Source organism: Nocardia sp. CS682 (assembly GCF_004634405.1).
Lineage (GTDB): Bacteria > Actinomycetota > Actinomycetes > Mycobacteriales > Mycobacteriaceae > Nocardia > Nocardia ninae.
This window is the reverse complement of sequence record NZ_CP029710.1, coordinates 4,290,834-4,348,504: the sequence shown is the minus strand read 5'-3', so window position 1 is coordinate 4,348,504 and position 57,671 is coordinate 4,290,834. Positions and strand designations below refer to the sequence as shown.

Below are 57,671 nucleotides of genomic sequence, written 5' to 3'. Positions count from 1 at the left end.
ACCCAGCCGATGCCGTTCGCTGCCAGCTCTCGGGCCGAACCGCCGTGCAGCAGTAGCGCTTCCACGGCGCGGGCACGGGCGCCCTCGCCGGACACGGTACGGCCGCGCACCGGGAGTTCGCCGGTTTGCAGCACGTCGTTGGGCAGCATGCGTGGTGCGGGGTCCAGCACCGGAGCTTTTCCGCTGTACCGGAACTTGCGGAACATCCCGCCTGGAAGAACCGCGACATCGCCGGGCCCGTCCACCTTTTCGGCAACCTGCTGCCATCCGGCTGGATAGTGCACCGGGCGCACCGCACCGCTGACACCCCACGCGAGATCGAGTAGCGGCAGCACCAGTAACGCGATGAAAATCGTTGCGACCGAACGTGTGACGACTGAGGTTGTGACCGAGGCGGCGACACTCAGCGACAAGGCACGATCGTCCGTGCCGTCCGTGCCGTCCGTGCCGTCCGTGCCGTCCGTGCCGTCCGTGCCGTCCGTGCCGTCCGTGCCGTCCGTGCCGTCCGTGCCGGTCGCTGGCCCGGGAATGATCCCCTGTCGTGCGATGACTTCCGCGCTCTGTGGATGATCGATCGGTGTAGCTGCCCCGCCCGCCGAGAACCGCTGGGCGACAACCCCGCAACCCGCTGCGGCGCACAGCGCGTAGGCGGGCATCGCCAGCGCCACGTACTTTTGCGTGTCCCGCAGCAAACCCGCACCGGGCACGTGCGCGACAAGCCACTCCAGCACCTGCATCCCCCACGGTGTCGCACCGAGGGCGGGCAGCAGGACGGCGAGCGCCGCGAGCACGACGAGCGCGCGACAGAGGTATCGCCGGTCCGGGTCGGTGCCGTCGGTGACTACTGACCGCACCCCCGTCGTGACGATGACGAGCAGCAGTATGGTCCCGATCAACGCGAGAAGTGTGGTGCGGGAATCGGGTACCGCGTCACCGTTCCAGATCCCGCCGAGCCCGGCCAGACTGCCGAGCGTGCCGAGGCCAGGTTCGGCACGGGCCGCGAACGCGGCAATGCCCGCCGGATCGGAGGGTGAGCCGCCCGCCCCGGACAGCGCGGTGGCGGCCAGCCAAGGTGCGGACGCCGCAGTCAGCACGGCCAGCACGGCGGCGAGATGCCGCCGTCCGACCAGCGACAGCGCGGTGATCCCGGCCAGCAGCGCACCGGTCGGTGTGAGTCCTGCTGCGGCAAGGCTTCCCACCAAACCCGCCCATGCACTCACGGAGCCGTGCCGTGCCGCGCCGCGAATCCGATACGCGGCCAAAGCAACCCACGGCAGCGCGGCATACCCGGCGAGCAGACTCCAGTGGCCTTGCAACAGCCGCTCGGCCACGTACGGATTCCACAGCGCCACCGTCGTCGCGACCAGCTGTGCGCCGACCGGCACGCCCAGTAATTCCCGCGCCAGCACGGCGGCCCCGTAACCCGCCGCCCACAGCGCGACGAGCAGTATCGCCTTGACGATCACCCCACCATCGATGACCGGCGACAGCCACGCCAGCAACGCGTCCTGCGGCACCGCACGCGGCGCGGCATCGCCGAGTCCCAGCGCCGAATCCGTCGGATAGGACTGCGGTGTACTCACCGCATCCCGCAGCAACAAATATCCGGAACCGAGCAGCGGTCCGACGATGAGCAGCGCGAGCACCGCGCTGTACCCGGCGGGCGCCCAAGTCACCCACCGGCTCTGTCGCCCGAGACCGCTCGCACTCACGCTTGTGCACCCTACGGTCCGACCTCCCCGCACCCGGTGCCGCCACGGTCGGAAAAGAATTCGGCAACCGTCCGCGCCGGCCATATCCTGACTCGGTGGTCAGGAAGTCTCCGCAGGAGAAGAAGCAGCTGAGCTACGCCAAGGATCGCCGCAACATCTACGGCGAGAACGACAAGGCGTCGCGCAAGAACCTGCCACGCAAGCGAGCCAGAGTGCACCGCGCCAACCGGCACCGCGCACACCAGGATCTGCTCGGTGCGACCGGACCGGTCGACGCCCAGGTATCGGACGCCGCCGAAACCCGGCTGCACGCGCGGCGGCCCAAAGCGTTCTGGAAGCACCCGGATATCCCGCTCGGCGAGTACGTCCGCTGGAAGCTCGCGCGCCGACCGTCCCGCTGACCGGTTCGCCCCGCGGCGGGGCGGGATACCGGCGGCGGTGGCCGGGTGGGACGATGGCGGGCGTGTCTGCTGTCCGTCGGTTTCCTGTGGTGGCGGATCTGACGTTGGTGACGGCGGGGGCGATGACGGCCAACGTGGCCGGGTACCTCTTGCAGCTGCTGGCCGGACGGTGGCTCGGGGTGTCCGGGTACAGCGAGTTCGCGAGTCTGCTCGCGGTGCAGTTGTTGTGTGCGGTGCCTGCGCTCGCGTTGCAGAACGTGGTGGCCAGGGAGCTGGTGCGCGGGGCGAGTGTCGCGGCGCTGCGGCGCCTGCAGTGGCGGTGCGCGGTGATCGTCGCGGTGGTGGTCGCGGTGCTGGTGCCGGTGGTGACCGCTGCGTTGAACGTCGGGGTCGCCGCGTGTGCTGCCGCGCTCGGTGCGGCGCCCGCGCTGGTGCTGCTCTCCGGTGAACAGGGAGTTCTCCAGGGTGGCAGGCGGTTTCGGGCCTTGGGCGTGGTGCTCGGTGCCGCGGGCATCCTTCGGGTGGCGCCCGCGCTGGTGCTGCTCGCTGTCGGCGGCGGTGCCGCGCCGGCGCTGGGTGCGGCGGCGGTAGGTGTCGCGGCGGCCGCCGCGTTCGCCCGGCTCGTCGCCGGGTCGCCGCCGTCGCGGCCGCGTGCCGGAACCGACGAGGACGAGGCCATCGGTGTGCTGCCGGTGCTGCGCGCCGCGCAGGTGCAGGCGGCATTGATGGCGTTGTCGTCTACCGATCTGATCGTGGTCCGCATGGTCCTCGACGAGGCGGATGCCAGCCGGTACGCACTCGGCACCATCGCCGCGAAGATCGCATTCTGGTTGCCGCAGGCGGTCGGCGTCGTGCTGTACCCGCGGATGGCGCAGCCCACGCATTCGGCGCAGGCGATCAGGTCGGCGCTCGCGGTCTTGTCGGGTATCGGCATCGTGGCGGTGCTCGGCGCCGCGCTCGCCGCACCACTGGCTCCGCTGCTGGCCGGCCAGGACTATGCCCCCATCCAAGGCTTGCTGTGGCTGTTCGCGTTGCACGGCGCCATCCTCGCGGTCCTGCAGGGCGCGATGCTCTCGGCGATCGCCGTGGACCGCACCGCCCTCGCGGCGCTGACCTGGCTCGGCCTGGCCGTCGAAGTGGCACTGATGGTTTCGTTCGCGCGCTCCATCCCGACGCTGATCACCACGGTCGCCTCCGTCGCAGCCGCCACCACCCTCGTGGTCGCCGTGATCGTCCTGCGCACCGCCGATCGGGACAGCGGCGTACGTCGCCACGAACCCGAACCCCAGCTGTAGCAGGAAACAAAACGGCCCCCGGTCCTTGGGACCGGGGGCCGAATGTTCAGTTACGTCAAGGTTGTTTCGTGACGTTGATCTGCTCGGTCGGCGGATCGTTGTCCGCGCGACGCGAACCACCACCGGTCGGCGCCGGTCCACCGCGTCCCTGGCTCAGCGGCCCGCCGCCGCGCGCCGGAGCGGGTGTCGAACCGCCGCCACGGACGCCGAGGATGATGCCGACGATCAGTGCGATCACACCGAGCACGCCGAGCACGATCGGCATGATCCGCCCGTACAGCGACAGCTTGTCGATGTTCTCCTTGGCCACCGCGATCTGCGACTCGATGGTGTTCTCGTCGAACACGATGTGCGACTTCAGCGCGGTGACCTCGGGCTTGGAGTCACGGCCGTAGTACAGGTGCAGCTGCTCGCCACCCTTGATCACGGTGCCGGTCTTCGGCTCGACCCACACGTCGCGGGTGTTGGTGTACCAGCGCGACATGGTGACGTCGCCGTCGCCGGGCACGCCCCACTTCGCGGCGGGGAAGGTGAGCCGGTTGGTCGGCGCCTTCACCACGTCGTTCAGGTTGGTCGCCGGGATGGTCTGCTGGAAGTGGTAGACCTGCATGCTGTTGATCTCGGTCTCGCCGACGTAGTTGATGTCGAACGTCTTGCGCGCGTTGAGATCGAAGTACGGGTAGGTCTTCTGCTCGGTGCCGATCGGGAACCGGTACTGCAAACCGGTGTGCTGCACCGGATCCGCGACCGACTTCATCTCCTTGTCCACGTTGACCGCGATGGAGCCGTTCGGCTCCTTCGAGACCGGCTCGCCGGTCTTGCGGTCGATGGTGACCCGGTCGATGCTCGCGGTGAGCAGGCCGGTGTCGCCCTGCTTGTCGATGCGCCGCAGCGTCTGGCCCGCCTGCACCGTCATCTCGGTGGCGTCGGAGGGCTCCTCGACGGTGAGGAAGCGCTGCGAGACCAGCGGCACGTTCGTGTCGATCTTCGCGGCGCCCTCGGGCGCGCTGAGCGACTTGGAGTCGAGCACCAGGCTTTCCTCGCCCGGCGCGTTGGTCGCGATCGTGGTGATCTCGAGATCGAGAGGAGTCTTCGCCAGTTTGCCGACGGTGTAAGTCGGGATCAGCAGCGCGGCGACAATCAGCAACGCGCCGAGACCCACGAGCAGGCAGGCCACCGTCCTTCTGGTTCCGGCACTCAGTGCCATGCAAACTCTCCTCGTCGTAGAACAGGGTCGTTCCGGCGAGTACGGCGGGCCTCCCGCGGCACTCGTGAGCCCCGACACTAACAGTCCGGTGACGTACCATGCGGCGCCGAGGCCGGAAACGGCCGAGAAATCGCCCGAGTTTAGCGCGAAATGTGAAACGTGGGGTTATCACCTAAGAATTGGCAAGGCAGACTGGAGTCCGATGACCGCATCCCTGTCCACTTCCGCCGTCCCGGTCGCCCCGGCGACCGAATCGGTACCGGCGCGCGCCTTTCTGCCCGCGCTCGAAGGCATGCGCGGGCTGGCCGCGCTCGGTGTGCTGCTGACGCACGTCGCCTTCCAGACCGGCGCCGCGGGCACCCCGGTGCTCGGGCGGGTGTGGGGCCGGTTCGACATGGCGGTCGCGGTGTTCTTCGCGCTCTCCGGTTTTCTGCTGTGGCGCCCGCATGCCGCCGCGGCCCGCGGACTGGGTAGCGCGCCGTCGCTCGGCTACTACCTGCGGCATCGCGCCGCGCGCATCCTGCCTGCGTATTGGGTTGTGGTGTGCGCGGTTCTGGTGTTGCTGCCGAGTGCGGCGGGCACGGCGGGGCTGCGTGTCTGGGTGTCGAATCTGGCGTTGCTGCAGGTGTTCGTGCCGCTGACGCTGACCGATGGGCTGACGCAGATGTGGAGCCTCTCGGTCGAGGTGGCCTTCTATCTGGTGCTGCCGTTGCTGGCGTTCGCGGTGATGTGGTTGCGCGGCAGCGCCGCTCGGTGGCGGGTGCCGGTACTGCTCGGCCTGGCAGCGGTGTCGTTGAGTTGGAACTTCATTCCGGTGCCGACACCGGACGCCATCCATTCCGACAATTGGCTGCCCGGATATCTGCCGTGGTTCGCGATGGGAATGGTGCTCGCAGAACTTTCTTTTGGTAGCGAACGGCTATCGAAATGGCGCGAGCTGGCCGGAAATCAACCGCTGATGTGGGTCATCGCGCTGATTGCTTTCCTGATCTCGGCCACCGATATCGGCGGTCCCGCCGGACTGACCCACGCCCAGCCGTGGCAGTACGCGGCGAAGATGGCGCTGGGCGCGATCATCGGCTTCGCGCTGCTCGCCCCGCTGGTGCTCGGTGACCCGCGGCGGGGGCATCGGTGGCTGAAATCGCGGGTGGCCGCGACCATCGGGCGCTGGTCCTACGGGATCTTCCTCTGGCATCTCGCGGTGCTGTGGGTGGTGTTCCCGGTGTTCGGGATCCTGCCGTTCAGCGGCGACTTCGGCTACGTCCTCATCCTCACCATCGCGCTGACCCTGCCCGTCGCCGCGGCCAGCTACGCGCTGATCGAGGAGCCGGTGCGGCAGTGGGCGCGCAGGCGGGACCGGGCGAAGCCGGCCAAGGAAGTCGAAGAGGAAGACCGGCTCGCGGCACCGTGATCGCCCGGCGCGCTCAGGTATCCAGCTGCCGGTGCATGTCCAACAGGTGGTGCCGGAGTTCGTGCAGGGTGTGCAGCGCGAGCCAGCGCAGCGAACGTTCCTGCGGCTCGGGGTAGCTGTAGATCAGCGTCCGCTCCCAGTCGTCACCGCTCAGTCGTTCCAGCACATTGGCGAACAGTTGCGCCGCGTCCCGGAGCTGGCGGCCGACATCCGAGGGCTTCTGATCGAGGTACCCGTCGTGCTCGACGCGCTCGTCCCGGCCCATCGGCGTGGCGTCGGGGGTCGTGCTGCGCCGGGCGGCCAGCGCGCGTTCCCGTTGCACGAGAAGCACATCACGCATGTGGCAGGCGTACTCGAGCGGCGACCAGGTGTCGGGTTCGGGTCGCCGCCGTAGCTTCGGCGAGTCGGTGAGGAGCAGGTCCGCGTACTCCACGGCGTGCTCTCTGGCCAGCGGCGCGACTTCGGTCGCGCGGGTCAGATCGTAGACGAAACCGCATTCGGCACATTCCCTCACGCGGCGTCACATTATCAACGAGGTCCGTTGCGGCGCAGCCCGAATGGCCGAGGCGGCGGCAGTGCGGCGACACCGACCGCGATCACCGCGAGGACTGCGGGGAGTTGCGCCCACAGCGAGCCGCCCATGTAGCCGCCCGACGCGCGCCATGGGCCGGTCGACAGGGCTGCTGCGGACAGTGCCGTGCCGACGCCTGCGATTACTACGAGCGCCCGGGGTGCGACCTGTGGATAGAACCGGACGGCGGCGAGAATGGCTGCGGTGACGAGGGTTCCGACCGGACCGGCGATCAGCGTTGCCGCTGCCGCGAGGCCCAGCGCGCCGAGCCAACGCGCGCCCCAGGTTCGTGGCGTGGAATCCGGCACGTGGGCAACGGCATCCGGGCTGATGGTGCGCGAGCCGGAGACAGCCGAGGCATCGATGGCGGGGGTGGCCGAGCCTGAGATGGCTGCGGCATCCGACGATGCGGTGTTGCGGCCGGGCGTCGTGGGCGCTGCGCTGGCGGGTGCCGTGCCGACGGCCTCGGGCGCGATGTTCAGCTCGGCGCCAACCGGTTTCGCGGGACGGGCGCGCCGCGGAATCGCCAAAGCTATCAGCGGCACTAGCAGCAGGAGACCGCCGAAGATGCCGAGGCGGTACCAGCGGTCGATGGGGAACGACACGGTGACCGGACCGGTGCCGCCGGGTGGCAGCAGCCAGGCTTGCTGCCAGCCGTCGATCACCACGGGCTCGAGGGGCTTTCCGTCGGAAGTTGTTGCCTGCCAGCCGACGTTGGTGCTCAGCGGCAGCACGAGCACGCGGGTGCCGGGCGAGGGCGCGGCCGGTGCGGCGAGCCCGGTGCGCTCGAGGCGGAGCCGGTCGACGAAGAACAGGTCGGTCGGCCCGACGGTGACGTCGGCGCGGCCCTGCGAAAGTCCGAGCGCACCGGGATCGGGCTGCAGTGCAGCGTCATCCGCGCAGACGCGTGCGGGAACCGGAGCGCCGGAGCGAAGTTCCGCCGCGGTCGCGGTGACGGTGGTGCGCCGTAGCTGTCCGTCGATGTTGATGGTCGGGCCGATTTCGCACGGGACGGTGATCTCCCGGTCGAGGGCGGCGGGCGCGGGATAGTCCGGACCGAGTACCGAGACCTCGGCCAGTCCCGCAGGCTGCGTGAGCGCGAAGCCGAGCGCCGTCCTGTCCAGGACAGGCTGCCAGTCCCGGATGCTGAGTTCGATGCGATCGGTCACGATGGGGTGCAGCGAGATTCGGGCAGGCGCGCCTGCGGTGCGCTTGTCCAGCTCACGTACTTGGGGGCCGTCGCCGAGGTTGACCACCACCGAGGTGGGTGCGGCGGGCAGGCCGCCGAGCGACGGGGTCAGCTCCAGCCCGGTCACCAGCGCGGGGGCAGGCAGCTCGATCGTCAGGGTGGGTTTGGCACCGGTCAGCACCCGCACCGAGTCCTCGGGGCGGTCCAACTGGTGCGCGGATCGCCATCGGTCGCGGCGAACGCGGCGCCGCGCAGGTCTCCGACGTCGGCCTTGCCCCTGGCGACCGGGCGGTCATGGTCGGTGAGCAGCGCCTCCAGTGCGGGGCCCTGCCGGGTCCGGACGGTCAGCTCCGGCGTGACGGACATGGGCTCGGGCACCGACAGCGTGCGCTGGAAGGTGCCGGGTTCCTCGGGTGCCAACGCGAGGCCCTTGCTGCAGCGCACTCGGTCCGGCGAATCGAAACAGGCACTGCGCCCGGGGAATTCCTGCCCGAGATCCCACGCCTGGATCTGCGCGCCCGCCGGTGTCGGCGGGAGCACCGTCCGGTGCCGGATGTCCACGGGGACCGGTTGGTCACGGACGGAATAGTCGTCGAGCGCGATCTCGCTGATGCCGAACTGCCCACCGCGCTTGCCGTTTTCGGTGCGGATGGCAGTGATGGTGACCCACTGCGTCTTGCCCGCGGGCAGCGAAACCGACACCGGCGTACCGGGTTCGGGAATGCGGGTACCCACGGTGCCGTTGGCGGTGCGCACCTCGACCCACTTCACCGGGTCGCCGATAGCGGCCGCACTGGTGCTGAAGCTCAGTTGACCGACCCGGATCGGTTGGTCCAGATCGAGCCGAAGCCATTGTCCGAGCGCGTGTTCGGAACCGTTGCTGATCCACGCGGTGGCCGGATCACCGTCGACGACGGCCGCGGTGGAGCTGCCCGGTGCGGCACCGCCGAGCTGGGTGGCGTCGGCGGCCGAGCTGGACGCGGTGACCGTCGCGCCCGTCCATTCCCCGCGCACCAGGTCGGTGCCGGGCACCGGGTAGTCGGGCACCAGGTTGTGGGTGCGGCGGGCATCATCAGGCGCGCGAAGGGCGGAATTGTGGTTGTCGACGCGACCGAAGTCGGCTTCCCGGTCCATCGGGGTGTCGGTGACGGTTAACGGTCCGATCGGCAGTCCGGCGCGCCTCGCGTCGGCGGCGAGCAGGGCGGGTGTCTCGCTGCTGCCCGGGTCGCGGTACAGGCGTTCGAGCACTTCCGGGCCGCCCTGCACCACGGGTACCGCGTCGAGCGGCACCGTGTACGCGCCGGGGAACGACGGCGGCGCACCGGTTCCGTTGCGCACCTCGGCAGATGTACCCGGCGTTGGTGTCTGCACCCGGTAGATCTCGACCGCCGGGTAGGCAGGCCGCAGATCACCATCCGCGACCAGATCCTCGGCGATGACCGCGGATTCGATCGGCGCACCGAACTCCGCCACCTTCGCCAGGCCGGGGGAACCGTCGATCGCCCGGTGCGCCAGCATCGGCCGGGTCGAGCGCGATGTCTCGGCATCGAGATCGTTGCGCAACACCAGGATCCCGATGCCCTGCCCGGCCAGGGTCGCCGCGAGTCCGTTCGACGGTCTGCCGTCGGCGATGAGCCGCTGCACCGAGTCCATCGCGCGGATGGTGCCCGGCGGGTTCAGCGGCACGGCGTCGCGGACCGCCCACGGCGTGCTCGCCAACGCCTGCAACGGTTCGTCGCGCGTCAGTCCCCAGACCTGACTACCGAAGGGGGCGCCGGGCACGACCAGTGCCCTGGTGTCGGAAGCGTTGTCCTGCAGCCAGTCCGCCGTCTGCTGCCAATACGCGGGCACCTTGTCGTAGGCGCCGCGCGGGGCCAGCTTGCCGGTCCAGGCCAGCGAGGTGGACAGGGCCAGGGCGGTGAGGATCAGCGCGGCCACCGCGACGGCACGGTCGCGCTCCGGATGCGCGAACGCGCTGCGCCACACCGGCATCGGCACCGAGGCGGGCAGTGGCACCCGGGCCAGCAGCTGGGCGAGGCCGAGCACCAACGGGATTCGGATCAGCGGTTCCAGCTTGTGCACATTGCGTAACGGCGCCCCACCGGAATCCAGGAACAGCCGCACCGATTCCGCGAACGGCCCGCCCAGCTCACCGACGTAGCCTGCGCAGATGCCGACCAGCCCGACGCACAGGATCAGTGTCAGCCGACCGCGGTACGGCATGGACCGCATCGCCAGTCCGGCCATGCCCGCCGCCGCCAGCAGCCCGGTGGCGAGCACCGCGGCGGGCTGGGTGACCAGCACCGCGCCCGCGATGCGCTCGGGCGAGACGAACGGCGTCCAACTGTCCGTGCCGCGCAGCACCTCGGCGAGCGAGGCCCATTGCGTTGTCACACCGGAGGACTCGATGTAGTCCAGGAACGGCGGGCTCACCTTGCCGAGCAACAGCAGCGGCACCGCCCACCAGAACGTGGCGAGCACCAGCAGCGGCACCCAGGCCCTGGTGAATCGCCACCACTGCTTGTTCGGCCGATACGACGCCCACCACAGCAGCGCGGGCAGGAACGCCGCGACCGTGGCGACGGCATTGACCGATCCCATCAGCGCGAGTGCCAGCGCGCTTCCGGCCGCCGATTCGGCACCACCGCGCCGCCTGCGGTCCGCCGGCCGATCGGCGTCCGCGTCGGTCTCGGCCCGCGCAGGGTCGTCACCGCGCGACGAATCGGAATCTGCCGCGTGCGGGCCTCGGTGAATCGCGTCCGAGGACTGCCGCGCACCACCTGGATCGACCGTGCGTCGTCGATTCCGATAGCGGATGCCCAGCGCCGCGGGCGCCAGCAACACCCACGGTGCCAGCATCATCGGCAGCGTCTCCGACGAGATGGAGCCGAGCGTGGTGAGCACCCGTGGGGACAGCGCGAACGCGGTCGCGGCGATGATGCGGGAGCCGCGGGTGCCGATGCCGCGGGTCTCGCAGAGCCGGATGATGCCCCAGAAACCGGCGATCAGCAGCAGTGCCCACCAGATGCGCTGGGTGGCCCAGGCGGGCAGGCCGAGCACATGGCCGAGCGAGAAGAACGCGCCGTGCGGGAAGAAGTAGCCGTAAGCCTGGTTCTGCACCTGACCCATTGGGGCCTGGCTGCTCCACAGGTGGCTGGCGCGTTCGAGGAAGCCAAGCGGGTTCTGCGCCAGGTCGTATTTGGTGTCGGCGACCGTGCGTCCCGGCGCCTGCAGGAAGGTCAGCAGGAACGCCGCGAGCACCGTCCCGGCGAACCAGCGTCTACCGAGCGGCGCGGTGTTGTGCCGCCGCGCCGCCGGTCCGAGCGAGTCGGTGGGTGAAGCGGGGGTCAGCGGCTCAGCGACTGCCGTACTCGACGTTGTTCAGCAACGAGGAGTCCTTGTCGCCGGAGCGGTCGATGTCGGGACGCGAGTTCTGCTGCACCGCCACCGTGACGAGGAGCACCGCGATCACGCCGAGTACGGCGCCGCCGACAGCACTCGCAACACCAGGAACAGCAAACTTCATTGCGGCACTCCAATACATCGATGCAGGCACATTCCCGGTCAACCTAGCAGCCCGCAACCGTATCCGGTGCGTTCAGCCCGCCGATTGTCGGTCGGCAGTCCGGTTGCGGCGGCGATCACCGGGGATTCCCGGTGCTATCAACGGTCCGGTCGAGCGCGCCGGATCAGTGTGCGGGGATGGCGCAGTGCAGTCCACCGAGCAACGTGCGGAGCTTGGCCGTGGTTTCGTCGAGTTCGGCTTTCGGGTCCGAGGCCGCGACGATGCCGCCGCCCGCGTAGGCGTGCACGGTGCGTTCGTCGGCCGACAGTTCCGCGCAGCGGATGGCGACCACCCACGAGCCGTCACCGCGCGCGTCGCACCAGCCGACCGCGCCACCGTAGAAACCTCGGTCCTCCTCCAGGTCGGCGATCGTGTCGAGCGCGAGGTCGGTCGGGGTGCCGCAGACGGCGGGCGTGGGATGCAGCAGCAGCGCCAGCTCGAGCGCGGTGGTCGCCGGGTCGCGCAGCCGCCCGGTGATGGGGGTGGCGAGGTGCCAGACCTCGGGCGTGCTGATCAGTTCCGGACCGTCGGGGATGGACAGTTCGGCGCAGACCGGGCCGAGTTTCTCCCGGATCCATTCGATGACGAAGGCATGCTCGGCGCGATTCTTGGTGCTGGACAGCAGCTCTCGCGCCTGGACGGCATCGGCACCCGGGTCGGCGAGCCGGGGCATGGTGCCGGCCAATGGCCGCAGCGTGACCGTTTCACCGTGCCGGGCGATCAGCACCTCGGGCGTGGCACCGACCAGCGTCGCACCCGTCCGCCCGGCGGGGGACAGGTCGACGGCGAACACATTGGCGTGTGGATGCCTGGTCAGCAAGTGCGCGGCCACAAGCTGGGGGTCCAACGCCGCGGCCGCCTCGGCCATCACCGACCGGGCGGCGACCACCTTGCGCAGTGGTTGCGCCGGATCGTTCAGCTGCTCAACGAGTTTCGTCACACGCGCGATATGTTCAGCGGCGCTGGGGATTTCGGTCACGAACTGGACGGCGGGCAGGTCGGGAAGGGCAGCGGGTCGCCACGGTCCCGCGGTGTGCCGCGCGTGTTCGGGCACCGTGAGCGCGGCAGGCCTGCGCGGATCGAACGGCAACGCACCGACGATCAGTTCAGCGGTGCCGTCCCGCAGCGCGGCGATCGCGGGCTCCGCCTCGTCGAAGGCGACCCGGCTCCCGGACGTCCGGACGACCCCATCCGGCTGAGCAAGCAGGAATCCATCCATAGTCCCTCGACCTTAACTCCGCCCCCACCCCCGAAACCCGCGCCGTGAGCGCCCTCACGAAGCGACCTCGGCCGTGCTCCGCGGCTGTGTCTTCGCCTCGCTCGCTCACCTCGAAGCAACAACGCGCGGTCGCACCCGCACTTACCCGGTTTTGGCGGCGGGCTCCTTGCCTGGCGGGACCATCAGGACCGGGCGGTGACAGTGCTTGAGGACCGCGTCGGCAACGCTGCTGTGCATCAGGGCGCGAATGCCGGTGGCACCCCGGGTGCCCGCGACGATGATGTCGACGTCCAGGTCGTCGGCGCATTCGACGATGGCGTTCCAGATGGTCGTCGTGCATTCGGCGGTGCGCGCCTCGGCGTTGAGCCCGGCGAGTTTGGCCAGCCGGACACCCTCGGTGTTGATGGTGCGGGCGTCGACGTAGGCGACGTCCTCGATCTCGTCGTCGGGCACCCATTCCGGCTGCATCACCCCGGACAACCCGGACAGGCGGGCGGCTTGGCGCACCATCGGCTCCCATGCGGTGAGCACGATCGCTCTGTTCGCACTGAGGAACCGCCCGGCGTATTCGATGGCCCGCTTGGCGTTCTCGGACCCATCGTAGGCAATGAGCATCAAGTCGCAGGGCACGATGACCTCCTGGTGGGAGACTCACGGCTATTGAACAAGGCTACCCTGGCCGAGCCCGGCCTACTTGCTGGCGCGCGGGATCAGTACGGTTTACTTCCATGCGGAAGACGCCCCTGCTCGTGCTCGCCGTGCTGGCCGCCGTCGCGACCGCCTGCTCGTCCGGCGGTGGCGCCGACCCGGCGCCGTCGCAAGCGGCGGCGCCCGATTCGACGTCCGAATCGTCCACGCAGGCAACAACATCCGCGAAGCCGGATTGCACGGCCGGATATCTCGGGCAATTCACGCTGCGGCAGAAGCTGGCGCAGCTGCTGACCGTCGGCGTCACCGGCGCCGACGACGCCGCGAATGTGGTGGGCACCGAACAGGTCGGCGGGATCTTCGTCGGCGGCTGGACCGATCTCACGCTGCTGAGCGACGGCAGGCTCGAGCAGATCAAGCAGTCGGCCAAGGTGCCGCTCATGGTGACCATCGACGAAGAAGGCGGCCGCGTCTCCCGGGTGAAGAACCTGATCGGCGCCGCGCCCTCGGCCAGGGCCACCGTCGACGCGATGACCGCCGAACAGTTCCACGACGCCACCCTGACCAGGGGCCGCGCGCTGAAGGACCTCGGTGTGACGGTGAACTTCGCCCCCGATGTCGATGTGAGCGCCCAGCCCGCCGATTCCGTCATCGGCGACCGCTCCTTCTCCGACGATCCCGCCGTGGTCACCCGCTACGCCGACGCCTATATCCGCGCCATGCGTGAGGTCGGCGTCGGCACCGTGCTCAAGCACTTTCCCGGCCACGGGTCCGGCTCGGGCGATTCGCACCGCGGCGCGGTCCGCACACCACCGCTGGAGAGCATGCAGACCGTCGATCTCGTCCCGTTCCGCGCGCTGATCGGGTCCGGCGCGGGCGTGATGGTCGGTCACCTCGATGTCCCCGGCCTCACCACCCCCGACGTGCCCGCGAGCATCAGCCCGCAGGTGATGACCTTGCTGCGGGAGGGGCGCGGTTACGGCGCCGCCCCGTTCCAGGGGCCGATCTTCACCGATGATCTGGGCGGCATGGCCGCGATCACCAATCGGCTGTCCATCGCGGACGCGGTGGAGGCCGCGCTGGTCGCCGGGGCGGACAACGCGCTCTGGATCACCACCGACGCGGTGCCCAGCGTGCTCGATCAGCTCGAGCAGGCGGTGTCCACGGGTCGCTTGCCCGCCGCGCAGGTGGACGCGTCGGTGCTGCGGATGGCGGCGTTCAAGGGAGCGCTACCGCGCTGCTGAGGCCCGGTTCCCGCGACTGATGAGCAAATGCGACCCGCGGAACTTACCTTGGAGTAATATGTGAACTTCACCGTGCGGTAGGAGAGTGGATGGCGGGCGGAACGAAGCGACTTCCTCGAGCGGTTCGTGAGCAGCAGATGCTCGACGCCGCGGTCGAGGTGTTCTCGCGGAAAGGCTTCCACGATACGTCGATGGACGCCATCGCCGCCGAGGCCAAGATATCGAAGCCGATGCTGTACCTGTACTACGGGTCCAAGGACGAACTGTTCCGCGCCTGCATCCAGCGCGAGGGACTGCGCTTCATCGAATCGGTGGTGCCCGCAGGAAATCCCCAGCTGACCCCGCACGAGCAGGTACGGGTCGCGCTGGAAGGTTTCCTCGGCTTCGTGGACCGCAACCGGCGCTCCTGGCAGGTGCTCTACCGGCAGGCCATCGGTCAGCAGGCGTTCGCCTCGGAGATCGAGAACGCCCGCGAGCGCGTCATCGAATTGACCGCCAAGCTGCTGGAATCCAGCGCCAAACACCCCGAGCCCGGCACCAATTTCGACATTGTCGCGGCCGCTGTGATCGGCGCCGGCGAGGCCATCGCGGACCGGGTGGCCAGCGGACGGATCGAGGTGGCCGAGGCGGTCGACCTGCTCGACGATCTCGCATGGCGCGGTCTGGCCGGGCGCAAGAAGGCGGAGTAGCACCGGCTCGCCACGGTGGCGGAAGTGGCGGGTACCGGTTGCCGTGCCGTTAACGGCCTGCCAGAGTGCGGTGATCAACAAGTACAGACCGGCTCTGCGCGGAACGGGCCGGGGAGAACGGGGCGGAATTGTTCGGGTTGCTCAGGCCGTGTGCGCACGGCGCGGCGAAGTACGGCATCGATGCGGCCGAGTGGCGCACACATATGTGCGGGCTGTGTCTGGGGCTGCGGGACGAGCACGGTCAAATGGCCCGTGCGACAACGAATGTCGACGCGATTGTGCTGAGCATGCTCACCGAGGCGCAGTCCGCGGGCGCGGTCGAGCGCACCACGGCGGGGCGGTGTGCCCTGCGCGGGATGCAACGCGCGTCGGTCGCGGCCGCGACTTCGCCGGGTGTGCGACTGGCCACGACGGCGTCACTGCTGCTGGCCTCGGCCAAGGTCCGCGACCACGTGGACGACGGCGATGCGTCCGCACTGGCCCGCACGCCGATGGCGAAGGCGGCGAGTCGCTGGGCCGGACAGGCGCGGCTGAGCGCGCAGCGCATCGGGTTGGATGTCGAACCCCTCGTCGCCGCGTTGAGCGCACAGACGGGGTTGGAGCAGGCGGCGACCGCCGGTGGGGCGGATTCGTTGGCGCGGTTGACCGAGCCGACCCAGCTCTGCGCATCCGAGTTCTTCGCGCACACAGCGGTTTTGGCGGATCGCCCGGCCAACGTCGACGCATTGCGCGCCGCCGGTTGGCAATTCGGCCGGATCGCGCACCTGGCCGACGCCGTGCAGGACTACGAGCAGGACCTGACCCGCGGCCGGTTCAACCCGCTCGCCGCCACCGGAACGACCATGCCGCAGGCGTACGACTTACTGCGGGAATCGGATTCACGGCTGCGCGAGGCAGTAGCCGAAGCCGAGCTCGATGCCGTCCCCACGGTGCGCTGGATGCTGCTCGACCCGCTGGCCGGTGTGCTGCGCCGACTCGGCCGAGGGATCGGCACGGTAGCCGGCCACGCCTGCGGGATCTCGCACGACAGCACCGACGTTCAAATGAGCGCGCGACGCACCCGGCATCGTCGTCCGGGTATCGGCGAGTCGCTGGCCCTCATCCTCGGCGGGTACTGCACCGGGTACGCCTGCTGTGCCGAGCACACCCAGCCGTGCACCGGCGAGCGCAAGGACGCTTGGCTCAAGGACTGCAACGGCGATTGCGGCGACTGCTGTCACTGCGATTGCTGCGGCTGCGACTGCTGACTGCATCGCGCCGCCAGGTCATGCAACGAGCGGAGCCGCGCCTCTCGTGAAAGAGGCGCGGCTCCACTATTTCTCGAATCTCAGCGCAGCGTCGCGGTGAGGTGCGGGAACCCCTTCTTCGGGTTCAGCACGGCCAGATCCCAGCCGCCCGCCACCTGATCCGCGTACACGTTCACCGTCGACGGCAGGAAGATCGGCTTGCCGAACTTCACCGAGTAGGTGGTCTTGCCCGGTACCCGGCCCTCGATCGTGCCGAGGATGTGCGCGGCCGACCACATGCCGTGCGCGATCGGCTTCGGGAACCCGAAAGCTTTGGCGCCCAACGCCGAGGTGTGGATCGGGTTGTGATCACCCGAGGCTGCGGCGTACTGGTTGATCGTCTTCTGATCGACCCGCCAGGTGCGCAGCGGCGGCAGCGGAACCTCTTCCGGCTTGGGCTCCGGCTTCGGCCCGCCCGAGAGCGAGGTGCGCTGCTGGTGCAGGAAGGTGGTGACCTGCCGCCACACCAGCTCGCGGCCGACACTGATCTCGGTGATCGCGTCCACCAGCAGCCCCTTCGGGTGCTCCCGCAGATTCTCGATGTGCGCCTTGATATCCAGCGGCTCGCTCACCGAGATGTCGCGGGTCCGCTCGATCACGTTCTCCGCGTGCACCGCACCGACCGCGACGAACGGAAAGTCGCGCTGCACAACGAGTTGCATCACGATCGGAAAGGTGAGGATGAACGGGTAGGTCAGCGGCAGAGCATCGCCGAACCGCAGGCCGGTGGCCCGGCAGTACGCGGCCAGATGATCCGGATCGACCTGCAGGCCGTCGAGCTTGCTGGCTCGATCCGGCAGCGTCGTCTTACGCGCCGAAACCAGCGGCAGCGGAACCGCTCCCAGCGCGGCCTTCAGATACAGCGGGCCGTTCTTGGGGGTTTCGGTGAGCGAGATCAGTTCGGTCATCATGCTCCGATCAGGCTCTGACCGCAGACGCGAACCACGTTGCCGGTCACCGCGTTCGACGCCGGGCTGGCGAAGTAGGCGATGGTCTCGGCGACGTCGACGGTCTGCCCGCCCTGCAGCAGCGAGCTCATCAGCCTGCCCGCCTCGCGGGTGGCCAGCGGGATGGCGGCGGTCATCGCGGTCTCGATGAAGCCGGGCGCCACCGCGTTGATGGTGATGCCCTTCTCCGCCAGCTTCGGCGCCTCGGCGTCGACCATGCCGATGACACCGGCCTTGGAGGTGCCGTAGTTGGTCTGGCCCCGGTTGCCCGCGATGCCCGCGATGGAGGACACGTCGATCACCCGGCCGCCCTCCTTCAGCGCGCCACGGGCGACCAGGCCCTCGGTGATCCGGTGCGGCGCCGCGAGATTCACGTTGAGCACCGAGTTCCATCGGCCGTCGTCCATGTTGGCGAGCAGCTTGTCCCTGGTGATGCCCGCGTTGTGCACCACGATGTCGATGCCGCCGAAGCGCTCGGTGGCGAACTCGGCCAGCTTCTCCGCGGCGTCGGGTGCCGTCACGTCCAGCGCGAGTGCCGTGCCGCCGACCTTGTTCGCGGTCTGCGACAGTGCCTCACCGGCGGCCGGGATGTCGGCGACGATCACCGTCGCGCCGTCGCGGGCGAACACCTCGGCGATGGTCGCGCCGATGCCGCGCGCGGCACCGGTGACCACGGCGACCTTGCCCTCGAGCGGGCGATCCCAGCTGGTCGGCGGGGTGGCGTCGTCCTTGCCGACCCGGATGACCTGGCCGTCGACGAACGCCGACTTGGCCGAGAGCAGGAAGCGCAGCGTCGACTCCAGGCCGGACGCGCCCGCGGCGGCCTCCGGGTGCAGGTACACCAGTTGGGCGGTGGCGCCACGCAGCAGCTCCTTGGCCACCGAGCGGGTGAAGCCCTCGAGTGCGCGCTGCGCGATCTGCTCGTCCACGCTCGACGTCAGCTCGGGGGTGGTGCCGATGACGACGATGCGCCCGGACGCGGCGATGGTGCGCATGGCGGGCTGGAAGAATTCGTAGAGCTGGGACAGGTCTTCGATGGACCCGATGCCGGTCGCGTCGAACACCAGCGCGCCGAGCTTCGTTCCCGCGCTGGGCGAGTCGACGAAGGTGCAGTCCGACAGCAGAGCGCGCACCGGCTCGGCGACCCGACCCTTGCCGCCGAGCAGCACGGGGCCGGGCAGGGCGGGCTCGCCCTGCTTGTAGCGGCGCAGATTCTCCGGCTGCGGCAGTCCCAGCTTGCTCGCCAGGAACTGGCCGGGGGCCGAGTGGACGAACGATCCGTAGAGGTTGGGAGCACCCTTACTCTTGCTGGCAGCCACTGTTCCTACCTTTTCTGTGTTGACAGGCGGCGTGCACGGTCCCTGGCGAGGTTACGCAAGCTACCCCCGCCACCGACTCTCGCTCACGCCGCGATGTTCAGTTCTCGGGTCTGGGTGGTACCCGGCAGTGGACACGCTGGCACACATTTGCGGGGTACGGTGTCGACAACAAACTTACTCCAGAGTAAGTTTAATGTAAACCAACCGCGACGGGGCGCCGATCTGTGGAGATTTCCACGCGGACTCCGGAGCGCCGAACATCCCCAACGAGACCTGGAGACTCGAGTGACAACCAAATCCCGTTCGGCGAAGAGCACCGCCAAGACCGGTAAGACCACCCGCCCGGTCGCGATCGTGGGCGGCAACCGGATTCCGTTCGCTCGCTCCGACAAGGCGTACGCGCACGCCTCCAACCAGGACATGTTCACCGCCGCGCTGGACGGCCTGGTCAGCCGCTTCGGCCTGCAGGGCGAGCGGCTCGGCATGGTGGTCGGCGGCGCCGTCCTGAAGCGGGTCGGCGAGCACGGCATGATCCGCGAGAGCGTGCTCGGCAGCAAGCTCAGCCCCTACACCCCGGCCCACGATCTGCAGCTGGCCTGCGGCACCGGTCTCCAGGCCGTCGTCACCGTCGGTGACGCGATTGCCCAGGGCCGCATCGAGGCCGGCGTCGGCGGCGGCACCGACACCACCTCGGACGCCCCGATCGGGGTCAGCGAGGGCATGCGCGAATGGATGCTCGACGCCAACCGCGCCAAGACCAACAAGGACCGGCTCAAGCTGGTCGGCCAGCTGCGCCCCGGCATGCTCGGCATCGAGATCCCGCGCAACGCCGAGCCGCGCACCGGCCTGTCCATGGGTGAGCACGCCGCCATCACCGCCAAGGAATTCGCCGTCCCGCGCGAGGCCCAGGACGAGCTGGCCTACCTGTCGCACAAGAACATGGCCGCCGCCTACGATCGCGGTTTCTTCGACGACCTGGTCACCCCGTTCCTCGGGCTGACCCGCGACGACAACCTGCGTCCCGGCTCGACCGTGGAGAAGCTGGCCACCCTCAAGCCGGTGTTCGGTGTCAAGGCCGGTGACGCCACCATGACCGCGGGCAACTCCACTCCGCTGACCGACGGCGCCTCCACGGTGCTGCTGTCCAGCGAGGAATGGGCCACCGAGCGCAATCTGCCGGTGCTCGCCCACCTGGTCGACAGCGAGGTCGCGGCGGTCGATTACATCCACGGCCCGGACGGCCTGCTGATGGCCCCCACCTACGCGGTGCCGCGGATGCTCGCCCGAAACGGCCTGACCCTGCAGGACTTCGACTACTACGAGATCCACGAGGCGTTCGCCTCGGTGGTGCTCGCCACGCTCACCGCGTGGGAGTCCGACGCGTACTGCAAGGAGCGCCTCGGCCTGGACGGCGCGCTCGGCTCGATCGACCGCAGCAAGCTCAACGTCAACGGTTCATCGCTGGCGGCGGGTCACCCGTTCGCCGCGACCGGTGGCCGCATCGTCGCCTCGACCGCGAAGATGCTGGCGGAGAAGGGATCCGGCCGCGCGCTGATCTCCATCTGTGCCGCCGGTGGACAGGGCGTCGTCGCCATCATCGAGCGGTAGCGCCGGCAAACAACTGACAGCAGGTGGCACCCGGTCCTCGGGTGCCACCTTTTTCGGTCAGCGCACCAAACTGCCTCGGGCCGCGGCGAATCGGACCACGCCCGGTGCGAAGCGTCCGAAGACGTACTGCAGCCTGGCTTCCGGGGTCACCGGGACGACGTCCTTGTTTTTCCGCACCGCCCGCAGGATCTGCTTCGCGACCTTCTCCGGCCCGTACCCGCGCAACCGGTACAGCCGGTCGTAGAGCTGCTGTCTGCGCTGCTCCTCCTCGGCCGAGACACCGGATATACGGGTGTTGCGGACGATGTCGGTGTGCACGATGCCGGGGCAGATGGTGCTGACACCGATTCCGCTGCTTGCCAATTCGGTGCGTAGGCAGTCGGAGAACATGAACACTGCGGCTTTGCTGGTTGAGTACGCCGAGAAGGCCTGCTGCGGGGTGTAGGCGGCCATGCTGGACAGGTTGACGATGTGTCCGCCGAGTCCGCGCTCGGCCATCGGGCCCGCGAAGGCGCGACAGCCGTTGACGACGCCGTGCAGGTTGACCGCGAGTACCCGGTCGAAGTCGGCCGAGGAGGTGTCGAGGAATTTTCCGGCCTGTCCGATGCCCGCGTTGTTGATCAGGATGTCGGGCACGCCGTGCTCGCCGATCACCCCGTCGGCATGCTTGCGCACCGCCGACTCGTCGGAAACGTCCAGCTCGTAGGCGTAGCCGGTACCACCCGCCTGCGCGATCAGCGCCACGGTCGCCTCCGCCGCGATCCCGTTGATGTCGGACACCACGACCTCGGCGCCTTCGCGCGCGAAGGCCAGCGCGGTCGCCCGGCCGATCCCGCTGCCGCCGCCGGTGATCACGACCAGTTGATCCTCGAACGGCTTGCGCGGCAACCCCATCCGCCCCCGGCGCAGGGTCCGGGTGTGCGATGCACCGGACACCGCGTCGATCAACTCCACGGCGGCCGAGGCGAGCAGCTGCGGGTGCGAGAACGGCAGCCAGTGCCCGCCTTTCACCACGCGCAGCCAGACCTGATCGGCCCACCGGTCCTCGTCGGCGTAACTCGACTGCCGCACCGCGGGATCACGGGTGCCGACGATGATCTGAGTAGGGACCGTGGTGAATTGGTCGCGGTCCCGCAGCGGATTCGCGGCCCAGGTGGACCGGTAGATGCGGAGCCCGTTCGCCATGTCCTGCTTGAAGGTCGGCGCCAGGTGGATCTGCTCCGGCGCCGCGCCTTCGGTGGCGGAAAGCATGGCGCGCCACCGTTGTTCGCTCATCCCCAGCTTGATCGCGGCCTGCGGCAGTACCGGCAGTGCGAGGAAGGTCGAGTAGGCGAAGGAGCCGAGCTGGGCCAGTGGCAATGCGATATTGCGCGGTGTCGGCCTGGCGAGGCGGCTGCGTGCCCACTTGCTCACGTGCGCGATGCTCGGTCCGGAGACCGAGGTGAACGACGCGATCAAACGTTGCGCGTCAGGGCGGCAGACGATTTCCCAGGTGGCGACGCTGCCCCAGTCGTGTGCGAGCACGTGCACCGGCTCGTCGCCGCCGAGTGCTTCGATCACCGCGACGTAGTCCGAGGCCAGCGTCGTGGTCGAAATGGCCGCTGTGCCCGGCGGGTTGGACGATTCGCCGTGTCCGCGGTTGTCCACGCTCAACACTCGGAACCGCTCGGTGAGCTCGGGCACGACGTTGTCCCACAGGTGATGGGAGTCCGGCCAGCCGTGCAGCAGCAGGATCGTCGGCCCGCCCGGATTGCCTTGTTCATAGACGGCGAGGTCGGCCTCGCCGTTGCGGACCACATGTTTCTCGGCCATGGATTCACCCCACTATCCGGGCCGCGCGGGTCGCGGTCCGTGGACGTAGCTGTCCGAACCATTCTGTCTGAGACGGTGGGTTTCGGGTAGTCCCCAGGGGTCGCACGACTTGCTCGTCGTTGCTGTGAGTTATCTCATTCGGTACGGATCGCCTTTTTGCTCATATTTGCTGTGTTAAACGTCCGCGTTAGTAGCTACTAGCTCGCAACTTTCGTGTTACAGGTCTTCTTCAGTTGCTGATCATTTGTCATATCGTGTCTTGCGACGGGGCTGATCTCTGTGTTTACCTGCACGTCACCTACTGTGCTACCGGTGCTTGTTAATCGAGATGGCGTTATATCACTGCACGATCGACGGGCAGCTACCGGCAGAACATCTCTTCGGCTTAACGAATAACTCGAATCGAGCTAGCAGAGAGGAAGGCTGAACAGCTGATGCGAATCGGTATAGCGCTGCGCGCCACCGCACTGGCGCTGGCGGCCGCGGTCGGTCTCGGACTCGCGGCAACGGCCCCGGCCACAGCGGCGGGCGAGGTGGACCGCTACCTGGATCTGCCGCTGGTGAACCGGGATGCCGCGTCGAGCCCCGGCGGTGTCAACCCCGAACTGCCCTACGACGCGGCCGAGCTGCGCGGGCTACTGGACGAGGCGCGCGGCCAAGGCGTGGCGCCCGCCCGGTATGCCGCCCTGCTCTATCAGTACTGGCTCGTCGCCGCGACGAACAAGGCGGGCATCGACCTGCGGTCCTGGGATCCGCGCGCGGGCGTCGAGGCCAACCGCAACAACCTGATCAGGTCTTATCGCTACTACGAAGACCTGCAGTTGAACCACCGCGAGCTGCAGTGGGCGGGGATGGGCGGGCAGGTCGGCGCCGATTTCGGCGGCGGGCTGCTCGATTTCGAGCTGATGGGCAACCTCTACGGTCTGCCCGGCCTCTCCGAATCCGCGCGCGGCATCATCGCGGCGGTCGACCAGGCGGCCGGACCGCAAGCGGTGGCCCAACTTCCGCGCGGACTGATGGCGCTGGCCGAGGCGGGCTCCCAGATCACGCCGGAAGACCTGCGCTACCTCATCGGATTGATCCTGGTGATGCAGAAGAACATCTTCTCGGACCTGATGCCCATGCACGAGGCCTACGTCACCGAGGGCCTGCCCGCGCTGGAGGAGTTCCAGGCCGCCGGGTTGTTCGGTGCTGACATCATGGAAGCTTGGCGCGGGGTGGCCTCCGGTGACTACGACCGGATCGCCTCGGGCAACGGAACTTTGCTTCGCCGGGAACAGGAGTGGGTGATCGGGGCGCAGTGGGACGAGGCGCGCGGCTATAAGGGCAGCGTCGGCGAGGCGATCACCTACGCCAGCGGTGCCGCGGGCTCACCCTCGGTCGCGGGGGTGGCCCCGCCGCGGGAGTTCCATCCGGTGCGAATCCCGTTCACCATGGCCGATGGCAGGCCCGCCCTGCTGACCCTGCCACTGCCGGAATGGAATTGGTCGGAGTTCGGCCCGCGCTGGGATTACATCAACTCGGAGCTGCTGCCCAAGTACAAGTTCCAGGTCGAGAACAACTGGCCCGCATTGGAAGCCGTGATGCGTACGCCCTATGAGATCCAGATGGAGTCGCACCGCCCGCTGCTGAACATTCCGCAGCTGCTCGACTCCGCGGCCAGGCAGATTCAGGTAACCCCGATCGACACGATGGCGGTGCGCTAGATGAAACGCTTCACCGTGGCCGTTGCGACGGCCGCTTCGTTGGTACTCTCCGCGGGAACCGCCGCGGCGCAGACGGAGATGCCGACGCCCGGACTGGACCGCGTCTTCAACGGTTTCGTCGTCGGCCAGATCCAAGGCGCGCAACCGGTTCCGCCGGATCAGGCGTTCCAGGCATTGCTCGCCAACGACCCGTTCTACGAAGAGCCGCCGCTGACCGGTGCCGAGCAGCCGGGAACGCTGCTGAAGGCCAAGAAGGTCGACGTGATGTTCCTCGGCATCACGCCGCCCGACATCGAGGCGTACAAGCTGATGTACGTGACCACCGGCATCGACGGCGTCACCCCGATGATCAGCACCGGCATCCTGATGATTCCCAATCACGGTGTCCCCGTGGGCGAGAAGAAACTGATCTCCTATCAGGAGGCCAACGACAGCGTCGGCTGGTCCTGTCACCCCAGCACCCAGTGGACCGGTGGCGACCCGCTGGACGGCTCGTCCTGGTCGGCGCTCGGCCCGCTGGCGCTGATGTTCGACAAGGGCTACGCGGTGATGATCTCCGATGTCGGCAACGACGGAGATCGCAAGCCGCACGGCGTCTTCGCCGGCAAGTTCGCCGCGCACGCCCAACTCGACGGTGTCCGTGCGGCTTTGGCCCATCGCGAGGCCGGACTCGATCCGCAGGCCCAGATCGCGCTGTTCGGCATCGCGGGCGGCGGGGTCGGCGCGGGCTTCTCGGCCGAGCTGCAGCCCACGTACGCGCCGGAACTCGACGTGAAATCCGCCGTCCTGGAGGGGATGGTGGTCAACCCGCGCAACTTCATGCGGGTCGCCGACGGCTCGGTCGGCTCCGGCTTCGCACTGGCCACCCTGCTCGGCCTGGAGCCCGCGTACCCGGAGATGGAGGTGAACGCGAAGCTCAACCCGGCAGGCGTCGGGCTGGCGAACGCCTTCCGCACCCAGTGCCAGACGCCTGCCTACTTCGGGCTGCCGTTCCTGCCGCTGAACACCCTGTTCAACTCCGGCCTCAGCCCCGCCGACGAACCGGCGTTCCAGCGCGCGTTCGAGGACAACATCCTCGGCCGCTCCGGCACGCCGAAGGCGAAGGTGGCCATCACCTCCTGCGCCGCCGACGACTCGCTCATGTCGCTGGTGCCCGCCAAGGACTCCCGTGAGCTGGCCGACATCTATCGGGCAGGCGGCACCGAGGTGACCTATCAGCCGACCGACTGCAGCATGGTCCGCATGCTCACCGACCTCTACGGCTGGGGCACCGACCTGTTCGGCATGCAGACGATCGACTGGATCGACCGCAACTTCGACTGAAAGGACTTGCCGGTCATGGCATTTCTCTACGGCATCAATTATCTGTTCTGGTTCGGTCCGCTGGCCGTGGCCAAGCTGCTGGCGCAGGCCGCAGGCTTCTGATCCGCTGAGCGCGGCTCCCGCATACCGCGGGAGCCGCGTTCGCGCGTTACGCCCCGGGTAGCTCGTTGTGCCCGCCGAACGCTTTGCGCATGGCCGAGAGCATCTTGTCCGCGTAGAGCGCCTCGCCGCGCGAGGAGAACCGCTGGAACAGGGCGGCCGCGAGCACCGGCACCGGAACGCCGGTGTCGATGGCGGCGTCGATCGTCCACCGGCCCTCGCCGGAATCGGAGACCCGGCCGCTGTAGGAATCGAGGTTCGGATCGGCGTGCAGCGCGCTCGCGGTGAGGTCCAGCAACCAGGAGGCGACCACCGAGCCGCGCCGCCACACCTCGGTCACCTCGGGCACGTCGATGTCGTAGCGGTAGTACTCGGGGTGCTCGAGCGGTGTCTCCTCGGCGGAGAACTCGCCGTCGTGCTCGGCGCCGTAATTGGCCCGGTGCAGGATGTTCAGGCCCTCCGCGTACGCGGCCATCGCGCCGTACTCGATGCCGTTGTGCACCATCTTGACGAAGTGTCCCGCGCCGGCCGGGCCGCAGTGCAGGTAGCCCTGCTCGGCCATCGACGGCTCGCCGGTGCGTCCCGGCGTCCGCTCGGCCGCCTCGACGCCGGGGGCGATGGATTTCAGCAGCGGATCGAGATACTTCACCGGCTCGGCCTCGCCGCCGATCATCAGGCAGAAGCCGCGTTGCAGACCGAAAACGCCGCCCGAGGTGCCGATGTCCACATAGTGGATGCCCTTGGGCTGCAACTGCTCGGCCCGCTTGATGTCCTCGTGGTAGCGGCTGTTGCCGCCGTCGATGATGATGTCGCCGGGCTCGAGCAGCTCGGCCACCTGGTCGATGACGGCGCCCGTGGCGCCCGCCGGGATCATTACCCACACCACCCGCGGCGTCTCCAAGGTGCGCACGAATTCGGCGAGGTCGGTGCTGCCCTGGAAGTCGTCACCCAGCTCCTGGCGCAGCACGTCGATCTGGTGCGGACGACGTTCGTAGCCGACGGCGGTGTGCCCGTCCTTGACGATGCGGCGCACGATATTGGCGCCCATACGTCCGAGGCCGATCATTCCCAGCTGCATGCCATCCCTCTCCTCGTGTGTGCGGTGGCCGGACACTCGTTCGTCCTCGATTGTCCCGCCTCGATCCGATCCTGGTCCGTCCGGCTGTGTAACGCACGGTGCGCCGCACCGATAATCAGATCGGCTCCGCGTAGTTGCCAGACCCCCGACCCGGCAACTGCGCGGGGCCCTTTGCGTGGCCCACCGGGTTCTTTGCAAGGAATTAGCTGTAGATCAGTGCTCACCTGACGTTGTCGCTGGGGCGCACTATCGTTGGCGGAGACTCGCACCCAGCGAGTCCCAACTCAACCGAACGGGGAGGACGGTTCGTGACGAGCCAGTCGAGCACCGGACGCCGCGGCCAACAACCGGCGGGCGAGGTCGGTTTACGCCAGCTGCTCGAATCGGCCCAGGCCAACGGGGCGCAGCAGCCCCAGGAGTGGGGCGGGGATTCTGCCCCCACCGAACCGCTACAGGTCACCCCGACCAGGCGCGCCACCCATCGGGCGAAGCCGGGCGAGCGCCCTGCGCCGCCGACCCGTCGTCCCATCTCCGGTCCTCCGGCAAAGCGGCTGAATCGCACCGTGCTGAAGCGGGCCGGCCTCGCGGTCGGTGCGGTGCTCGCGGTGACCGGCCTCGCCTACGCGGTCGATCTGGTGCTCTCCTCGGGCGAGGTGCCGCGCGGCACGGTCGTCGCGGGCGTCGACGTCGGCGGCCTGGACACCGAGGCCGCAGACGCGAAGTTGCGCGCCGAGCTCGCCCCGCGCGCAGACCGGGAACTGCCGCTGCGCATCGGTGACGTGCAGACCAGGCTCGTCCCCGCCGCCGCGGGGCTGACCGTCGACTGGGACGGCACCTGGGCGCGCATCGGCAAGCAGCCGCTCGACCCGATCACCCGGCTGACCTCGTTCTTCACCACCCGCGATGTCGCGGTGGCCAGCGCCGTCGACGACGCCGCGCTGGATAGCCAGTTGACGGCGCTACGCGTGCACGACAGACCCTCGGTCGAAGGCACCATCGCCTTCGACAAAGCGCGGCCGGTGGCGGTCGCCCCGGTCCCCGGCCGCGTGCTGGACACCCCGGCCGCACGCACCGACCTGATCGACAAGTGGATCACCGGTGCCGCGCTGGACCTTCCGGTGCACCCCGCACCGCTCACCGTCCGCCCGGACGCGGTCGACCAAGCCCTGCGCGAGGTGGCCGAGCCCGCGGTGCGCGCGCCGATCGTCTTCGCGGGCAAGGGCGGGTCGGCCAAGCTCGATCCCGAGCAGATCGCGTCGGTGCTGTCCTTCGCGCCCGACGGTCAAGGCGGGCTCGCCATGGCCGTCGATCAAAACGTCGCGGTCGGTTTGCTGGCGCCGCAGCTGGCGCCCTCGGAGATCGAGGCGAAGGACGCGACGTTCGCACTCACCGGCGGCAAACCGACCGTGGTGCCCGCGGTCGTCGGTGACAAAATCAACTGGCCGAAGACCTTCGAGCAATTCGCCGCGCTGCTCGCCGCACCGCAGGAGCGGACCGGCCAGGCGATCTACGAAAAAGTGGAGCCGAAGCTGACCACCGAGGCGGCCAAGGGGCTCGGCGTGGTCGAGACCATGGGCACCTTCACCACCAACGGCTTCAGCGGCCCGTCCGGGGTGAACATCAAGGTGGTTGCCAGGAAGGTGAACGGCGCGGTCGTGAAGCCGGGAGATACCTTCTCGCTCAACGACTTCACCGGCCCGCGCGGTACCGCCGAGGGCTACGTGGAGTCCGGCATCATCGATCACGGCAGGCCGAGCACCGCCGTCGGCGGCGGCATCAGTCAGTTCGCCACCACCCTCTACAACGCCGCGTACTTCGCGGGTATGGAGGACGCGGGCCACACCGAGCACAGCTACTACATCTCCCGTTACCCGGCCGCGCGCGAGGCGACCGTCTTCGACGGCGCGATCGATCTGCGCTTCCGCAACAACACCCCGCATGGCGTCTTCATCGAGGCCGTCACCACCGATTCCGAAGTGACCGTTCGACTCTGGGGCACCAAGACCCTGAACGTCGAGTCGGTGACCGGTGAGAAGACCAAGCCGACCGAGCCGACCACCATCAAGCTTCCGAAGGGCAAGGACTGCATCGCCTCCGAGGGCGCCCCCGGCTTCACCATCTCCGACACCCGAATCATCACCGACCGGCGCTCCGGCCGCGAGGTCTCCCGGACCACCCGGACGGTCAAATACGATCCGATCCCCGTCGTGAAATGTGAGTGACCGCAACAACTCCTGGGCAACGCCCGTCCCCGCCGACGAGCCGCACGCCGCCGCCTTCCGGCCGCTGTGTGCGGCTCGAGCCAACTTCCGGCTATCTCACAGCGCGCCGCTGGTTAGCCCGGCGAGCCACGAATCATTCTGCGGCAGGGCGACTTTGGTGGGCGACCCCCCGGCGAATGGGATATAACTACGCCAGATTCCGGGACGCCAGTCCGGTTCTGTCTCGGAGTGGGGCTCAAGGTTGAGCGAAGTGAAGGGGATAACAGTCGTGGACCAGATCGACTCAGTCAGACCGTTTGCGGCAGGGCGGGGAAACAACGCCGCAGTCACGCTGGGTACGGCTATCGGGGATGAAGTCGCCCGGCGGGTTGTGCAGGGCAAGGGCACGCTGTGTGACGTCGTGCTCGCGGCGTGGGTGATGGGCGTGGATCCGGTCGAGGCGGTGCTGCAGTACGCCGAAGCGGCCACCGGAGTGATCGTCGACGACGCCGTGGTGGTCATCGACGGCGGTGCCGATCCACGCTGCGCATAAACGTTTTCGCGGCGCGGCAGTAGGGTGCCGGCGCGGTTTCATTACACGGCGTGCGCCGATGTCAGGGTGTGAAGTGTTGCGCCGCATCGGTTCGCCGATCGTCTTTTCGACTCACTGTCCCGCGCAATAGCTTTCGCACCGCCGAGACCAGGTGGTGACGGCAGTGTGGGTGATGTTCGGTTGTGTGCGTTACTCCGCGGGGCGTTCGACGTCGCGCAGCGCGAGCGCCACGAACTCCCGCATCGGGATGTCCAGTGCGGTGCACAACGCGTGCAGCTGCTGCATGTCCGGCGACCGGTCGCCGTTCTCGAAGCGCTGAATCGTGCTGACCCCGAGGCCGGTCAGCGCCGCGAGTTGCGGACGCGTCAGGGCCCGCCGAGCCCGAGCTGCCCTGAGCTCTGCTCCTACTGCGCGATTGATGTCCGAAGGTACCTTTTCCACACCCATATGGACCATTCTGAGGTCCGAACGGCTACCTGGCAAACGACATGCCGTAAAAACACCAAGGTTTCCCACAGGTCTCGGACATTTCGCCCATAAAGGTCAGCTGGGAGTTGCAACAGGTCCGAACGGACCTTACTGTGCTCCGTATGGAACACCTAGACCAGATGGTTGCCGGGAAGGTGCGGCTCGCCATGTCCGATGCGGGACTTCGTCTCGAGGACTTGGCCGCGCGTTCCGGGCTGCCGGCATCCGACCTGCGCAGCCTGCTCGCCGCGCACGGCTCGTTCACGCTGGACGAGCTCGTTCGGATCGCCGCGGTAGTGCGGCGCCGCGTCGTCGACCTCTTGCCCGACCAAGAGGAGATGCGATGACAGTCACCGATGCCCGCCGGTCGCCCGGCGAGTCCCGCCGCCGACTTCCGGCGTGTCATGCCAAACATTTTGTGACGCAAATCACTGCTTGCCGGAAGGCGGAGGGGCGGTGTTGAGCGATCGATCAGCTACCGCCGAGATGGCACTCGATCATGCCGTGCGGAGTGTGCCGAGGCTCGCCGGATTCAGTGCGTGGCGCCCGGGCATCTCCGGCATTCCCTACCTCAGTGGCGACGAACCGCACGCCGTCGTCGTGGTCCTCATCCACGATCCGCGCGACGCCAGGGTGCGCAGCGCGACACTCGTCGCGACCCCGGACCCGGCGGCACCGACCGACCCCGAGCCGAGCCTGCGGTGAGCAAGCCGGCGCGACGACGCGCGAATCCCGCCCTCGAGATCTTCCGGCACCATATCGGTGCCCGCGTCACCTACACCGGAACTACCGCAGTGCGCGGCGCCGTCGAGCACGGCGTCATCGTCGATGTGGATCACCGGATGGTGTACGTCGACTACGGCTATCCCAATCCCGTCTGTGCCGAACTCGGTAACGCCATCGCCACCCATCCGTCGAATCTTCGACTGGAAACCGCTGTCGCACAGCTGGACTCCTGTGATCACTGCGGCACCGTGGCCGAACGCCCCGGCCCGGTATTGCACGCGGCCCGCTGATCGGGCGCTCGCGCTTTCTCATTCTCCGACCTGACCGAGTGGTTCCGTCATGCGCTCAACCGGTCGGGTCGTCCACGAAAGGACAGGCCACGTGGCCATTTTCGGCCGCCGTTTATTCGGCAAGTTGCTCGCTCCCGGCGAGGTCATCGATGTCTTGATTGTCGGAGGTACCTGGAATCCGAATGGTGATCCGGTCACCGCCGCCTTCGCCGCAGCTCTCGACCCACGGCGTTTTGTCGTGCGAATGGTGCCTTACCCAGCGGATTACGGGCGGCACGTCGCGTTCGCCGACAGTGTCGCGGCGGGCAGGCGGGCCTTGATCGACGCGATCGAAGCAACGCCCAATCGGGTAGTGCTGGCGGGTTATTCACAGGGGGCGGGTATCGCGGGTGATCTCGCCGCCGACATCGGTGCCGGCCTGTTCCCTCAATTGGAGGTCATCGCCTGTGCATTGATCGCGGACCCGCTGCGTCCGGCAGGCCGTTGTCTCGGCAAGGATCCCGGCGGCTACGGCGTCGTCGGGCAGCGGACCATCACCGGCATTCCGACGTATTGGGTTGCCGCCGCGGGTGATCCGATCACGGCGCTGCCCGCAGGCAACCCGCTGCGCCTGATCGCCGACCTCAGTGCGTATTTCAGCCTGGCCAGCCCGGAAGCCATGGTGCGCTGGGGCCAGAGCATCATCGCGGTCGCCACCCAACAGCAGCTGCAACGCTGGTGGTCGCTGGAGAACTGGCGCTCCTGGGGTGGCGCCGTCGCCTATGCCCGCGGCTATCTGTTCGATGGGCGGCACACCGACGACTATGTCCGGCACGGCCACGCCCGGCTGCTCGCCGAGGCCATCAACCGCGAGGTGGCCGAGGGGCACCGCTGATGCCGTGGTTCCAGGTCGACGACCAGCTCGGCTTCCATCCCAAGGCCGTCGCGGCGGGTAACGCCGCGATGGGGCTGTGGGTGCGGGCCGGCTCGTGGTCGATGCAACAGCTCACCGAGGGTTTTGTGCCCGCCGCGATCGTGCGCGGTCTCGGCTCGGCGGCGCAGGCGAAAAAGCTGGTGGAAGTGGGCTTGTGGATGGCCGTCGATGGCGGTTACCAGTTCCACGACTGGGGTGAACGTCAGATGTCGAAGGCCGAAATCGAGGACCGACGCCGTAAGCGGGCCGACGCGGGTCGCAAAGGCGGTCAGGTCTCCGGACAGGCCAGACAGCTTCGCGCGCAAGCAAGTGCTGCACCAGCTGCTCGAACATCCGCTGCGGCAAAGGTTTCAGCCGAAGCACAACCGACTGTGGAGCAATTGCCGCAGCACATCGAAACCCCTGTCCCTGCCCATGACCCTGAAAATTCTTCCAGGGCAGCGCGATCGGCTCCGCCGCCCCGGCAATGTTCGATGCACCGCAATCATCTCGCGCCGCCACCGTGCGGTGGCTGTGCCGACGCCAGGCGCGCCAGACAGCGGTGGGACGCGGCGCACGGCAGCGACCTGCGCGCCGATGCCGTGCACCGCCGCGAAGCCGCCCGCAACTGCGTGATGTGCGACGACGCGGGCTGGCGAAACCCACCCGCCGATCTGCTCGCCGTGAATCCCGATCCGCCCGTGCTCCGCTGCGACCACCGCACGGTGACCTCGCTCGACCACTGGCATGCCACCGAAGAGGAAGCGACACCATGACAACCACCACCGCACAGTGGTCCGAGGCGGTCTCCCGGTGACCGAGCACCCGAACCACCTCTACCTCGACCGCATCGACCTCCGCGCGCTCGCTGAGTTGCTTCGCGAAATCCCTGATCTCGCCGAAGATCTCAGTATCTCGCTGACCCGGCAGTCTCGATTGAGCACTCGCGGTGACTATCGGATGAACCGCAGACCGAGCGAACAACCACTGCCCTACAACCCCGCCGCCTCCCGGGCTGCCGACGAACTACACGCGGTACTCGTCTCGTGGGTGCGGCTCGTGTGCGAGCAGCGCGGTCTCGACTATGCCGGGTCACCCTCCACGCCCGGCCTCGCCCGCTGGCTGGACCGAAACCTCATCGCACTGGCCATGACCGAGGGTGCCGAGGGCGCGCCCGCGGAGATCCGCACGGTGGTGCAGGCCGCGCTGTGGATCGTGTGCCCGCCTGCCGCACCGATCGTGCTGGACGAGCAGAAGCTGGAGCAGGCGCGACGCCACCGGCTCAATGCGTCCGGGATCGCCACGCTGGCAAAGGAACTCGGCGCCGAGTATCAGGGACTGACCGTGCGGCGGATCCAAACACTGCGGAACGCAGGGAAAATCGCACCGCTGCCCGGCCCGTGGGCACCGGGCTGGCCCGAATTGTACACCGTGGGTGAAGTATTGGACGAACACCTGGTGTATCCGATGCGCCGCCGCGCACCGGCCACCGTGCATGACTCGAATTGAGTTGCTTCAAAACGCAATTCGGTGCGTGCCCGGCGAATAAGCTCGGAAAGTTACAGTTGTTTCGTATGAAATGAATCACAACATAACTCTCGAATTGCTGGGTATCTGTGCCCGGGTGCGCTATTCGCAACGTTCACGCTCTGCGGTAGCTGGGTCGGTGGCTGCACATCGGCCGCCGCCCCGGCTGAGTGCCGACGACCGGTGCGTCGAGATGCCGGTATGTGGATGAAGTTCCCGCAGCGTCCGGGAAACCGTAGAAGTCGCGGCCCGGCAGCACATTTGCAGGCATTGTTCCGAAGTCCCCGCCGTGCATGACCCGTTATCGATCGGCAATTGACGTCGTGCGTCGCGCGTGGCCGGCCGGTCGCTAGCCGGGTAAACCCTGTGCTAGAAAACTCTCGACCGATAACCAGCAGGTTGTCGATTCGAGGGACAATTTTTTCAAGGGGAAGATTCTCAGATGAGCAAGATTCGCGTGTTCGGCGTTGTGTTCGCGGCTACCGCAGGCATCATCCTGGCCGGTTCCGGCCTGGCCTCGGCGCAGACCGGCGGCGGTGGCACGGCGCCGGAAACCGGTTCGGCCGCGGCCATCACCGAGCTGGCCAAGCTGCTGGCCACCGGCTCGGCGGGCACCGACGGCAAGTGAGCTGAAAACCTGGATATGCCCTGACGCCTAGCGGACGCGTATCCGCTCGGTGGACAGACATGATTGCCCCGGCCTCATACGAGGCTGGGGCAATCGTCGTTTCGGGGGCAATCGATACCGGCGTCTGGACGCTCGAAAGTAGCCATCTACCTGCGTTTTTCATGCAATTCTGTATTCAGGGGTTGACATCTTCCGCGCTTTAGGTGAAGCTTTGTGCAGCGCCAGAGCTGCGCCCTCATCCCGAACTTCTTCGGGAAACCCTCGTACTACCAATCACTTTCCCGTTCCGCTATCACGGCCGCCTGCGTGGCCGGCGTAGCGAATGCATGTGGCATGCCCCCGAAACCTCTTCGAGATCGATGATAAGCGGGCGCGAGCCTGCCACATACCCGCCCCGGTTTCCGCTCCCGTCTCCCGCTGACCCCTTTCTCGCGGTTGCAGACGCGAAGATGCGACCGGGGCGTTTCGCCCCACCCCCGGTACACCCCCTGATCGGGGGTGGGGCTCAAACGTCATACATGGCACGGTGAACCCGCCGGAGCCCGAACCTTTTCGACAACCGAGGTCTGACATGGACAACACCGTCCTGGAGCTGCTCGAACTGGCCGACCACGCCACCCCGGCCGCCCCGCTCACCATCGCCCAGGCCCACGAGTCGATGCGCGTCCATCGCGCCTGCTCCGTCGACCACTGCCGTCGAAAAGCGTTGGCCTTCAACACATTGGTCGAAGCAGGTCGCATCGTGCCGGACTCGTCCCGGCGTTATTGACCCTCTCGAGAGGAGGTGAATCGATGCTCACCGTCGTCCTCGACTTGATCACCCTGGCCTGCCACCTGGCGCCCCTGATCCGCCCGCTCCTGGGTCTGTAACCCCGAGCGCGGCGAGGTCCGCCTGCCGTCTATGCCCAAGCCCACTCCCTGGTCGGGACTGGGCTTTTTTCATGCCCAGCATCCACCGAGTTCAGATCAGGGGACGTAACACATTGTCTGACAAGGAAATTGTCGAGTCCATCCAGTTCGCCAATCATCAGCCACCGCCGGAATACGTGCGCACCGATGCCGGACAGCTGGTGACACCGGAGTTCCTGGCCTTCATCCAGCAGGCCCTCAGCGGGAAGCTCGCCGAGTCCGCGGCTACCGCGGACCTGGATCCGCAGGTGAAGGCGCTGGCCGAAGAACTGTCGGTGATCCATCTGCCCGAATGGCGGAGCAAGCAGTCGCCCAAGACGGCGGAGCCGACGGTGACCGGGATCAAGCAGGCGACGCGGGTCGCCGAGTATCTCGTGCAGCGCGGTGTGCGAGTGCATCCCGAGCTGGAGGAGATCCGCTGGACCGCCACCCCCGGTGGCGCGCCCGGTGCGTTCGATACCGGCCTGCACGTCACCAAGGACGAGAACGGCGAGTGGCCGGTACCGGATCCCGAGTCGTTCTACGACCTCGACGACATCCAGGTCAGCCAAACCGACGACGGCCGCTGGTACGCCGTCCATCCCCGCGGCCTGTCCTTCGAGGCCGCGACCAAGACCGAAGCCTATGCGGGAGTCGTCGATCAACTGCGTCAGCGGATCGCGCAAGCCCGGCAAGAGCCATAGCCACGAAAGGGTGGTAGCGCGATGACCGAACGAATCGTGTACCCCGACATCGAGAAGACTCTGGTCGATTACCTGACCGCGCAACTCACCGCAGTTTCCGACACCGCGAAGGTGGTCACCCGGATTCCGGAGCCACGGCCGGCGCGGATGGTGCGGGTCAAGCGGAACGATCGAATCCTGCGGCAGGACGTCGAAGACCGCGAGGGTCGCCGCGGTCCGAATCTGATTCTGGATCGGCCACGCGTTGTCCTCGAATGCACCGACGATGCCGGTGCCGCAGCCGATTTGGCCGGTCGGGTCCGCGCCGTCCTCTCGGCTGCCGCGCCGGGTTACCTCGGCACCGTGTGGTGTGACTACATCGAGGACGTCGGCCTGGAGAACGACACCGATCCGGCGACCGCCGCGCCGCGGCACGCAATCATCGCCGACTTGATCGTGCGTGGCAAACCAGCCTGAAACGCCATGCAAGGCAGCACAACTGATCGCCTGAACAAGGAGAGATAGCAGTGACGCAACGAGAAATCAGCCTCAAGAAGGATGAAACCCTGCTGGTGAAGTGGATGGCGGAACCGTTCCGTTATGCGCGGCTGGTCCGGGCGGTCTCCGATCGCTTTCCCCGGATCTACGTCTTCGACCTGCATCCGGGCTTCGAGTACATCCGAACGCAGTACGGGCAGATAGAAGTTCAATTTCAGCGGGACTACTACGAAACTACCTTGCTGAACGGCGTGGACAGGCAGCTATTCCGTGCTGTCGGCTCGTCCTCTTGGGGCAGCAAGACTGTGAAACAGCTACTCGTATCGGAGCTTTCCGAGCCTATCTATGCCGGCGGCTACGAGATAGTCGACTGGGGTGGTTTCGCGGTCCCCGACGACCGGCCGGCTAATTCGTAACCTCGGAATATGGCACCGTCCACTCCTGCTGGGATACCTCGGCACGTGCGCGGTGATTCCCAAGAAGACGTGCGAGGCGTAGCCCTCGCCTGACTCCCCCTGATGGGAGCCACAACTGAATACCGAAATCCCATGGGCCTGCGCAACAATCCCAAGGGAGAATCAAAATGGCTTTGCCTTCTAGCAAGTTCATCGGTGCCGGTACTCCGGTCGCCGTCTCCGGCGGTGTGCTGGTCGCGCCGACCAGCGCCACACTGCCGGTCGGCGCCTCCAGCCCGACCACCGGGTTCCAGCCTCTTGGCTACGTTTCCGAGGACGGCATCGAGTCCAAGGGCGAGCGCAAGATCGAGCAGATCAAGGACTGGAACGCCGACATCATTGCCAACCTGCAGACCGAGCACTCGGTCCGTTTCGGTCTCACCCTGTACGCGGTCTGGGATGAGGACGTCCTCAACGAGGTGTTCGGTAAGGGCAATGTGACCCCCGGTGCGGCTACTGCCACCAACGGCAAGCTGTACACGATCAAGGAGACCGGCAGCGTCCTGCCGCGCCGCGCGTGGATCTTCGACATGCTGAGCGAGAACAAGAAGATGCGCATCGTGCTGCCGAATGCCTCGATCTCGCAGGTTCAGGAGCGCAAGTTCGTCTCCAAGGAACTGGCCGGGTTCAACATCACCATCGAAGCGTTCAAGGACGACTTCAACAACAAGGCATACCGCTACCTCGACGACGGCGTTCTCAAGACCGTCTGATAAAAGCCCCCAGCGGTGGCGGGTTTCACACCTATGCGCAGGCCCGCCCGCCACCGTTGGGCCCTTATTTTCCAACACTTTTCTATTACCTGCGCACAAACACGTCATGAAAGGGTCTGCGAACCAATGACTTCCCCGAAAGCCCCCATCACCCTCAACCGCCCGCTCCAGGTAAAAGACGACTTCGTCTACAAGGTGGGCGACGCCGAATTGCACCTCCCCTCCCTGTCGTACCTCAAGCCGGGCCTGATCCGCCGGATCCGCCGCCTCGGCGATGTCGACGCGATGTACACACTGCTGGAGCTGACGCTGTCCGCCGAGTCGCTCGCGGTGCTGGACGAGATGGATCCGGACGCCTACCACGAGCTGCTGGATGCCTGGCGCACCCACTCGGGAGTCAACCTGGGGGAATCCTAAGCCTCGATGCTCTTCTCGAAGAGCATTGCGAGGCTATCGAATACGACCTGATCACGCTCGGCCTGCGGTTGCGTCAGCTCGGCACCGAAGTGCTCGGCTGGCGTGAGCTGAAGGCGATCGTCCGTTGGCTGCCCGCCGAGTCCGCGCTGTTTCGTGCGATGAATCCCGAGAGTTACCGCTGGCAGCTGGACCAGTTCCTGCTGGCCGACATCACCGATTCCCTGCGCTGGCTCGTCTGGGCGAAGACCGACGATGCCAGGAATGGGCGCAACCGTCCGGAACTCGTGCCGCGACCCGGCGTCAAGTCCGGTCGCGAACGAATCGGCACGGCCACCGGGATCGACGAGATGAACGAGTTCCTCAACTGGGAGGACTAGCTCGCGGGCGTTGATCTGCGCAAACGGCCGAGAAAGTAGATGCGAATGTGGAGAAACAAATGAGCTCCGATGTGCGGACTCCGCCGGACTCGAGGCGCCCTTCGGCGCGTGATACCAATACTTCTCGGTCCGAGCAGACACGCCCGCCGGTCATGGCGATGCCGGACATCCTGGCCATGTCCAACAGCGGCCAGCCGGGCCCCGGGCAGAAGGTCTCCTTGCCGAGCGGGGCGGTCTGGGAAGGTGGGAAGGTCACCGGCACCTCGGTGATCACCCTGCCCGGTGACGAGCCGATCCTGGTGGCCGGCGATTCGTCGGTGTCGGCGAACGGGATCACCGGTGATTCCGTCCAAATCGGTTCGCTGACACAGGCTTTCCAGGAAATCCTCGGCGCGGTACCGAAGTTCTTCGCCAACTGGGTCGCGACCGGTGCGCTCAACCGCTACGACCCGGACGGCAAAGCCGCCAAGACGCGGACCAGAATCGTCCGGGTCAGCTCGAAGGCGACGCTGTCCGGTCCGGCACGAGATCGCAACGGCGACAACGATCTCGGCGACGAGGTCATCGACGATTCGGGTGTACCCGGTTCGGGTGTCGAAGGCCGCACGCCGCAGCGTTTCGCGAACGGCGGCATGGTGTACGGGCCGGGTGGGCCGCGGCAAGACCAGGTTCTTGCCCGGTTGTCGCCCGGGGAGTTCGTGGTCAATGCGGCGGCGACGTCGAATGCGTTGCCGCTGCTGGCCGCGATCAACGGCGGCTGGGTGCCGTCGCCGGCCTATCTGGGTGGCATGCTGCCCGGCTTCGCCGACGGCGGTCTGGTCGGCGCGGGTGGCTCGGCGGCTCAGTCGTGGCGCGATCTGCTGCGCAATCCCGTCGCGCCGACCAGCCCGGATGCCGCTTTCCGGCCACAGGATTTCGGCCTGTTCGGCATGGTGGCCGATGTCCTCGGCGGCATCGGAAATGCCGCCATCAATGCGGGCGGCGCCGCCGGTGCCGCGCTGGGTTCGATCGTCGCGCCCGCCTTCGGGCCGGGTGGCGTGCTGAACTCGGTGCTCGGCTCCGGTGGTGCGGCAGGCGCCCCGACGCAGGAGTCGGTGACCCGCTCGGACTCGCCGGATCTCGGCGAACCCAATCCGTTGGGTGCCGCCATGCGGGTGCGATCCGAGGGGACGCCAGGTGCGCTCGGCTTCGGTCGCGCGTATCAGGCGCCGATCGGAAATATGCCGACCGGCAACGAGGCAGGCCAGTCCACGGCCGTGCGCGCCGGCGGCCTCAACCCCTTGGGGTCGTTGTCGGCCGCCTTGGCCACCGGCATCGTCGGTGCCGCAACCCAGGCGGGCAGTCAGGTCGGTGCCGCATTGGGCTCGGTGCTGGCGCCCGCGCTCGGGCCCGACGGCGCGTTGGCGCCGGTGATCGGTGCCCAGCTCGGCAGTTTGATCGGTGCCAAGTTCGGCGGCAGCCTGTCCGCGTCGATGACATTGTCCGGCGAATCAGGCGGAGCAGGTCTCGGCACCAGCGGTCCGACCAGTGTCGGTACCGGCGAGAACGGCAGCGGTGACGGCGGGAATTCGTTCGTGCCGCGACAGACGGATGAGAGTGTCACGGGGGCATCCGGTGCGGGCTCTTCGTATTCCGGTGGCGGGTCGTACACCTACGGTGGCGTCCCGTCCGCAACACCCTCGCCGACCGGTTCGTACCTGGTCCGCAACCGCCCGAGCAAGAACGGGCAGTCCGGCAACCCGGGCGACCCGTCGAGTGTCGATGTGCCGCTGACCGATTCACCGACCGGCGGAACTCCCGCGGCCGGATTCGGCGCGCAGTCGCTGGCACTGAGCGACGAGATCTACGACCCCTACACGAGCAGCTTCAAGGATCTCCTCAATGTCGCGGGCGGTCAGCTCGGTGGCGACGCGGCTTCGGTGCTCGCGCCGCTGCTGGGCCCGAACGGCAACGCGATCATCGAGGCCGGCGCCCAATTCGGCGCCGAGCAGGGTGACGCGCTCGGTGATCTCTACAAGAGCGTTGATCCCGAAGGCAAGTGGTCGTCGAGCATCGCCGCGGTCGTCAAGGAGTACACCGGTATCGACTGGAACCCCACGGGCACCCAGAGTGCGACACCGCAGATGACCCGCGATCAGCAGGCCGGGCTCGCCGCATTGCAAGGCGGCATCAGCGGCCTGCAGCAGAACGGCCTGGTCGGCGGTATAACCGGCGCGATCAAGGGCGCGGCATCCACTGTCGGCAGCACCATCGGTACCGCCGCAGGCACCTTGGTCGCCCCGTTCCTCGGCCCGCTGGGGGCGATGGCTCCCGCGATCGGCTCGATGATCGGGTCGATGGTCGCCGGCACCGCCGCGGAGTTCATCACCAAGCCGATCGAGATCGTGGCCAGCGGCGTGAAAGAGGAGCTCGGCACCGGTTTCGGCCTGACCAATCTCGCCAAAGGTCCGGGCGGTCGCACCGCCCGGGGAGACATCTACAACTTCAACGGCATGGACCCCAAGAGCGCCGCCATCGCGGTGGAGCGGGTTCGCCGGCGTCGCACGGTGGCGCAACAACGCGGAGGAGGGCTCGGCCGATGACCCACCAACTTTTGGACAACAGCCATTACACGAAGATCGTCCTGTGGGACGTCAACGGCCGGGTGTGGCACCTGTCCGGCTCGAATGCCGGGCGCGAAGGCGTCCGGCTGTCGAACCAGACCGGCTACATGTTCGCCCCGGTGCAACTGCTCGTCAACGAGGGCGCGCGCCAGGACGGCGCGACCTTCCAGCGCTCGATCCGCGCCAAGAAGGAATGGGACTTCATCGCGGTGATCTCCCAGTCCGCGAAAAGCACTGGCGCGCATCCGGTCCGGGATTTCTACGCGGTGCACGATGCCTGGTTCCGCGGTTGGTCCACCGACAAGCCGTCCACCATCGGATTCTTCACCCGTCATCAGGGCTGGCGGTTCCAGCAGGTGCAGCTCGACAGCGCACCTGAGGCCGTTGGCGAGATCGACCCGGCGCGCAATGCCTTCGCGCTGTACAAGATGTCGGCCACGGCGATGGATCCGCTGGAACGGCATTTCGACGAAACCGCGGTGTGGACCAACACCTCGGGTCTCAACGAGGGCAAGGTGCGGGCACGCAACGCCGCCGACCAGCCCGCCTGGCCGCGGTACACCATGAATGGTCCCGGCCGCTGGGCGATTCTGGATCCGACGGGAGGTGCGACCCCACGGCTGGTGCACACGCCTCGGCTCACCGCCGAACAGACCCTGCGGATCGATACGCATCCTCGGCATCGCACCGCTCGCCTGTACTCGGGGAATTCGGCGACGCCGAAGAATGTCTGGGGCCAGTTGGCCGGTCGCCGCTGGCTCGCCGCGCTGCCGCCATGGAGCGCCACCGACATCATCGTCCAGGTCGACGGCGGCAACCTGCAGTCCAGCTTGATCGTCTCGGTCACGCCGCGATCGTCGAGGCCGTTCTGATGAGCATGCCTGCCTGGGACCCGCAGGACGAAGCCCTGCGCATGGACAAGGCGTACAAGGATGAACAGGATCAGCTCCGCGATCCCGATGTCCTGGTGCGCTATTGGGACAAGTGGATGCAGGAGGTCGGCGAGGAGCACAGCTACCTCTCGCTGGAGTTCACCTACCCGCGCAATGCGCCCGGCGGACTCAAGATGATCTGCCCGCGCGACATGGTCCACTTCGACCACCTCTTCAACAACAAAGACCAAGAAGACGCCACCATCCCGATCACGGTGAACACCAAGGGGTTCCGCTGGGATGGTTATATCACCAAGGCCTCGATCGTCCGCGACGAGTACGGCGTCGAGACCGTCGACATCGAGGCCATCCACTGCTGGAATCACATCTCGACGATCTGTTGCTGGGCAAGCCCTTTCGCGCCGATCCTGGCGCAGTTCCCGCGGCACATGATCCAGTTCGGTCCGGTGCGCACCATCATCACCAACTACCTGACGACCAACCTGATGCGCCTGCAGGCGCCGGGCTGGGTACCGCCACAGCACGCCGAGAAGCCGGAGTGGGGCGGCACCGGCAACCTGCTCTTCCCGATCGCCGTCGTCCCGGTGGATCCGCTGCACGACACCAGCAAGTGGAGTGCGGCGTCGGCCCGGTTCGACATGGCCGACAAGCTGTTCGCCCCGATGCTCGAGGACTCCGGCGTCATGCTGACCGCCCGGTTCTTCCTGCCCGACGAGGACGAGCAGCCCGCGCCGAAATGGTTCCACCTCGATCGGCCCACCGTGGTGCTGGAGACCGTGGACAAGTCGGGTGTCACCGGCGCGACCGGCACGCTGCTCGACGGAATTCGTTCTTGGATAGAGGAATTCACCGGCGACGGCACCACGCCCAAGCGCTACCCGAATCTGGACTCCGCCACCGAATACGAAGCGGTGTACGGAGAGCGCCTCAGCCAGGGCACGTTCCGGAACTACCCCTGGGTGTGGTACTTCGAAGGCGAGTACTCCGGGATCGGCAAATCCGAGATCGCGCTGCACAAGCCCACCGCCACCGACATCATCATCGGCGGCCGCTCGCCCGGCTGGGTGAACGCGGGCATCGAATTCGTGATCAAGGGCTTGCTGTCACTCATCGGGCTCGGCTGGCTGTACCGCGGGCAGCTCAACGACGTGTTCCTCGCATGGAACGTCTACCGCAATATGGAGCGGGTGGACCGGGCCGGTCCGTACGCCTTCCGCGAGCTGTATATCTCGGGCAGCGACAAGGCGTTCAACCTCGACGGCCTGGTCGCCGCCCGCCAGGGCATGCACCTGACCCGCGGCTACACCAGCAAGCGGGTGACCGTCGAAGACAACGCCCCGTACATCCTCGGTCAGGACTACGGGCTCGGCGACCAGATCGGCTTCGCACTCGACGGCCAGATCTTCACCGATTACGTAACCGAACTGACCTTCACCGACGACCGTGAGACCGCCGCGAAATGGCACATCGTGGTCGGCGACGGATCCGATGAAGAGGACTCGATCGTCAAGGCATGGCAGCGGCTCGGCCGTGTGGCCGCCGCGATCAAGGATCTGGCCACCGACGTCGGCGCCGATCTCGACCTGCTCATCTTCTGAGCCTTTTCGAAGAGGAGAAACCATGGCGGACATCACTTTTCCCGCCCACATCACCATCAAGCGGGTGCCCGACGTAGACGGGTTGCCCGTGCTGACCGCGCAGACGACCATCTCCGATGGATCCGCCAACCTGGACCTCCCGCCCGGCCCACCCGGTGAGCCCGGCAGGCAGGGGCGACCGCGCACCACATTCCGGAAGATGGGTGAGATCGCCAACGCGGCGGCTCGTCCGACCGGGCTCGGGCCGGAGGATCGCGGCAGCTGGTGGCATCGGCTCGACGACAACGGGATGGATGTCTGGACCGGTACCGAGTGGCGCCATTCACCGGATGCGGTCGGGCCACGGGGTCCGGTTGCCGCACCGACCACCATCACCGTCACGAAGACCGAGCGCGGGGAGAACTTCACCGTGCCCGCCGTCGAGTTCAGCGGGACGGGTGCGGACCAGAAGTTGAAGGTGACCGTGCCGGCCGGTCCACGCGGTCCGAAGGGGCCGCCGGGTGCGTCCGGGCAGATCACCGAATCCCCGGACTACGACAAGGTGCGTACCCCGGGTGCCGGCAGTGTGTTCGCCTACGACCGGTCCAGTAGGAAGTTCCGCTCGTCGGCCGCGCCACTGGGGCTCGGTCCCTGGTCGTGGTACCAGGAAGATTTCGGGACCGAGCGGCAAGAGAACGCCGGTCGGGTCGAGGGCGGTACGTTCACCATCGCGCCACTGCCCTTCCGATGGCGTCCCGTCGTATACGGGCACATCTACAGTCGCGGCGATTCCGGGGTGAGCGCGGAAGCGACTGTGCGGCTGCACCATTCGCAAGGTGAGATCGTGGCTACCTCTATCGCGACCTCCGGCGCATGGGTGTATATGCCGGTTGTTCCGTGCTATCGCGACGGCACCACGTCGAAAGTACTGTCGCCGACGTCGGATTTCGCCACAGTCGCCGCCGGAGCACCCGCGAATCTGATTGTCGCGGTCGAGCGAGTCGGTGACGGCAGCGGCAATATCGGATTCTCGCCATCCCGAGCATCGATCGTCGTCTTCGCAGAACCAATCGAGTGAGGTGAAATGTCCACGGTAAGACAGTATTTCGCGTCGACCGAGGTCCGCGGGATCGATGAGGGTGTCGGAGCGCCCGGTGTCGTGCAGTCTATGCACGGAACACCGCGCGACGGCTCCCTGGAATTGATGACCGGCACCCCCGGCGACCGGGGCAAGCCGGGAGAGCCCGCCCGGCCGTTCCGTTGGGAAGGTGACATCGCGGATCAGTCCGCGCTCTCGGCGCTCACCCCCAAGCTGACGATGGCGCATGCGGGCAAAGCATGGCGGATCTTGTCCACCGGCGCCCTGGTGTACTGGAACGGTGCCGGATTCGACGAGTTCACCGCGGCCTTCGGCGCCGCAGGACCCGACGGGCAGCCGTGCACGATAGCTATCGGTGCGGTCGATACCGGACCCATCGGGTCCGATCTCCAGGCGTCGGTGACCGGCACCCCACCCAATCTCACGCTGAACCTGACGGTTCCGCGCGGCGGCAAGGGCCGCAAAGGCGAAGACGGTGGTCCCGGGCCGATTCGCAACGCACCGGACTACGCGGACGGCCCGCATGTAGATCGCGCGGTGCCGACGTGGGACCCCGCGGCACGGAAGTGGAAGCCGCGGCCGTACCCCGGCCTACGCGGACCATGGACCATCCTCGAGGGACGTTCCTGGGATAACGGTCCCGGCTTCGTCGCCTCGCAGACGGGGATCACCGCCGCTACGAAAAACATTGCGCAGTTGAACATTCCGGCACAGGACACCGACTGGCGTCCGATCATCACCGGTGGCGTCGTCGTGCGCCCCGATGAGAATTGGAATGAAGTCAGCACCCGCATCGATGCCGAGGTGCGCATCGGCTCGGTGACCGGCCAACTCGTCGCGCTCGGTGTCGGCTTCGTGACCGGCGCAAGCGCCCTCGCCCGATTCCAGCCGCACTACGCTGTGCGTGCCATGACCCCGGACAGCACCATCGGTGTCGTCCCCGCCGGTCAGCCGGTGACGCTGCATGTGCTGCTGCGCCGTTCGGGCACTGCCGACTACGACTACTTCATGGAGTGCGCGTCGATCGTGTGCTTCGCCCGACCCGTGGGGGCGCTGTGACCACCGAAAACGCTGTGAACAGCGAACCGACCGTCGTCTACGAGGACGACATCATGATCACCATGCGTGGCGTCGCCGACTCGATCGGGCTGCCGTACACGGTGAACCCGTTCGAACTGGTCGACCGGGAAGCCCTGATCGAACTCCGCGAAGGTAACCAGGGTGCGGTCGGGCCGGAAGGCGAAGCGGCGTGGCCGTGGTCGTGGCAAGGCGACGTCGCCGACGTGGCCGCCCTGAACCAACTGAAACTCACCACGGCGGACGCGCGCAAAGCGTGGCGAGTCGTCGCGGACAACAGCATCTACTACTGGACCGGGATGGGGTTCATCGCTTTCGGCGAGGCCTTCCGCGCGCCCGGTAGCCGGGGCGCGTCGAACCAGCTGACCGGAGTCGCCGTCGCGGGACCCACCGGCTCGGCCGCGGCCGCCAGGGTCACGGGTACCTCGCCTGCCCAGCAGGTGGAGATCACCTTCCCGCGCGGCGAGACCGGTGACGTCGGCGATCCGGGCGCGAAAGGGCGGATCCAGGATGCTTCCGATGTCCTGATCGACAGCGAACGCTCGCTCGGTCAGGACCACGTGCTCGCCTGGGATGCCGCCACCCAGAAGTTCCGGCCCATCCCCAGCCCGCGGCCGAGTGGGCCATGGGTGATCGGGCAGAAGCAGTTCACCACAGCCAAGAACGTCACGGATCCGATCAGGACGCTGGCCGCCATCACGATACCGTCGCAGCCGACGGCGTGGCGCCCACTCGTCGAGGGCGGCGTGCAGGTGCAGACGGAACAACCGACGCGGTGCGATATCGAGGTGCGCATCGGCAGCCCCACCGGTGAGCGCGTCGGATACGGCTGGAGCCACCGGGTCTCGCGCATCGCGTATGTGCTTGTCTCGCCGGGCTTTCAATACCCGACAAAGCCTGGCGCGACCTACGGCATAGTTCCCGCGAACCAGACGATCACCCTGTATGTCGTGGCGCAGCGGGCGGAGGGTACGGGGAGCTACAACATCGACTCCAATTACTCGCATATCCACGTTCGCGCGCTACCTGTGTAGCCGGGACCGCTGCTCTATTCCGGCTGACCAAACGGCCGCACTCATTTTCCGTATTCCGGTATGCCGTTTCCGGCTGCCTGCTGTCCGAAAGGCATTGATCCATGGCCGATCTGCCCCCGTTGAAGTACGGCAAAGTCGTCGGGCGCTTCCTCGCGAACGTCCTCGACGACGGCGACGTCGGTGACACCCCCGAATTCGAGCCACTGACCGGGTCGCTCACCTTCACCGCCGACGCGCCGAAAGTGCTTGTCCCCGGCGCTCAGTTGGGTCCGGCGACCTATGTTCAGCTGCCGAGTCACTACGAATGTCAGTTGGACGAATGGGGTTTCATTACCTGGCGCGGTCGGCGCGGCGTGCGACTCGTCGCGCCGAGTGCGGCGACAAATCCCTCTCACTGGACCTGGCGGGTGTCGTTCGACCTTTCCTACCTCGGTGAACGGGTTCCGATGGAGTCCTTCAGTTTCGCTGTGCCCGAATATGTTCCGGGCGCTGACCCGGCGAAGCCGGATATCGGTTCGACCGGCCTGGTCGATCTGACGCTGGTCTCGCCGGTGCCTGCCTCGGCCGGTAATGCCGTTGTCATGGGGCCGCGCGGCGAGGGCATCAAGATCGATGGGCAGGTCGGCACCTACGCACAGCTGCCCGCCGCCCCCGGCGAGGGTGCGCAGTATGTGGTGAAGGCGGATGGGCTGCTGTACGTCTATCACGCGGCGCACGGCGGCTGGTTGCCGAACGGTCAGGGCGTGGTCATCCGCGGTCAGGCCGGTACCACCGATTGGGCGGGCATTACCGGAAAGCCCGCGACGTTCCCGCCTGCCATCGGCGATACCGCGACCACCGCGGTCGCCGGTGACGACGCACGTCTGACGAATCCGCGCACCCCGACCGCGCACACCCACCCGGCGAACCAGATCTCCGATTCGACCGCGCTGGGCCGGTCGGTGCTCACCGCGGCCACCGCGGCGGCCGCACGCACCGCGATCGACACGATCGCGAGCACCGACCCGCGGCTGACCGACGCCCGCACGCCGACGCCGGTCGGGCAGATCTATGACATCGCGTTCAAGTCGCACAGCGGAACTCGCGCCGCAGGCCCGGGCAATGTGATGCCGGAGGGTCTGCGGATCGAGCGGAAGATCTCGGTCAGTTCGGTGACCTACCGCGGCGAAACGGCAGGCACCGGAAACCTTGTCGTCGAGCTGAAGGTGAACGGCACTACGGCCGTGACGGGTTCGTCGGCGACCATCCTGCCGGCGAATCAGGCTGGGGATACCACGGTTCCGCTGACCTGGACCTTCAACCCGGGGGATCGGGTCACCGTCTCGATCACCACGTTGGATACCGGCGCAGGGAAGGGTTTGCAGGCCAGCATCAAGGGAGTGACCGTCGCATGACGATGTATGTCGGCTGGCCGAGGTCTGCTACTCCGCCGGTTAATGAACGGCCTGTTTCGCCAGGTTCGGGCACGGGGCCGCCGGTGGAGCCGCCTGTTGAACCGCCGGTGGAGCCGCCTGTTGAACCGCCGGTGGAGCCGCCTGTTGAACCGCCGGTGGAGCCGCCCACGGAGCAACCGGAAAGTTCCGCCGGAACAGGCCCTGCCGCGGTCGAGAGTGCCCCGGACGCAACGCCTTCGGCTGGGGTATAGCGGTGCCGTTCATCGTTGCGGCCGGTATGGCCGAATCTGCGGTGCCGATGGGCATGAACAAGAACGGCAATCAGACCGTCCCCGCCGACACCCCGAGGGTCAAAGTGACGGGCTGGGTCGTCCGCGGTGGCTACGGGGAGACCGTCATCAGCGCGAACGACGAACTGGTTTCCAGCGGCCCTGGCACGGTGACTGTGTATTGCGGGCTGGAGGTGTCCGGCAACCTAGGTGTCAGTGAGAAGCGAAGCTTCGAGGTTATGCACAACGACACCCCGGTCCAAACGTTCGCCACTGCCGCCGCGTCGGTTGCCATTCCGTCCAAGACGTTGACCCTGGCGCGTGGAGACCGGGTGTGGCTGCGAATGACCGGTTCGACGTTCCTCAATTGGGACACCACCGTCGCGGGCGGCGTGAACAGCTACCTCTACTTCAATCCGGTCTAATCGCTCATCGCCTTCGGAGGATCTGATGCCATTCGTCGTCGTCGCTGGGGTTCCAGCCTTTCTGCCGGTCCGTATGACGAAAACCGGCACCCAGCCGATGCCCGAGGCGTGGGGTCTTATCAAGAACTGGACGGCCGACACCGGGGGATTTCCCGGCTCCGTCGTCGTCAACGACGGTCTGCGTGCTGTCGGCAACAAGAGTGCCGCGACGGTGACCGCCTCGATCCCGTTTACCGGCGCGACTACCGGATTCGGCGGTCCCACCCAGCTACAGGCTCGGCTGCGCGTCAATTCGACAATCGTCGCGACCATAGATCCGGCGGTCGAAGGCCCGTCGGGCACCTTGACGGTCAACGCCACCGTCGACATCGTCGCGGGTGATCTGGTGACCGTCGAGGCGCTGGCGGTGCCTGCTTCGGGCGGGGCGGCGGGCACCGTCTCCGCAGGCGGATACGTGCGGATTCTCTGATGCGCACGTAATACCGCGCGGCACAGTAATTTTCAGAAAGTAGGACAACTATGTCTTGGACCGGTGATCCGGTATGGCTCGCGGACGTGCTCCGCGAGGAGGGTCTGCGGGTCGTCGAATTCCCCGGGTGGCGCGAGCGCGGCCACGGGGATTTCGGTGACATCTGGGGCATAGTTGCCCACCACACCGGTAGCTCACATTCACCGCCGACCGAAATCGCTTACGGCATTCCGTCTTTGGCGGGTCCGCTGTCGCAGCTTCATCTGGCGCAGGACGGCACGGTGACCGTCGTCGCGGCCGGTGTCGCCTGGCATGCCGGCGCGGGTTCCTGGCCCGGCCTGCCGGAGGACAACGCCAATTTCCGCACCATCGGCATCGAGGCCGTCAACAACGGCACCGAGGGCTGGTCGGACGCGCAGTACGACGCCTACGTCGGCTGCTGCGCGGCGATCCTGCGCAAGCTCGGCCACGGCGCCGATCGCGTGATCGCCCACAAAGAGTGGGCCGGACCCAAGCAAGGCAAATGGGATCCCGGCTGCATGGACATGGACCAATTCCGCGCCGATATTGCGGACCGACTGAAAGGCAGTGCACTGATGGCACTTTCGGACTCCGAGCAGCGGGAACTGCTCGACAAGCTGCGTCGGGTGCACTTCGAGCTCACCTACGGCTTCCAATCCCGGGTCGCCGACTCGGAATACCGTGACACCGTCGCGGGCTACGTACTCAACTCCGACGCCGCGGACTACCGCAACGAACAGCGCCTCAAGGCGCTCGAACTCAAACTCGACCGGTTGCTCGCCGCGGCGGAAGGACGGATCTGATGAACCGGATTCCCGAACCCGCCCTGATCCGTTCGGTACTCGTCGCCGTCACCGGAGTCATCGCCTTCATCGTCGGCCACCAGATCGATACCGCGTGGATCGAAGCGGTACTAGCCGTCTACGGCCTGCTCACCCCCGTGCTCGCCGGCCTGCTCATTCGACCGGCGGTGACCCCGGTCGACCGGCAGGAAGGCAGGCTATGAATGACCCAGCACTGGCTGAATCCCGAACTGGTGCAAGCCTTCGGCATCGCCGTCGCCACCGTCATCGGTGCGATCACCGCCTGGCAGGCGCGTGAGGTCGGCAAACTCCGCACCCGCGTCGAGATCCTGGAAAGCCAAGCAGCAGATGACAAGAAGCGCTTCCGTGAAGCAATCCGCCTGATCCGCGCCCTCCAGCAACACATCGACGAACTACGCGGCTTCCTCCGCCTGCACGTCCCCGGGCAAGAACCACCCAAGGCCCGCTACAAAATCCCCTCCTCGCTACAAGAGGAAATCTGAAGCAGGAGACCGTCGCTGACCGCGACGGCAGCACAGAAAGCGAAGTTCCATGCCCGAAACCTTCATGGTCGTTGAAGTCCAACCGACCGTCTACGGCGATACCATCCACATCCCCGGATTCAAACGAATCCAGGAAGTCGAATGCGACGAGCGGTCCAACACCGTCCGGCTCGTCATTCGGTACGACAACACCAGCGTCGAAGTGCACAAGCTGCGCATCGGCATGGGCGGCGACGAGTTCAACGGGTACTGGGAACTGGGTGTGAAGCGCCTGCGTGACGGACACCAGATCCTGTACTACGAGCACAAGGTGTACCGCAACGGTACGTGGATGGCGGTCGACCCGCCTGCCGCCTAGGCGGAGTTCGCGGCTCCCGCCAACGGTGCACGTAGCTATCTGAATATTCCCGAAACGATCAGCGGCCCGGAGAGTTCTGGGCCGCTTTGTCGTCTTCGCGGCCCGTAATACCGGTTGCCGCTTCTCCCATCCTGATTGCGATCGAGGTCCGTTATGGCGAGTGATTCGGTGCGGCCGAAGCAGAACGAAGTGGCGCCATGGGCCTCGGCCCGCACCTCGCACTTGGCCTCGTTGTCGACAGATGATGTGGCAGTTGATGGTTCGCCATCGGCAGGTGCGGGCGACGGTCGCGTCTACAACTTCCACGGCATGACCGCGACGTCGTCCGGTCAGCAACTGGCACGAATCTTCGCGGGTAGGGAGTTGGTCGAGTCGGCTCGCCCGATCGCGAATTCCGTGGCCGCGGTGCCCGATTCGGCGCCGTTCCAGGCCACAGACGGACAACCCGCAGGCCCGGCACCTGGGCCAGTTGTCATAACCGGGGCCAAGCCCATCGGTTTCGACAAGGGACTGGGATCGCCCGGTCCGACCACCCAAGAAGAGTCGGACAGGTTACAGGCCGAGATCGATGCGAACGACCGCCGGATCCGGGAGAACAATCAGCCGAAATTGCCACCTCCGCCAGCACCGGCCACCACCACACCGCCCGCGGTGTCGGTTCCGTCCTCCCTCGAGGAGTTGGCGGTGCCCGGCCCCGACGCGGGACCTACACCGGACCAAGAGGCACCGCAGCAGAGTGGTCCGCCCGCACTGGGCAACGACCGACCGAATGCCAACCAACCAGAGGCGAAGGCGCCGACGGCATTCGAGCAGATCTACGGCGGGATCGACGGGAGTGCTCCGACTCCGGTACCTGCATCGGTTCCGTCTCTACCCGAGTTGGCGGCACCCGGTTACCAGTCGCCCCGGGTGGTCGAGCACACCGCTACCGGCGAAGTCATCGTTGTGCAGTCCGACGGTTCGACCGTGCGAGTAGATCCGAGAAATCCGATGTTCGGCCTGTTGTTCGGAGGATTGGTCAACCCGGACGGATCCGTGCCGGCGTCCCGCAATGTGCCTTCTGATCAGCAGACGGCTGGTCCTGGGGCACTGGGTAAGGATTTCCTTGGTCTGATCATCGCCATCGGCAATGGTCGAGATGGCAGGTTCGCGCTACCCGGCGGCGGCGAGTTCACACGGTCGCTTGTCAACACACCTGCCGGGTGGAAGACGTTGTACGACGTCACGTTCGCTGACGGCGACAAAATGAGTTGGGCGAATGACGGCATTCGAGTCGGCTGGCAGAACAACGAAGGCGACCATGTCACAAAGGCCCCGTTGGGTGACACCCAGCGGTCTGCGCTAGCCGAAGCGGTCCGGCTACGAGATGCCCAGTTGCAGGCCGAGGAGGCATACAGCCGCGCTTATGGCGCGGACGCTTCCAAATCTCGGAATCCAGCAGACGTTGCCGCGCTCGCTGAAGCGCAGCGTCGGGTCGACATGCTGTCTTTGCTGCAAGGTGATCCCAATGCGCTGATCAAAATAACGACGCGCGACGACGGTACGTACCGTCAGATCAGTCTGACCGACGCCCACGGTGTCGAACGAGTTATCACGGCGATCGACGATCTATTCGCTCCCGGCAAACTCTTCGAGTTTTATCGTCATCCGGACGGAACGCTCACCGACCGCGACGGAAACCAGTTGATATCCGTCGATGGCATGCAGCTCCACATCGGGAAAGATGGTAAGGCGATAATTCCGCCCAATCCAGCTGCCGAACATCCGGAGCTGTACAACAGTGCACAGCTGCCGATGACTCATGGCGAGGTCAACGTCAGCGCAGTGCGCTACGCCGGTGGGAAGCGGCCACCCTTTAGCTCGGACGGCACCGGGGAATTCGTAAAGCTCCCTCAATCCGAATTGTACGCCGAGCTCACCAGAATTCCCGTGCCGGAAGGCATCTCTGCGACCGCCATGTACAAGGTCGAAGGCGGCGGAATTATCGTCGAAGACCAGAATGGCAAGCGCTGGGCAACCGATCCCGGCAAAGCGAAAACCGTCGGTGACGAACTTCTCGGCATCCTCCTCGAGCTCGAGCTCATGGCCGCCGGCGAAGGCGTGGGCTGGGTAGTCGGTAAGGGCATCGCCGCCGGTGTCCGGGTAGTAGGGCGGGCCATTGCCCGCTCCGGCACCGAAGCGGCCGCGGAAACCGCGGCCTCTGCCACCAAGGTCGGCGACGAAGTGGTCGGTAAGGGTGGCACTCGAACCGGTACCGAAACAGCCGACGGCGCGACAACACCTCGCGCCGTCGATGGCGAGCACGCAAGTCCGCCCAGTCCGGTCCGGCCGGAGCGGCAAGGCGAACTAGAGATAGAAACTCAGCTCGATGAGGCGGTGAATCCGCCTCCGGTGGATCGGAGCGGGCAGTCCGTAGGAACGGGGTCGAATGCAGGGGGCAGGCCAGGAACTGATGGTCCACAACGCGCCGGCCCAGCGCAGCGGGTTGATATCCCAGCTCCGCCGTCCCCAACGAGCAATGCCGCAGCGCGACAAGACGACGCGACCTTCAACCGGCTTATCGAAGCGAATAAGGGCATTCGCAACGAACCAATCATCCGGGCGGATGAAGACCCCGTAAATGGCGCTAAAAGTGATGTGCGGCGTAGCTGGACGAAAAAGACGCTTTCCAATAGTGAGACGACCGGAACGGTGAATGAAGCGCAGTACAACCAGAAGTTTGCAGCATCGAGCGGTGAGCCGCGAGGGCTCAAAGGAACGCCTGGGCAGCATCTATCCCAGCTCCCTCCACCGGGTCGGCGGATATTCAAAACCGAGATCGTCGGCCATGATCGTGCGTTTGATTCTGAGCCGAAAATATTAGAAGATTTGACGCGGGATATTCTGCGCTCGTCCTCCGGGAAAACAGTGGCCGAAGTCGAGGAAGCGATCGGGCATGCAATCAATAGAGCGGAAAAGAATAGTCGCGGCCTACCTGCTGACCCCAAGGCGGTTGTTGACGATGCGGCGCATCAGTTGGGCGCGGATCTATCGAAAGTAGATCTTGAAGTGAAAATGGTGATCGACTATCCACGGGGCAGAACGCTTCAGCCTCCGCGTGATCAAATTTGCGCATCGTGCCAGCAGGTGCTGATAGACTTCAAGAATGCATTTGGTGGTAAGGTGAAGATCACCGCAAGGAATTTGCATGACGTGACGCTATGGGGTATCCATGAATGACGAGGCTGCTGCGGCAGGTGTGATTCGCGATCTGTTCGATCGCGCCGTTTCCGAAGGTTTTCGCGCCGAGACGGTCGAAGGTGCCAGTGATGCGGAAATCGATGCTATGGCCGCAGAGCAGGGGGTCGGCACGCTGCCGGTGGCTTTGCGTGAAGTACTACGAATCATTGGTAGGAATGCGGGATCCGTCCTGCCCGGAACGGTATTCGGTGTGCGCGGTCCGGACGCGGACGACAAGCAGGGAGCGCTGTGGGGCCTCGAAGAGGCGGCCGAACATGCAATCCGAGACCCAGCAGGCCTTTTGGTGATTTCCGAAGCGGGAGGGTATAGCTACCTCGTTATCGACGGCAGCGATGTGGGAGACCCGGATCCACCGTTGTGGGAGATCACTGAATCTGGCGTTGTCACTCGCCGTCGCGAATCAGTGACCGAATGGTTCGGCCTCCTCATCGACCGTGTAGTACAGGAAAAACGGCGCCTGGCAGCGGACCGAGCCAAAGGGTGGCCGGATTCCGAAGGTGAGAAGAACTACCGGTGGGATTAGATCCGCACAGTCGTGTATGAGCAACTCGGCCACCAATAGAGCTTGAGTGTCATTCGCGCAGCGTAATTCGCCACTCGGGGCGTGGCGGATTGCCACACGCACAGCGGCTGAAGGAACCAGGAGGGCGGCATCGTGCGCGGCCGCGACGCTTGAGCGCTTACAGCATGAGATCCAGGATGTGACGGGATGCCGGTGCTGAGCGCTCATCGGGGCTACGTGTATCAGGTAGTTGATGGGGCGGCGCTGGACCAGGATGATCCGCCAGTGCTCGAGATAGTTGACCACGAGGAAGCCCCGTCAAGGTTGGAGCAGCGTGTCAGCCTGGTGCGCCGATACGGCCCCTGATGTCGCAGACTTGGCCGTGATGCTGCGGATGATGCGAGAGATCGGCATGGGAGAGCCCGATCGGGCTGGCGACATCGAAGCTCGGTGACTCTCTAGTTGGCTCAACTAGTCGCAACGCCCGTGGCGTTGCTATGCACGGCCTCGAAGCGGTCGTATAAATCACTGAAGAAGTGCTCGGGGTGCACACCGACGCCGCGCTGCAGTAGGTCAATATCGGATCGGGCCGGACCCTTGGCCAGAGGTCCGGGTACACCGAATTGATCTGGGCGGACCGAATATTGAGCATCAAAATGCAGGGCACGCCGTGCTCTGCCTCGATGCCGTAAGTAGCCAGCTGGCCGTTGCAGACGCCGGAACAGCCCTCATTTCAGCTGGCAACTCATGGCCGATCGCCACCTCCCGCCCATCCTGCTCGCACTGGGCAGCAGCGGTGCGAGCTTCTCGGATGTGTTTACCTGCAGCTAGCCACGTATCTATTAAAGCTTTCCAGTGCAAGCACCTCTGGAATTTAGCGACAGTGGCGGGGGAGGTGCTGTCGCATCTGGGCGCGCTGTCCTTGGTAACTCCCTGGATCGGCATCCGCAGTGCCGAGTGCGTTGTCGAGACGGGACGCCGGAGGGACCACTGCGGTCGGCCCTGAGTGCACCCACACGCACTTCTACTTCGCGGTATCCGCACAAGCACACAAGCCTCTTCGAACAACTGAAAGCATTCCCGGCCAATGGATTCGGTCCGCCGTGTCACATCGGCTTCCGTAATGTGAGTCGAAGACCTGCGCCCTTTCTCGAATCAATCGATGTATTCAGGTGTTGAAATGGCGAATCGTGATTCTGTCTGGCCTTCGCCGGACGGTGTTCCTACCTAGGGTTGGTCACCGAGCCGCGAACTTGTCCGCGCTGGACGAACAGCATGGTGGATCGGCTGATTCGTCCGATGAGCGACTCGACAGACGGGTCTTCGACTTCTACCGAATGACGCCGGCGAGTGCCGGGCAGCAGTTGGCGCGGCTCTTCACCGTAGCGAGATGGCAGATGCAGCTCGTGGGTCGGCTGCGGAGGCATCAACGGTCGCAGCACCTTTCGATGAACCTGCGGATGTTTCCGGGTTGCCGTCGGAAAGCCGATCGCCTGTGCCGGGACTGATCGAACCGGTGAGTCTCGAGCGCGGTTAGGCGTCCGGGCCCGCAGGCGGAGGAAGAGCGGAATCGGCGCAATGAGGTGGACCGGGAGCATTGGTTGCAGCGTGCAGAAACAGCGCAGGCGCATGCAGCCGGATCCTGTTCCACCACAGGCTGATACCACGACGAACGGTCCGCAATCGGTGCCGAGGATGCGACTCGGCGTCTCGCGCAGCTGTTTCTCCCTGTCCCAGTCCGCTTTTCGATACCATGCGAGGTGCTGCTATGTCGCGTACCGACATCATCAGACCGGCCACAAACAGTTCCCCGGCTTGGGTTGCTGGCCGTGCCGCGAACTTGTCTTCGCTGACGAACAGCTTTGCAGCATCGGCTGATTCGTCTTCCGGTCGGTCGAGTGGCCGGGTCTTCGACTTTCATCGGATGACACCGGTGTCGGCGGCTCGGAAGGTGGAGCGGATCGATGCCGGGCGTGAGCTTGTCACATCGGCAACCAAGATTGCCGAGACGAGCACCCTTCATGCCGCGCCGATCAACGATATTCAGCTGATCAATGGCCCGTCGCAACCAGGTGTGACGACCCCGCCGAAGCCCCCGTCGCAGCCGGGAGTGACGACGCCCCCGTCGCAACCAGGTGTGACGACGCCCCCGTCGCAGCCGGGAGTGACGACGCCCCCGTCGCAACCAGGTGTGACGACGCCCCCGTCGCAGCCGGGAGTGACGACGCCCCCGTCGCAACCAGGTGTGACGACGCCCCCGTCGCAGCCGGGAGTGACGACGCCCCCGACGCAACCGGGAGTGACGACGCAACCGGGAGTGACAACGCCGTCGAATCCGAATCAAAACCAGCAGCCTGGTACAGGGAATCAACAGCCTGCGCAACCAGAGGCCGCTCCTGATCCAGACATCTTCGGCCTGCCGGACACCAGAGGCCGCAAGCCGGGCGACGAGTGGGACACGACGCTGCCTGACGGCCGGATCGTGCACAACCGAATTCCGTTCGGAAATGGGAACCAGACTGTCGATCAAACGATTCCCGACGGAAAAGGCGGTTTCACCACTTCCCGTGTAGCGGGTAACGGCCAAGGCGGATGGCAGCGCTGGAATCTCAACGCCGACGGTACCGCCTTCTATGGTGGCAAGTACACGGTTGAGTCGGATATGTACGGCCAGGATTACAATTCAGGCACCTCGACCGCCGGAAGACCGGATCGGGCCTATGTTTCAACGCCAGACTATAAGGGCATCAAGAATCCTTCATACGACAAAGATGGAAACCTGGTCGGTATTGATGTCGCGGTACCCAATCAATATGGAATGTTCGACAACTATCATTATGACAACTATGGCAACCTCACTATATCTACTGCTAAATCAGACGGAAAAGGCGGCGTAGAAAGCACCTTCATCGGTCAGTTCGATACAAATGGCGAAGGGTGGCAGCTCGGCCCGGACGGTAAGCCGTGGAATGTTGGCAAGGATCTGCAAGGCCGCATCACCATGGGCCGGACCGAACAGACCAAAGAAGGCACCCATGTCTACTTTATCGACCACCGCGGCGTCATGTTCGATTCGTTTTACGGCGCGGGATCGAACAAATCGTACACCGATATCTACAACGAGGTCGACAAAACAATCAACCGGAAGTTCCGTGATGGTGCGTCGGCAGTGTACGACGCCACCGGCAAGCCCATAGCTTTCAATCTGCCACCGGACCGGCGCGATTTTATCGAAAAGGGTTGGGACTGGACTGCTGGTGTCGGCAACAGTCTGAAGACCTGGGGTTCGGATCTAGTTTCCAACTTCAATTTTGCACCCGGGCTCCAGGCTGCGGCCAACCCGATGAACCCCGCCTATCGGGCTGCGGCCGCCACGCACTATGAGCGGTCGATGAACGCTGTCGTTGCCCCTGGTCGTCTGCTGTGGGACGGCGTCGTTGCATCTGGCACGACTGTCGCCGACTGGTACCGCTACAAAGTCGGCGGTGCCTTTTATGGCTTGGGTGGTGATCCATACACCCCGTCTGGACGGGCTCGGTTGCAGGCGGCACAGGCGCAGATGGACAAGGCGCCGGCCGACTGGGAGGCAGCCCTGGCCGCCACCATGTTCCTGCCCCTCGGCGGCGCACCTGTTCGTGCTGGAACAACCGCACTGCGCACTGGTGAGATCGCAATCGCAGAAGCCGCCGCAGCGGCAGCGGCTAGACAGGTCTCGCCATCGATAGTTGTCCGGGCACTACCCAATTCGAGTATGTACAA

The 57,671-nt window shown here is 66.5% G+C and carries 54 protein-coding genes (2 of these 54 cut by a window edge); 41 read left to right on the top strand and 13 right to left on the bottom strand.

Going from position 1 to position 57,671, the window contains the following annotated elements; all coding sequences use genetic code 11:
* Nucleotides 1-1,796, bottom strand: the 5' portion of a protein-coding gene (locus DMB37_RS19620; protein ID WP_370465388.1) for a hypothetical protein. 241 nt of this gene lie to the left of the window's left edge; only the first 1,796 of its 2,037 coding nucleotides appear in the window; its start codon is at nucleotides 1,794-1,796; its stop codon lies beyond the left edge, outside the window.
* An 11-nt stretch (nucleotides 1,797-1,807) separates the two neighbouring features.
* On the opposite strand from DMB37_RS19620, the gene DMB37_RS19615 reads away from it, so the two are divergent.
* Together DMB37_RS19615 and DMB37_RS19610 are read left to right on the top strand one after the other, a co-directional pair.
* A complete protein-coding gene (locus DMB37_RS19615) occupies nucleotides 1,808-2,113 on the top strand; it encodes a hypothetical protein (RefSeq protein WP_135233967.1) in 306 nt (101 codons plus the stop codon).
* A 53-nt stretch (nucleotides 2,114-2,166) separates the two neighbouring features.
* Nucleotides 2,167-3,408 carry a polysaccharide biosynthesis protein gene (locus DMB37_RS19610; RefSeq protein ID WP_135233966.1) on the top strand — a complete coding sequence of 414 codons (1,242 nt, stop codon included), beginning with the start codon at nucleotides 2,167-2,169 and terminating at the stop codon, nucleotides 3,406-3,408.
* A gap of 55 nt (nucleotides 3,409-3,463) precedes the next feature.
* Here DMB37_RS19610 and DMB37_RS19605 read toward each other — a convergent pair whose 3' ends face one another.
* Entirely contained in the window at nucleotides 3,464-4,615 is a 1,152-nt protein-coding gene (locus DMB37_RS19605; protein ID WP_135233965.1) for a DUF3068 domain-containing protein, read from the bottom strand.
* 202 nt (nucleotides 4,616-4,817) lie between these two features.
* Here DMB37_RS19605 and DMB37_RS19600 point away from each other — a divergent pair, with 202 nt between their 5' ends.
* A complete protein-coding gene (locus DMB37_RS19600) occupies nucleotides 4,818-6,026 on the top strand; it encodes an acyltransferase (protein WP_135233964.1) in 1,209 nt (402 codons plus the stop codon).
* A 13-nt stretch (nucleotides 6,027-6,039) separates the two neighbouring features.
* Here the strand turns inward: DMB37_RS19600 and DMB37_RS19595 are convergent, their stop codons facing one another.
* From DMB37_RS19595 to DMB37_RS19570, 6 genes are all read right to left on the bottom strand, one after another.
* Nucleotides 6,040-6,459 (bottom strand): DinB family protein, encoded by a 420-nt coding sequence (locus DMB37_RS19595; protein WP_370465416.1) that lies wholly within the window; start codon nucleotides 6,457-6,459, stop codon nucleotides 6,040-6,042.
* 95 nt (nucleotides 6,460-6,554) lie between these two features.
* Complete coding sequence (locus DMB37_RS19590; protein ID WP_135233963.1) at nucleotides 6,555-7,994, bottom strand: hypothetical protein; 1,440 nt, start codon at nucleotides 7,992-7,994, stop codon at nucleotides 6,555-6,557.
* Nucleotides 7,961-11,047, bottom strand: coding sequence for an alpha-(1->3)-arabinofuranosyltransferase (locus tag DMB37_RS19585; RefSeq protein ID WP_135233962.1), 3,087 nt, complete (start codon nucleotides 11,045-11,047; stop codon nucleotides 7,961-7,963). Before DMB37_RS19585 ends, DMB37_RS19590 begins: the two co-directional genes overlap by 34 nt.
* 94 nt (nucleotides 11,048-11,141) lie before the next feature.
* Complete coding sequence (locus DMB37_RS19580; RefSeq protein WP_083894819.1) at nucleotides 11,142-11,312, bottom strand: DUF2613 domain-containing protein; 171 nt, start codon at nucleotides 11,310-11,312, stop codon at nucleotides 11,142-11,144.
* 163 nt (nucleotides 11,313-11,475) lie between these two features.
* Nucleotides 11,476-12,570, bottom strand: a complete 1,095-nt coding sequence (locus DMB37_RS19575) for an isochorismate synthase MenF (RefSeq protein ID WP_135233961.1) — start codon at nucleotides 12,568-12,570, stop codon at nucleotides 11,476-11,478.
* Between the two features lie 141 nt (nucleotides 12,571-12,711).
* On the bottom strand, nucleotides 12,712-13,200 hold the full coding sequence (locus DMB37_RS19570) for a universal stress protein (protein ID WP_107653285.1): 489 nt from the start codon (nucleotides 13,198-13,200) through the stop codon (nucleotides 12,712-12,714).
* Between the two features lie 98 nt (nucleotides 13,201-13,298).
* Between DMB37_RS19570 and DMB37_RS19565 the strand changes: the two genes are divergently transcribed.
* From DMB37_RS19565 to DMB37_RS19555, 3 genes are all read left to right on the top strand, one after another.
* The gene (locus DMB37_RS19565) at nucleotides 13,299-14,462 is read left to right on the top strand and encodes a glycoside hydrolase family 3 N-terminal domain-containing protein (protein ID WP_135233960.1); all 1,164 of its coding nucleotides are present in this window, start codon (nucleotides 13,299-13,301) and stop codon (nucleotides 14,460-14,462) included.
* Nucleotides 14,463-14,551: 89 nt separating this feature from the next.
* Nucleotides 14,552-15,151 (top strand): TetR/AcrR family transcriptional regulator, encoded by a 600-nt coding sequence (locus DMB37_RS19560; RefSeq protein WP_107653283.1) that lies wholly within the window; start codon nucleotides 14,552-14,554, stop codon nucleotides 15,149-15,151.
* 128 nt (nucleotides 15,152-15,279) lie between these two features.
* Nucleotides 15,280-16,398, top strand: coding sequence for a DUF5685 family protein (locus DMB37_RS19555; RefSeq protein ID WP_135233959.1), 1,119 nt, complete (start codon nucleotides 15,280-15,282; stop codon nucleotides 16,396-16,398).
* An 80-nt stretch (nucleotides 16,399-16,478) separates the two neighbouring features.
* On the opposite strand, the gene DMB37_RS19550 is transcribed toward DMB37_RS19555, so the two are convergent.
* Complete coding sequence (locus DMB37_RS19550) at nucleotides 16,479-17,348, bottom strand: MaoC family dehydratase (protein WP_135233958.1); 870 nt, start codon at nucleotides 17,346-17,348, stop codon at nucleotides 16,479-16,481.
* A complete protein-coding gene (locus DMB37_RS19545) occupies nucleotides 17,345-18,703 on the bottom strand; it encodes a 3-oxoacyl-ACP reductase (protein WP_135233957.1) in 1,359 nt (452 codons plus the stop codon). The genes DMB37_RS19550 and DMB37_RS19545 overlap by 4 nt, the downstream gene beginning before the upstream one ends.
* Nucleotides 18,704-18,988: 285 nt before the next feature.
* Here DMB37_RS19545 and DMB37_RS19540 point away from each other — a divergent pair, with 285 nt between their 5' ends.
* Nucleotides 18,989-20,311, top strand: a complete 1,323-nt coding sequence (locus DMB37_RS19540; protein WP_135233956.1) for an acetyl-CoA C-acetyltransferase — start codon at nucleotides 18,989-18,991, stop codon at nucleotides 20,309-20,311.
* A gap of 57 nt (nucleotides 20,312-20,368) precedes the next feature.
* Here the strand turns inward: DMB37_RS19540 and DMB37_RS19535 are convergent, their stop codons facing one another.
* A complete protein-coding gene (locus DMB37_RS19535) occupies nucleotides 20,369-22,123 on the bottom strand; it encodes an SDR family oxidoreductase (RefSeq protein WP_135233955.1) in 1,755 nt (584 codons plus the stop codon).
* A 434-nt stretch (nucleotides 22,124-22,557) separates the two neighbouring features.
* Here DMB37_RS19535 and DMB37_RS19530 point away from each other — a divergent pair, with 434 nt between their 5' ends.
* Together DMB37_RS19530 and DMB37_RS19525 are read left to right on the top strand one after the other, a co-directional pair.
* Complete coding sequence (locus DMB37_RS19530; protein ID WP_135233954.1) at nucleotides 22,558-23,829, top strand: hypothetical protein; 1,272 nt, start codon at nucleotides 22,558-22,560, stop codon at nucleotides 23,827-23,829.
* The gene (locus tag DMB37_RS19525) at nucleotides 23,830-25,152 is read left to right on the top strand and encodes a lipase family protein (RefSeq protein ID WP_135233953.1); all 1,323 of its coding nucleotides are present in this window, start codon (nucleotides 23,830-23,832) and stop codon (nucleotides 25,150-25,152) included.
* A gap of 148 nt (nucleotides 25,153-25,300) precedes the next feature.
* Here the strand turns inward: DMB37_RS19525 and gnd are convergent, their stop codons facing one another.
* Nucleotides 25,301-26,329: a phosphogluconate dehydrogenase (NAD(+)-dependent, decarboxylating) gene (gene gnd / locus DMB37_RS19520; RefSeq protein WP_135233952.1), complete on the bottom strand. Its 1,029-nt coding sequence runs from the start codon at nucleotides 26,327-26,329 to the stop codon at nucleotides 25,301-25,303.
* Nucleotides 26,330-26,637: 308 nt separating this feature from the next.
* On the opposite strand from gnd, the gene DMB37_RS19515 reads away from it, so the two are divergent.
* A complete protein-coding gene (locus DMB37_RS19515; RefSeq protein ID WP_135233951.1) occupies nucleotides 26,638-28,551 on the top strand; it encodes a VanW family protein in 1,914 nt (637 codons plus the stop codon).
* Between the two features lie 268 nt (nucleotides 28,552-28,819).
* The gene (locus DMB37_RS19510; RefSeq protein ID WP_135233950.1) at nucleotides 28,820-29,083 is read left to right on the top strand and encodes a hypothetical protein; all 264 of its coding nucleotides are present in this window, start codon (nucleotides 28,820-28,822) and stop codon (nucleotides 29,081-29,083) included.
* A 189-nt stretch (nucleotides 29,084-29,272) separates the two neighbouring features.
* Here DMB37_RS19510 and DMB37_RS19505 read toward each other — a convergent pair whose 3' ends face one another.
* The gene (locus tag DMB37_RS19505; protein ID WP_159080089.1) at nucleotides 29,273-29,530 is read right to left on the bottom strand and encodes a helix-turn-helix domain-containing protein; all 258 of its coding nucleotides are present in this window, start codon (nucleotides 29,528-29,530) and stop codon (nucleotides 29,273-29,275) included.
* A gap of 143 nt (nucleotides 29,531-29,673) precedes the next feature.
* Between DMB37_RS19505 and DMB37_RS19500 the strand changes: the two genes are divergently transcribed.
* The 30 genes from DMB37_RS19500 to DMB37_RS19350 all read left to right on the top strand — a co-directional run.
* Nucleotides 29,674-29,898 (top strand): helix-turn-helix domain-containing protein, encoded by a 225-nt coding sequence (locus DMB37_RS19500; protein ID WP_135233949.1) that lies wholly within the window; start codon nucleotides 29,674-29,676, stop codon nucleotides 29,896-29,898.
* A 112-nt stretch (nucleotides 29,899-30,010) separates the two neighbouring features.
* A complete protein-coding gene (locus DMB37_RS19495; RefSeq protein WP_135233948.1) occupies nucleotides 30,011-30,256 on the top strand; it encodes a hypothetical protein in 246 nt (81 codons plus the stop codon).
* Complete coding sequence (locus tag DMB37_RS19490) at nucleotides 30,253-30,567, top strand: hypothetical protein (protein WP_135233947.1); 315 nt, start codon at nucleotides 30,253-30,255, stop codon at nucleotides 30,565-30,567. Before DMB37_RS19495 ends, DMB37_RS19490 begins: the two co-directional genes overlap by 4 nt.
* A gap of 91 nt (nucleotides 30,568-30,658) precedes the next feature.
* Nucleotides 30,659-31,441, top strand: coding sequence for a PE-PPE domain-containing protein (locus DMB37_RS19485; RefSeq protein WP_167768888.1), 783 nt, complete (start codon nucleotides 30,659-30,661; stop codon nucleotides 31,439-31,441).
* Nucleotides 31,441-32,235: a hypothetical protein gene (locus DMB37_RS19480; protein ID WP_135233945.1), complete on the top strand. Its 795-nt coding sequence runs from the start codon at nucleotides 31,441-31,443 to the stop codon at nucleotides 32,233-32,235. The genes DMB37_RS19485 and DMB37_RS19480 overlap by 1 nt, the downstream gene beginning before the upstream one ends.
* A 37-nt stretch (nucleotides 32,236-32,272) precedes the next feature.
* Nucleotides 32,273-32,968, top strand: coding sequence for a hypothetical protein (locus DMB37_RS19475; protein WP_135233944.1), 696 nt, complete (start codon nucleotides 32,273-32,275; stop codon nucleotides 32,966-32,968).
* Between the two features lie 460 nt (nucleotides 32,969-33,428).
* Nucleotides 33,429-33,614, top strand: a complete 186-nt coding sequence (locus DMB37_RS19470; protein WP_135233943.1) for a hypothetical protein — start codon at nucleotides 33,429-33,431, stop codon at nucleotides 33,612-33,614.
* A 571-nt stretch (nucleotides 33,615-34,185) separates the two neighbouring features.
* Nucleotides 34,186-34,383 (top strand): hypothetical protein, encoded by a 198-nt coding sequence (locus DMB37_RS19465; protein ID WP_107653266.1) that lies wholly within the window; start codon nucleotides 34,186-34,188, stop codon nucleotides 34,381-34,383.
* 214 nt (nucleotides 34,384-34,597) lie between these two features.
* The gene (locus DMB37_RS19460) at nucleotides 34,598-35,206 is read left to right on the top strand and encodes a hypothetical protein (protein WP_135233942.1); all 609 of its coding nucleotides are present in this window, start codon (nucleotides 34,598-34,600) and stop codon (nucleotides 35,204-35,206) included.
* 21 nt (nucleotides 35,207-35,227) lie between these two features.
* Nucleotides 35,228-35,662, top strand: coding sequence for a hypothetical protein (locus tag DMB37_RS19455; protein ID WP_135233941.1), 435 nt, complete (start codon nucleotides 35,228-35,230; stop codon nucleotides 35,660-35,662).
* A 50-nt stretch (nucleotides 35,663-35,712) separates the two neighbouring features.
* Nucleotides 35,713-36,099, top strand: a complete 387-nt coding sequence (locus DMB37_RS19450; RefSeq protein WP_135233940.1) for a hypothetical protein — start codon at nucleotides 35,713-35,715, stop codon at nucleotides 36,097-36,099.
* A 167-nt stretch (nucleotides 36,100-36,266) separates the two neighbouring features.
* Nucleotides 36,267-36,851 carry a hypothetical protein gene (locus tag DMB37_RS19445; RefSeq protein ID WP_135233939.1) on the top strand — a complete coding sequence of 195 codons (585 nt, stop codon included), beginning with the start codon at nucleotides 36,267-36,269 and terminating at the stop codon, nucleotides 36,849-36,851.
* 126 nt (nucleotides 36,852-36,977) lie between these two features.
* A complete protein-coding gene (locus DMB37_RS19440) occupies nucleotides 36,978-37,268 on the top strand; it encodes a hypothetical protein (RefSeq protein WP_135233938.1) in 291 nt (96 codons plus the stop codon).
* A gap of 68 nt (nucleotides 37,269-37,336) precedes the next feature.
* Nucleotides 37,337-37,645, top strand: coding sequence for a DUF5361 domain-containing protein (locus DMB37_RS19435; RefSeq protein WP_107653260.1), 309 nt, complete (start codon nucleotides 37,337-37,339; stop codon nucleotides 37,643-37,645).
* A 152-nt stretch (nucleotides 37,646-37,797) separates the two neighbouring features.
* Nucleotides 37,798-40,227 carry a hypothetical protein gene (locus tag DMB37_RS19430; RefSeq protein WP_135233937.1) on the top strand — a complete coding sequence of 810 codons (2,430 nt, stop codon included), beginning with the start codon at nucleotides 37,798-37,800 and terminating at the stop codon, nucleotides 40,225-40,227.
* Entirely contained in the window at nucleotides 40,224-41,120 is an 897-nt protein-coding gene (locus DMB37_RS19425; protein ID WP_206055280.1) for a phage tail protein, read from the top strand. Before DMB37_RS19430 ends, DMB37_RS19425 begins: the two co-directional genes overlap by 4 nt.
* A complete protein-coding gene (locus DMB37_RS19420) occupies nucleotides 41,120-42,739 on the top strand; it encodes a phage tail protein (RefSeq protein WP_240772457.1) in 1,620 nt (539 codons plus the stop codon). Before DMB37_RS19425 ends, DMB37_RS19420 begins: the two co-directional genes overlap by 1 nt.
* Nucleotides 42,740-42,761: 22 nt before the next feature.
* Nucleotides 42,762-43,796, top strand: coding sequence for a hypothetical protein (locus DMB37_RS19415; RefSeq protein WP_135233936.1), 1,035 nt, complete (start codon nucleotides 42,762-42,764; stop codon nucleotides 43,794-43,796).
* Between the two features lie 90 nt (nucleotides 43,797-43,886).
* The gene (locus DMB37_RS19410; protein ID WP_167768887.1) at nucleotides 43,887-44,876 is read left to right on the top strand and encodes a hypothetical protein; all 990 of its coding nucleotides are present in this window, start codon (nucleotides 43,887-43,889) and stop codon (nucleotides 44,874-44,876) included.
* Entirely contained in the window at nucleotides 44,873-45,928 is a 1,056-nt protein-coding gene (locus DMB37_RS19405; protein ID WP_135233934.1) for a hypothetical protein, read from the top strand. The genes DMB37_RS19410 and DMB37_RS19405 overlap by 4 nt, the downstream gene beginning before the upstream one ends.
* Before the next feature lie 101 nt (nucleotides 45,929-46,029).
* On the top strand, nucleotides 46,030-47,322 hold the full coding sequence (locus DMB37_RS19400; protein WP_135233933.1) for a hypothetical protein: 1,293 nt from the start codon (nucleotides 46,030-46,032) through the stop codon (nucleotides 47,320-47,322).
* A gap of 253 nt (nucleotides 47,323-47,575) precedes the next feature.
* The gene (locus DMB37_RS19390; protein WP_135233932.1) at nucleotides 47,576-48,016 is read left to right on the top strand and encodes a hypothetical protein; all 441 of its coding nucleotides are present in this window, start codon (nucleotides 47,576-47,578) and stop codon (nucleotides 48,014-48,016) included.
* Between the two features lie 73 nt (nucleotides 48,017-48,089).
* Nucleotides 48,090-48,485 carry a hypothetical protein gene (locus DMB37_RS19385; RefSeq protein ID WP_135233931.1) on the top strand — a complete coding sequence of 132 codons (396 nt, stop codon included), beginning with the start codon at nucleotides 48,090-48,092 and terminating at the stop codon, nucleotides 48,483-48,485.
* Nucleotides 48,486-48,535: 50 nt separating this feature from the next.
* Nucleotides 48,536-49,309, top strand: coding sequence for an N-acetylmuramoyl-L-alanine amidase (locus tag DMB37_RS19380; RefSeq protein ID WP_135233930.1), 774 nt, complete (start codon nucleotides 48,536-48,538; stop codon nucleotides 49,307-49,309).
* On the top strand, nucleotides 49,309-49,512 hold the full coding sequence (locus DMB37_RS19375; RefSeq protein WP_107653251.1) for a hypothetical protein: 204 nt from the start codon (nucleotides 49,309-49,311) through the stop codon (nucleotides 49,510-49,512). Before DMB37_RS19380 ends, DMB37_RS19375 begins: the two co-directional genes overlap by 1 nt.
* Nucleotides 49,513-49,812, top strand: coding sequence for a hypothetical protein (locus tag DMB37_RS19370; protein ID WP_135233929.1), 300 nt, complete (start codon nucleotides 49,513-49,515; stop codon nucleotides 49,810-49,812).
* Between the two features lie 49 nt (nucleotides 49,813-49,861).
* Nucleotides 49,862-50,170: a hypothetical protein gene (locus tag DMB37_RS19365; RefSeq protein WP_135233928.1), complete on the top strand. Its 309-nt coding sequence runs from the start codon at nucleotides 49,862-49,864 to the stop codon at nucleotides 50,168-50,170.
* Between the two features lie 153 nt (nucleotides 50,171-50,323).
* Nucleotides 50,324-53,389 (top strand): hypothetical protein, encoded by a 3,066-nt coding sequence (locus DMB37_RS19360; RefSeq protein ID WP_135233927.1) that lies wholly within the window; start codon nucleotides 50,324-50,326, stop codon nucleotides 53,387-53,389.
* Nucleotides 53,382-53,933, top strand: coding sequence for an SMI1/KNR4 family protein (locus DMB37_RS19355; protein WP_135233926.1), 552 nt, complete (start codon nucleotides 53,382-53,384; stop codon nucleotides 53,931-53,933). Before DMB37_RS19360 ends, DMB37_RS19355 begins: the two co-directional genes overlap by 8 nt.
* A 1,747-nt stretch (nucleotides 53,934-55,680) precedes the next feature.
* On the top strand, nucleotides 55,681-57,671 hold the 5' portion of the coding sequence (locus DMB37_RS19350) for a polymorphic toxin type 15 domain-containing protein (RefSeq protein ID WP_135233925.1). 1,027 nt of this gene lie beyond the right edge of the window; the window shows 1,991 of its 3,018 coding nt (coding positions 1-1,991); its start codon is at nucleotides 55,681-55,683; its stop codon lies off the right edge, out of view.

What these genes read in the sequence shown, in the direction of transcription:
- DMB37_RS19610 (WP_135233966.1), top strand. Translation starts at nt 2,167, where the DNA reads ATGGCGGGCGTGTCTGCTGTCCGTCGGTTTCCTGTGGTGGCGGATCTG.
- DMB37_RS19605 (WP_135233965.1), bottom strand. Translation starts at nt 4,615, where the DNA reads ATGGCACTGAGTGCCGGAACCAGAAGGACGGTGGCCTGCCTGCTCGTG.
- DMB37_RS19600 (WP_135233964.1), top strand. Translation starts at nt 4,818, where the DNA reads ATGACCGCATCCCTGTCCACTTCCGCCGTCCCGGTCGCCCCGGCGACC.
- DMB37_RS19580 (WP_083894819.1), bottom strand. Translation starts at nt 11,312, where the DNA reads ATGAAGTTTGCTGTTCCTGGTGTTGCGAGTGCTGTCGGCGGCGCCGTA.
- DMB37_RS19575 (WP_135233961.1), bottom strand. Translation starts at nt 12,570, where the DNA reads ATGGATGGATTCCTGCTTGCTCAGCCGGATGGGGTCGTCCGGACGTCC.
- DMB37_RS19565 (WP_135233960.1), top strand. Translation starts at nt 13,299, where the DNA reads ATGCGGAAGACGCCCCTGCTCGTGCTCGCCGTGCTGGCCGCCGTCGCG.
- DMB37_RS19560 (WP_107653283.1), top strand. Translation starts at nt 14,552, where the DNA reads ATGGCGGGCGGAACGAAGCGACTTCCTCGAGCGGTTCGTGAGCAGCAG.
- DMB37_RS19550 (WP_135233958.1), bottom strand. Translation starts at nt 17,348, where the DNA reads ATGATGACCGAACTGATCTCGCTCACCGAAACCCCCAAGAACGGCCCG.
- DMB37_RS19535 (WP_135233955.1), bottom strand. Translation starts at nt 22,123, where the DNA reads ATGGCCGAGAAACATGTGGTCCGCAACGGCGAGGCCGACCTCGCCGTC.
- DMB37_RS19530 (WP_135233954.1), top strand. Translation starts at nt 22,558, where the DNA reads ATGCGAATCGGTATAGCGCTGCGCGCCACCGCACTGGCGCTGGCGGCC.
- DMB37_RS19525 (WP_135233953.1), top strand. Translation starts at nt 23,830, where the DNA reads ATGAAACGCTTCACCGTGGCCGTTGCGACGGCCGCTTCGTTGGTACTC.
- gnd (WP_135233952.1), bottom strand. Translation starts at nt 26,329, where the DNA reads ATGCAGCTGGGAATGATCGGCCTCGGACGTATGGGCGCCAATATCGTG.
- DMB37_RS19505 (WP_159080089.1), bottom strand. Translation starts at nt 29,530, where the DNA reads ATGGGTGTGGAAAAGGTACCTTCGGACATCAATCGCGCAGTAGGAGCA.
- DMB37_RS19500 (WP_135233949.1), top strand. Translation starts at nt 29,674, where the DNA reads ATGGAACACCTAGACCAGATGGTTGCCGGGAAGGTGCGGCTCGCCATG.
- DMB37_RS19480 (WP_135233945.1), top strand. Translation starts at nt 31,441, where the DNA reads ATGCCGTGGTTCCAGGTCGACGACCAGCTCGGCTTCCATCCCAAGGCC.
- DMB37_RS19470 (WP_135233943.1), top strand. Translation starts at nt 33,429, where the DNA reads ATGAGCAAGATTCGCGTGTTCGGCGTTGTGTTCGCGGCTACCGCAGGC.
- DMB37_RS19465 (WP_107653266.1), top strand. Translation starts at nt 34,186, where the DNA reads ATGGACAACACCGTCCTGGAGCTGCTCGAACTGGCCGACCACGCCACC.
- DMB37_RS19455 (WP_135233941.1), top strand. Translation starts at nt 35,228, where the DNA reads ATGACCGAACGAATCGTGTACCCCGACATCGAGAAGACTCTGGTCGAT.
- DMB37_RS19445 (WP_135233939.1), top strand. Translation starts at nt 36,267, where the DNA reads ATGGCTTTGCCTTCTAGCAAGTTCATCGGTGCCGGTACTCCGGTCGCC.
- DMB37_RS19440 (WP_135233938.1), top strand. Translation starts at nt 36,978, where the DNA reads ATGACTTCCCCGAAAGCCCCCATCACCCTCAACCGCCCGCTCCAGGTA.
- DMB37_RS19430 (WP_135233937.1), top strand. Translation starts at nt 37,798, where the DNA reads ATGGCGATGCCGGACATCCTGGCCATGTCCAACAGCGGCCAGCCGGGC.
- DMB37_RS19425 (WP_206055280.1), top strand. Translation starts at nt 40,224, where the DNA reads ATGACCCACCAACTTTTGGACAACAGCCATTACACGAAGATCGTCCTG.
- DMB37_RS19420 (WP_240772457.1), top strand. Translation starts at nt 41,120, where the DNA reads ATGAGCATGCCTGCCTGGGACCCGCAGGACGAAGCCCTGCGCATGGAC.
- DMB37_RS19415 (WP_135233936.1), top strand. Translation starts at nt 42,762, where the DNA reads ATGGCGGACATCACTTTTCCCGCCCACATCACCATCAAGCGGGTGCCC.
- DMB37_RS19410 (WP_167768887.1), top strand. Translation starts at nt 43,887, where the DNA reads ATGCACGGAACACCGCGCGACGGCTCCCTGGAATTGATGACCGGCACC.
- DMB37_RS19400 (WP_135233933.1), top strand. Translation starts at nt 46,030, where the DNA reads ATGGCCGATCTGCCCCCGTTGAAGTACGGCAAAGTCGTCGGGCGCTTC.
- DMB37_RS19385 (WP_135233931.1), top strand. Translation starts at nt 48,090, where the DNA reads ATGACGAAAACCGGCACCCAGCCGATGCCCGAGGCGTGGGGTCTTATC.
- DMB37_RS19380 (WP_135233930.1), top strand. Translation starts at nt 48,536, where the DNA reads ATGTCTTGGACCGGTGATCCGGTATGGCTCGCGGACGTGCTCCGCGAG.
- DMB37_RS19375 (WP_107653251.1), top strand. Translation starts at nt 49,309, where the DNA reads ATGAACCGGATTCCCGAACCCGCCCTGATCCGTTCGGTACTCGTCGCC.
- DMB37_RS19370 (WP_135233929.1), top strand. Translation starts at nt 49,513, where the DNA reads ATGACCCAGCACTGGCTGAATCCCGAACTGGTGCAAGCCTTCGGCATC.
- DMB37_RS19365 (WP_135233928.1), top strand. Translation starts at nt 49,862, where the DNA reads ATGCCCGAAACCTTCATGGTCGTTGAAGTCCAACCGACCGTCTACGGC.
- DMB37_RS19360 (WP_135233927.1), top strand. Translation starts at nt 50,324, where the DNA reads ATGGCGAGTGATTCGGTGCGGCCGAAGCAGAACGAAGTGGCGCCATGG.
- DMB37_RS19355 (WP_135233926.1), top strand. Translation starts at nt 53,382, where the DNA reads ATGAATGACGAGGCTGCTGCGGCAGGTGTGATTCGCGATCTGTTCGAT.